Annotated in this window: 56 protein-coding genes and 1 tRNA gene (1 of these 57 cut by a window edge); 13 read left to right on the top strand and 44 right to left on the bottom strand. The window is 63.7% G+C overall.

Annotated elements, in window-relative coordinates; translation table 11 throughout:
* From nuoL to VNK82_08195, 10 genes are all read right to left on the bottom strand, one after another.
* A protein-coding gene (nuoL, locus tag VNK82_08240; GenBank protein ID HXE90935.1) for an NADH-quinone oxidoreductase subunit L crosses the window boundary here: on the bottom strand, nt 1-497 show its 5' end (the start). 1,465 nt of this gene lie to the left of the window's left edge; only the first 497 of its 1,962 coding nucleotides appear in the window; its start codon is at nt 495-497; its stop codon lies off the left edge, out of view.
* Nucleotides 494-796: an NADH-quinone oxidoreductase subunit NuoK gene (gene nuoK / locus VNK82_08235; protein HXE90934.1), complete on the bottom strand. Its 303-nt coding sequence runs from the start codon at nt 794-796 to the stop codon at nt 494-496. Before nuoK ends, nuoL begins: the two co-directional genes overlap by 4 nt.
* Nucleotides 796-1,290 carry an NADH-quinone oxidoreductase subunit J gene (locus VNK82_08230; protein ID HXE90933.1) on the bottom strand — a complete coding sequence of 165 codons (495 nt, stop codon included), beginning with the start codon at nt 1,288-1,290 and terminating at the stop codon, nt 796-798. Before VNK82_08230 ends, nuoK begins: the two co-directional genes overlap by 1 nt.
* A 1-nt stretch (nt 1,291) precedes the next feature.
* Nucleotides 1,292-2,332 carry an NADH-quinone oxidoreductase subunit NuoH gene (gene nuoH, locus VNK82_08225; protein ID HXE90932.1) on the bottom strand — a complete coding sequence of 347 codons (1,041 nt, stop codon included), beginning with the start codon at nt 2,330-2,332 and terminating at the stop codon, nt 1,292-1,294.
* 29 nt (nt 2,333-2,361) lie between these two features.
* Nucleotides 2,362-4,728, bottom strand: a complete 2,367-nt coding sequence (gene nuoG, locus VNK82_08220) for an NADH-quinone oxidoreductase subunit NuoG (protein ID HXE90931.1) — start codon at nt 4,726-4,728, stop codon at nt 2,362-2,364.
* Between the two features lie 94 nt (nt 4,729-4,822).
* Nucleotides 4,823-6,142 carry an NADH-quinone oxidoreductase subunit NuoF gene (nuoF, locus tag VNK82_08215; protein HXE90930.1) on the bottom strand — a complete coding sequence of 440 codons (1,320 nt, stop codon included), beginning with the start codon at nt 6,140-6,142 and terminating at the stop codon, nt 4,823-4,825.
* Nucleotides 6,143-6,628 carry an NAD(P)H-dependent oxidoreductase subunit E gene (locus VNK82_08210; GenBank protein HXE90929.1) on the bottom strand — a complete coding sequence of 162 codons (486 nt, stop codon included), beginning with the start codon at nt 6,626-6,628 and terminating at the stop codon, nt 6,143-6,145.
* A complete protein-coding gene (nuoD, locus tag VNK82_08205; protein HXE90928.1) occupies nt 6,625-7,821 on the bottom strand; it encodes an NADH dehydrogenase (quinone) subunit D in 1,197 nt (398 codons plus the stop codon). The genes VNK82_08210 and nuoD overlap by 4 nt, the downstream gene beginning before the upstream one ends.
* Nucleotides 7,822-7,823: 2 nt before the next feature.
* Nucleotides 7,824-8,321, bottom strand: coding sequence for an NADH-quinone oxidoreductase subunit C (locus VNK82_08200; GenBank protein ID HXE90927.1), 498 nt, complete (start codon nt 8,319-8,321; stop codon nt 7,824-7,826).
* 1 nt (nt 8,322) lies between these two features.
* Nucleotides 8,323-8,712, bottom strand: a complete 390-nt coding sequence (locus tag VNK82_08195; GenBank protein ID HXE90926.1) for an NADH-quinone oxidoreductase subunit A — start codon at nt 8,710-8,712, stop codon at nt 8,323-8,325.
* A gap of 142 nt (nt 8,713-8,854) precedes the next feature.
* Here VNK82_08195 and VNK82_08190 point away from each other — a divergent pair, with 142 nt between their 5' ends.
* From VNK82_08190 to VNK82_08175, 4 genes are all read left to right on the top strand, one after another.
* Nucleotides 8,855-9,433: a hypothetical protein gene (locus VNK82_08190; GenBank protein ID HXE90925.1), complete on the top strand. Its 579-nt coding sequence runs from the start codon at nt 8,855-8,857 to the stop codon at nt 9,431-9,433.
* A gap of 48 nt (nt 9,434-9,481) precedes the next feature.
* Complete coding sequence (gene thiS, locus VNK82_08185; GenBank protein HXE90924.1) at nt 9,482-9,685, top strand: sulfur carrier protein ThiS; 204 nt, start codon at nt 9,482-9,484, stop codon at nt 9,683-9,685.
* Nucleotides 9,686-9,857: 172 nt separating this feature from the next.
* Complete coding sequence (locus VNK82_08180) at nt 9,858-10,331, top strand: MerR family transcriptional regulator (GenBank protein ID HXE90923.1); 474 nt, start codon at nt 9,858-9,860, stop codon at nt 10,329-10,331.
* 59 nt (nt 10,332-10,390) lie between these two features.
* Nucleotides 10,391-10,654: a hypothetical protein gene (locus VNK82_08175; protein HXE90922.1), complete on the top strand. Its 264-nt coding sequence runs from the start codon at nt 10,391-10,393 to the stop codon at nt 10,652-10,654.
* A gap of 68 nt (nt 10,655-10,722) precedes the next feature.
* On the opposite strand, the gene ribB is transcribed toward VNK82_08175, so the two are convergent.
* The 18 genes from ribB to VNK82_08085 all read right to left on the bottom strand — a co-directional run bounded on the left by ribB (nt 10,723) and on the right by VNK82_08085 (nt 29,349).
* Complete coding sequence (gene ribB / locus VNK82_08170; GenBank protein HXE90921.1) at nt 10,723-11,898, bottom strand: 3,4-dihydroxy-2-butanone-4-phosphate synthase; 1,176 nt, start codon at nt 11,896-11,898, stop codon at nt 10,723-10,725.
* A 57-nt stretch (nt 11,899-11,955) separates the two neighbouring features.
* On the bottom strand, nt 11,956-12,981 hold the full coding sequence (locus VNK82_08165) for an inorganic phosphate transporter (protein HXE90920.1): 1,026 nt from the start codon (nt 12,979-12,981) through the stop codon (nt 11,956-11,958).
* Between the two features lie 40 nt (nt 12,982-13,021).
* Entirely contained in the window at nt 13,022-13,636 is a 615-nt protein-coding gene (locus tag VNK82_08160) for a DUF47 family protein (protein HXE90919.1), read from the bottom strand.
* A 165-nt stretch (nt 13,637-13,801) separates the two neighbouring features.
* Complete coding sequence (locus tag VNK82_08155) at nt 13,802-14,029, bottom strand: hypothetical protein (GenBank protein HXE90918.1); 228 nt, start codon at nt 14,027-14,029, stop codon at nt 13,802-13,804.
* A gap of 248 nt (nt 14,030-14,277) precedes the next feature.
* Complete coding sequence (locus VNK82_08150; protein ID HXE90917.1) at nt 14,278-16,317, bottom strand: amylo-alpha-1,6-glucosidase; 2,040 nt, start codon at nt 16,315-16,317, stop codon at nt 14,278-14,280.
* On the bottom strand, nt 16,314-16,472 hold the full coding sequence (locus tag VNK82_08145) for a hypothetical protein (GenBank protein ID HXE90916.1): 159 nt from the start codon (nt 16,470-16,472) through the stop codon (nt 16,314-16,316). Before VNK82_08145 ends, VNK82_08150 begins: the two co-directional genes overlap by 4 nt.
* Nucleotides 16,473-16,481: 9 nt before the next feature.
* Entirely contained in the window at nt 16,482-16,664 is a 183-nt protein-coding gene (locus VNK82_08140) for a hypothetical protein (protein ID HXE90915.1), read from the bottom strand.
* 9 nt (nt 16,665-16,673) lie between these two features.
* Nucleotides 16,674-17,240, bottom strand: a complete 567-nt coding sequence (locus VNK82_08135) for an NADPH-dependent FMN reductase (GenBank protein ID HXE90914.1) — start codon at nt 17,238-17,240, stop codon at nt 16,674-16,676.
* A gap of 9 nt (nt 17,241-17,249) precedes the next feature.
* Nucleotides 17,250-18,416 (bottom strand): glucose 1-dehydrogenase, encoded by a 1,167-nt coding sequence (locus VNK82_08130; GenBank protein HXE90913.1) that lies wholly within the window; start codon nt 18,414-18,416, stop codon nt 17,250-17,252.
* 49 nt (nt 18,417-18,465) lie between these two features.
* Entirely contained in the window at nt 18,466-21,201 is a 2,736-nt protein-coding gene (locus VNK82_08125; GenBank protein ID HXE90912.1) for a hypothetical protein, read from the bottom strand.
* Nucleotides 21,202-21,233: 32 nt separating this feature from the next.
* Nucleotides 21,234-22,256, bottom strand: coding sequence for a VOC family protein (locus VNK82_08120; GenBank protein ID HXE90911.1), 1,023 nt, complete (start codon nt 22,254-22,256; stop codon nt 21,234-21,236).
* Nucleotides 22,257-22,290: 34 nt separating this feature from the next.
* Nucleotides 22,291-23,853, bottom strand: a complete 1,563-nt coding sequence (locus VNK82_08115) for a GMC family oxidoreductase (GenBank protein ID HXE90910.1) — start codon at nt 23,851-23,853, stop codon at nt 22,291-22,293.
* A gap of 13 nt (nt 23,854-23,866) precedes the next feature.
* Entirely contained in the window at nt 23,867-25,495 is a 1,629-nt protein-coding gene (locus VNK82_08110; GenBank protein HXE90909.1) for an SMP-30/gluconolactonase/LRE family protein, read from the bottom strand.
* Nucleotides 25,492-25,974 (bottom strand): heme-binding protein, encoded by a 483-nt coding sequence (locus VNK82_08105; protein ID HXE90908.1) that lies wholly within the window; start codon nt 25,972-25,974, stop codon nt 25,492-25,494. The genes VNK82_08110 and VNK82_08105 overlap by 4 nt, the downstream gene beginning before the upstream one ends.
* A 10-nt stretch (nt 25,975-25,984) precedes the next feature.
* Complete coding sequence (locus VNK82_08100) at nt 25,985-26,842, bottom strand: heme-binding protein (protein ID HXE90907.1); 858 nt, start codon at nt 26,840-26,842, stop codon at nt 25,985-25,987.
* Between the two features lie 79 nt (nt 26,843-26,921).
* The gene (locus tag VNK82_08095; protein ID HXE90906.1) at nt 26,922-27,401 is read right to left on the bottom strand and encodes a hypothetical protein; all 480 of its coding nucleotides are present in this window, start codon (nt 27,399-27,401) and stop codon (nt 26,922-26,924) included.
* 47 nt (nt 27,402-27,448) lie between these two features.
* A complete protein-coding gene (locus VNK82_08090; protein ID HXE90905.1) occupies nt 27,449-28,297 on the bottom strand; it encodes a DM13 domain-containing protein in 849 nt (282 codons plus the stop codon).
* A gap of 227 nt (nt 28,298-28,524) precedes the next feature.
* Complete coding sequence (locus VNK82_08085) at nt 28,525-29,349, bottom strand: aquaporin (protein ID HXE90904.1); 825 nt, start codon at nt 29,347-29,349, stop codon at nt 28,525-28,527.
* 338 nt (nt 29,350-29,687) lie between these two features.
* On the opposite strand from VNK82_08085, the gene VNK82_08080 reads away from it, so the two are divergent.
* From VNK82_08080 to VNK82_08060, 5 genes are all read left to right on the top strand, one after another.
* Nucleotides 29,688-29,939 (top strand): zf-HC2 domain-containing protein, encoded by a 252-nt coding sequence (locus tag VNK82_08080; protein HXE90903.1) that lies wholly within the window; start codon nt 29,688-29,690, stop codon nt 29,937-29,939.
* Between the two features lie 171 nt (nt 29,940-30,110).
* Nucleotides 30,111-30,791 (top strand): sigma-70 family RNA polymerase sigma factor, encoded by a 681-nt coding sequence (locus tag VNK82_08075; GenBank protein HXE90902.1) that lies wholly within the window; start codon nt 30,111-30,113, stop codon nt 30,789-30,791.
* Nucleotides 30,785-31,639 carry an MEDS domain-containing protein gene (locus tag VNK82_08070; protein HXE90901.1) on the top strand — a complete coding sequence of 285 codons (855 nt, stop codon included), beginning with the start codon at nt 30,785-30,787 and terminating at the stop codon, nt 31,637-31,639. Before VNK82_08075 ends, VNK82_08070 begins: the two co-directional genes overlap by 7 nt.
* Before the next feature lie 9 nt (nt 31,640-31,648).
* Entirely contained in the window at nt 31,649-31,957 is a 309-nt protein-coding gene (locus tag VNK82_08065) for a zf-HC2 domain-containing protein (GenBank protein HXE90900.1), read from the top strand.
* 212 nt (nt 31,958-32,169) lie between these two features.
* A tRNA-Leu gene (locus VNK82_08060) sits at nt 32,170-32,258 on the top strand.
* 168 nt (nt 32,259-32,426) lie between these two features.
* Here the strand turns inward: VNK82_08060 and VNK82_08055 are convergent.
* Complete coding sequence (locus tag VNK82_08055) at nt 32,427-33,134, bottom strand: M15 family metallopeptidase (protein ID HXE90899.1); 708 nt, start codon at nt 33,132-33,134, stop codon at nt 32,427-32,429.
* A 253-nt stretch (nt 33,135-33,387) separates the two neighbouring features.
* Complete coding sequence (locus VNK82_08050; protein ID HXE90898.1) at nt 33,388-34,677, bottom strand: amidohydrolase family protein; 1,290 nt, start codon at nt 34,675-34,677, stop codon at nt 33,388-33,390.
* Between the two features lie 246 nt (nt 34,678-34,923).
* Between VNK82_08050 and VNK82_08045 the strand changes: the two genes are divergently transcribed.
* From VNK82_08045 to VNK82_08030, 4 genes are all read left to right on the top strand, one after another.
* The gene (locus tag VNK82_08045) at nt 34,924-35,514 is read left to right on the top strand and encodes a hypothetical protein (GenBank protein HXE90897.1); all 591 of its coding nucleotides are present in this window, start codon (nt 34,924-34,926) and stop codon (nt 35,512-35,514) included.
* A gap of 220 nt (nt 35,515-35,734) precedes the next feature.
* Nucleotides 35,735-37,507 (top strand): hypothetical protein, encoded by a 1,773-nt coding sequence (locus VNK82_08040; GenBank protein ID HXE90896.1) that lies wholly within the window; start codon nt 35,735-35,737, stop codon nt 37,505-37,507.
* A gap of 55 nt (nt 37,508-37,562) precedes the next feature.
* Nucleotides 37,563-41,258 (top strand): BadF/BadG/BcrA/BcrD ATPase family protein, encoded by a 3,696-nt coding sequence (locus VNK82_08035; protein ID HXE90895.1) that lies wholly within the window; start codon nt 37,563-37,565, stop codon nt 41,256-41,258.
* Between the two features lie 157 nt (nt 41,259-41,415).
* Nucleotides 41,416-41,703 (top strand): hypothetical protein, encoded by a 288-nt coding sequence (locus tag VNK82_08030; protein ID HXE90894.1) that lies wholly within the window; start codon nt 41,416-41,418, stop codon nt 41,701-41,703.
* A 252-nt stretch (nt 41,704-41,955) separates the two neighbouring features.
* Here the strand turns inward: VNK82_08030 and VNK82_08025 are convergent, their stop codons facing one another.
* The 14 genes from VNK82_08025 to hemH all read right to left on the bottom strand — a co-directional run.
* Complete coding sequence (locus VNK82_08025; GenBank protein ID HXE90893.1) at nt 41,956-42,336, bottom strand: hypothetical protein; 381 nt, start codon at nt 42,334-42,336, stop codon at nt 41,956-41,958.
* Nucleotides 42,337-42,698: 362 nt separating this feature from the next.
* The gene (locus tag VNK82_08020) at nt 42,699-43,505 is read right to left on the bottom strand and encodes a biotin/lipoyl-binding protein (protein HXE90892.1); all 807 of its coding nucleotides are present in this window, start codon (nt 43,503-43,505) and stop codon (nt 42,699-42,701) included.
* Between the two features lie 137 nt (nt 43,506-43,642).
* Nucleotides 43,643-43,909, bottom strand: coding sequence for a hypothetical protein (locus VNK82_08015; protein HXE90891.1), 267 nt, complete (start codon nt 43,907-43,909; stop codon nt 43,643-43,645).
* Nucleotides 43,910-43,911: 2 nt separating this feature from the next.
* Nucleotides 43,912-44,352, bottom strand: a complete 441-nt coding sequence (locus VNK82_08010) for a DUF420 domain-containing protein (protein HXE90890.1) — start codon at nt 44,350-44,352, stop codon at nt 43,912-43,914.
* Between the two features lie 139 nt (nt 44,353-44,491).
* Entirely contained in the window at nt 44,492-45,313 is an 822-nt protein-coding gene (locus VNK82_08005; protein HXE90889.1) for an ABC transporter permease, read from the bottom strand.
* Nucleotides 45,310-46,236: an ABC transporter ATP-binding protein gene (locus tag VNK82_08000; GenBank protein ID HXE90888.1), complete on the bottom strand. Its 927-nt coding sequence runs from the start codon at nt 46,234-46,236 to the stop codon at nt 45,310-45,312. The genes VNK82_08005 and VNK82_08000 overlap by 4 nt, the downstream gene beginning before the upstream one ends.
* 62 nt (nt 46,237-46,298) lie before the next feature.
* Nucleotides 46,299-47,231 (bottom strand): heme o synthase, encoded by a 933-nt coding sequence (gene cyoE, locus VNK82_07995; GenBank protein ID HXE90887.1) that lies wholly within the window; start codon nt 47,229-47,231, stop codon nt 46,299-46,301.
* Entirely contained in the window at nt 47,228-48,181 is a 954-nt protein-coding gene (locus VNK82_07990) for a COX15/CtaA family protein (protein ID HXE90886.1), read from the bottom strand. Before VNK82_07990 ends, cyoE begins: the two co-directional genes overlap by 4 nt.
* Before the next feature lie 162 nt (nt 48,182-48,343).
* Entirely contained in the window at nt 48,344-49,138 is a 795-nt protein-coding gene (locus tag VNK82_07985) for a carboxypeptidase regulatory-like domain-containing protein (GenBank protein HXE90885.1), read from the bottom strand.
* Between the two features lie 256 nt (nt 49,139-49,394).
* Complete coding sequence (locus VNK82_07980; GenBank protein ID HXE90884.1) at nt 49,395-52,619, bottom strand: c-type cytochrome; 3,225 nt, start codon at nt 52,617-52,619, stop codon at nt 49,395-49,397.
* A gap of 583 nt (nt 52,620-53,202) precedes the next feature.
* Complete coding sequence (locus VNK82_07975; protein ID HXE90883.1) at nt 53,203-54,132, bottom strand: hypothetical protein; 930 nt, start codon at nt 54,130-54,132, stop codon at nt 53,203-53,205.
* A 134-nt stretch (nt 54,133-54,266) separates the two neighbouring features.
* A complete protein-coding gene (locus tag VNK82_07970) occupies nt 54,267-55,235 on the bottom strand; it encodes a cytochrome b N-terminal domain-containing protein (protein ID HXE90882.1) in 969 nt (322 codons plus the stop codon).
* 21 nt (nt 55,236-55,256) lie between these two features.
* Nucleotides 55,257-55,859, bottom strand: coding sequence for a Rieske 2Fe-2S domain-containing protein (locus tag VNK82_07965; GenBank protein ID HXE90881.1), 603 nt, complete (start codon nt 55,857-55,859; stop codon nt 55,257-55,259).
* Between the two features lie 153 nt (nt 55,860-56,012).
* Nucleotides 56,013-57,544 (bottom strand): ferrochelatase (hemH, locus tag VNK82_07960; GenBank protein ID HXE90880.1); only part of this gene is annotated, 1,532 nt, incomplete at its 5' end.

Raw genomic sequence — 57,544 nt, 5'->3', positions numbered from 1 at the left:
GAGGCGGCTGAATCCTTCTGGAACCAGAAACCGATCAGCAGATACGACGCCAGGCCGACGCCTTCCCAGCCGACGAACATGAACAGATAGTTGTCTGCCAGCACCAGCGTAAGCATGAAGAACAGGAAGAGGTTCAGATAGCTGAAGAAGCGGTAATAGCCGCCGTCACCCGCCATGTATCCGACGGAATAGACGTGGATGAGGAAGCCCACGCCCGTCACCACCAGGATCATAACGAGCGAGAGCTGGTCGAGGTAGAAGGCGAAGTTGGCGCGGAAGGCGCCGGCCTGCAGCCAGGCGGCGAGGGTTTCCGTATAGGGAATTTGCTCGGGCCGAAGCTGGTTGAACGCCCCCGCAACGCGCAGCGACCATGCGAACGAAGCGCCCGAGGCCGCCAGGGCCACAGCAGTGACGGTGCGGCCGGAGAAGCGGCGGCCGAACAAGCCGTTGATCAGAGCGCCGGCGAGCGGCAGCAACGGGATGAGCCAGAGGTTCATAGCTTCAGCAGGTTCACCCGATCGGCATTGAGCGTTTGGCGGGTGCGGAAGACCGCGATGATGATGGCCAGGCCTACGGCCGCTTCCGCTGCCGCCACCACCATCACAAAGAAGACGAACACGTGCCCGCTCAACGCCTTCCACTGCGTGGCAAACGCCACGAAGGAAAGGTTGACGGCGTTGAGCATCAGCTCAATGGACATGAACAGGGTGATGATGTTGCGTTTGAGCAGGAAGCCGGCAGCTCCCAGCCCGAACAGGATGGCGCTCAGCACCAGGTACCAGGAGATGGGGACCATTACGGCTCCCTCCGGGCCAGCACGACCGCGCCCATGATGGCCACCAGGATCAGCACTGAGGTCACCTCAAAGGGCAGCAGGAAATCGCGGAAGAGCAGGCGGGCGACATCCTGCGTGGAGCCCAGGAACTCGCCCAGACGGACGGGCAAGGAGTGCCCGTGGCGAGTAACGACCCAGGCCAGCAGGACGACAAAGAGTGCGGCGGCGGGATAGCCGAAGCGCGCCGCCACGCGGCTGCCGTCGGTGCGCTCCTCCTCGCCGGCGTTCAGCAGCATGATGGTGAAGACGAACAACACCATGATGGCGCCGGCGTAGACGATGACCTGGACGGCGGCAACGAACTCTGCGCCCAGCATGAGATAGAGCACAGAAAGCGAGACCATCACCACGATGAGCGACAGAGCGCTGTTGATGGGATGGCGCTGCGCCAGGAGGTTGATTGCACCCGCTACGGCGATGAGGGCGAAGATGAGGAACAGCGCCTGATGCAGCATCTCAGCCTCTCCACGCCACGATGAGGCCGGTGGCCATCACGTTGAACAATGCCAAGGGCAACAGAACCTTCCAGCCGAAGGCCATCAACTGGTCGTAGCGGAAACGCGGCAGCGTTCCGCGGATCCAGATGTACAGGAAGATGAAGAAAAACACCTTGACGACGAACCACAGCAACGGCAAGACCGCCTGCAATGCCGGCGGTCCGAAAACCGGGCCGTGCCATCCGCCGAAGAACAGCAGGGTGGCCACGCAGCTTACGGTGAACATGTTGATGTACTCGGCCATGAAAAACATGGCGAACTTCATGGCGCTGTACTCGGTGTGATAGCCGGCCACGAGTTCGGTCTCGCTCTCCGGAAGGTCAAACGGGATACGGTTGGTTTCGGCGAAGGCCGCGGTCAGATAGATGAAGAAGCCGAGCGCCTGGGGAAAAATGTTCCAGCGGGGGAGGAAGCCGAACCACGTGCCCGCCTGCGCGTCCACGATCTCGCGCAAGCTGAGCGTACCGGAGAGAATGAGCACGCCGACCAGGGACAGGCCGAGCGAGAGCTCGTAGCTGATCATCTGGGCGCTGGCGCGCAGCGAGCCGAGCAGCGAATACTTGGAGTTGGACGACCAGCCGGCGAGCGCCACGCCGTAGACGCCGACCGAGGTCACGCCCAGCAAGAAAAGCAGGCCGATGTTGACGTCAGTGATCTGGAGCGGCGTCTCGATGCCGAGGCGGGGAAGTCGAACGCGTTCGCCGACCGGAATCACCGCAATCGCCATCAGTGCCACCGTGAGCGAGAGCATGGGCGCAAGCACGTACAGCGGCTTATAAACGTTCGCGGGGATCAGGTCTTCCTTGAAGATGAACTTCAAGCCGTCGGCCAGCGGCTGCAGCAGGCCGAAAGGACCGACGCGCGTGGGTCCCCAGCGGTTCTGGATGCGGGCCACCAGCTTGCGCTCCAGCAGGACGGTATAGGCAACCGCCGTCAATAGGATCACGAAGAAGATCACTGTCTTGCCCAGGCTGAGCGCGATGTAGGTCTTCCAGTCCATGCGTCCTTAATGGATACGGCCGGCCGGGTTCAGTCGGCGGCCTCCTCTCGCGCTGCGCGGCGCGGGTTCTCGATCACGGAGTTCAGCGTGCGCGAATAGCGGCCCAGCGTGCCCGAGGTAAACAGCGAGTCGGCCGCGGGCACGATAAGGCCGGACCGGCTCAGGCCTGCGGCGCCGCGCTCGGCGGAATCAAGATGTATATCGTTGCCGGCGAGCAGGTTAGCGCGCGAGAAGGCGTAGCCGGGGACGAGGCGCTGGATCTCGTCGAGGATCGCAGCGGGATCGAGCGGGCTGAGCCTGGGCTCGAGGCCGTGTGCGCGCAGCCAGACGCCGTGGCGGTCGGCTTCGCCGGATTGAGCTCCGCGGGACTGTCCCATGTCGGCACGCATCCCTTCGCCAGGCGCCACAGGTACGAGACGGCGAACGTCGAATCCCATGCGGTCCGCCAGACGTACGATGAGCTCAAAGTCGGGCTTGGCGCCGGCGAAATCGCCTGCCTTGCTGAGCGCCTGCAAGTCGCCGCAGGTGTTCGTGAACGTTCCCGATTTCTCATAGGCGCAGGCCGCGGGAAGGACAACGTCGGCGAGCAGCGCCGTCTCCGTGAGAAACATCTCCTGCACGACGGTAAAGGTGTTGCGCAGCACGAAGGGATCGATCTGAAAGCGAGCGACGGGGTTCGCGCCGACCACGTAGAGCGCTTTCAGTGTGCCCGCGCCCGCGGCTTCCGCCATCTCCGGGATGGCAAGACCGGAAGCGGGCGGCAGGGCAGCGCCCCATTCGTCGGCAAAGCGGCCCGGTGTCGAGACCGGGGCGTAGCCGGGGAGCAGATCGGGATAAAGGCCGAGGTCGGCAGCGCCGCGGGAGTTGGCGTAGTCCGCCAAACAGACGAACTTGGCGCCGGGAATGGAAGCGCCGAAGCGAACCAGGGAAGCGATGGCGTCGCCGCGAATCTCTGCACCAAAGATGATGACCAGTCCAGATTCGGCGCGCAGCTTGTTGCGCAGGGAGTGCAGGTCGTCGCGCGTGGTGGAGGTGGCGAGCAGCGAGTCGGCTGCGGAGTCATCGCCGGAAAGGAATGCTGCGAAGCGGCCTTCGGAGCCGGGAGGAATCACCGTGAAGCTTGCCGCCTGGCGGCGCAGCTTGATTTCCGCGGCATTCACCACGTGCAGCCGGCCGCGATGCAGGCGCACATTGGTGCGAATGTTCCAGGCGAGCAGAGGGTGCTGCTCCGTGGGGTCGCCGCCGATGAGCAGGATGGCAGCCGCGTGCAGGACGTCGCGCATGGAGGCGCTTGCGCCGGAACGGCCAGCCAGGGCTGCCGCGAACGCCGGGAAGTCCGCCGTGCGGTGATGGTCGATGTGGTTGGTGCCCAGCACCAGGCGGGCGAACTTTTGCAGCAGGTAGTTCTCCTCGTTGGTGGTGCGCGTGGAGCCGATTACGCCGATGGCGGCGCCGCCGTCGGAGTCCCGGATTTCACGCAGGCGTCGGGCAGCGGTATCGAGAGCCTCATCCCAGGAAACGGGTTTCAGGTGGCCGTCCTTGCGGACCAGGGGCTGGCGGAGTCGGTCGTCGTGCTGCACGAAGTCGAAGGCGTAGCGGCCCTTGATGCAGAGGAAGTCGCCGTTGATGCCGCTCTTGTCGCGGTTGTCGCCGCGCACGATCTCGAGTCCGGTGGAAGCGCGGCGCACGCCGAGCGTGGTCTTGCAGCCGTCGCCGCAATGAGTGCAGATGGTTCCGACGTGCTGCATCTCCCAGGGGCGGGTCTTGTAGCGGTAGGCGCCGGAGGTGAGTGCGCCGACGGGGCAGATGTCGATGCACATGCCGCATTCTTCGCACTCCAAGTGGTCGCCTTGGTTGGGAGCGATGACGGAATGGACGCCACGATTCTGCACGCCCAGCGCCCACACGTCCATGCCCTCACCGCATACGCGCACACAGCGGTAGCAGAGAATGCAGCGCGGGCGGTCAAAAAACACCACCGGCGACCACTGCTGCTCTTCCTTGTGGAGCTTGGCCTCCATGTAGCGCGATTCGGCAGCGCCGTACTTGAAGGTCATGTCCTGCAGCTCGCATTCGCCACCGGCGTCGCAGACCGGACAGTCAAGCGGATGGTTGCCGAGCAGCAGCTCGAGCATCGACTTGCGCGCCTGATGCACCTTCTCGCTGTCGGTTGTGACGACCATGCCTTCAGTGACCACCACGGTGCAGGCGGTCTGCAGCTTGGGCATCTTCTCAATCTCGACCAGGCACATGCGACACGCGGCCTGCAGCGAAAGGCCGGGGTAGTAGCAGAAGGAGGGCACCTCGATGCCTACCTTCTTACAGGCCTCGATGAGCAGCGTCCCCGCCGGGGCGGTGAGCTTGTGGCCGTCGACCGTGAGAGTGACGTCAGGCATTCTGATTGGGTAATTGGGAAATCTGGTAATTGGGAAATTGACGGCGACGACCGGCGGGTTTTCCAATTACCAAATTACGCAATTACGAAATGTCTCAATGGCTCATGACCGGTAACTGCTCTACGACTCCTTCCCCATATGGGCACGGTCGCCCTTCAAGATGCTCTTCAAATTCCTTCCGAAACTTCTTGACGATGGAGATGATAGGCATGGCGGCAGCATCGCCGAGCGGGCAGAACGTGCGGCCCAGCATGTTCTCGGCCAGGTACTGGATGTTGTCGATGTCCTTGCGCAAGCCCCCGCCGGCGTGGAAGCGGGTGAAGGTTTTCTTGAGCCAGTCCGTGCCCTCGCGGCACGGGATGCACCAGCCGCAGCTTTCGTGCTGATAGAAACCGATGATGCGCTGCGCGAACTTGACCATGCAGGTGGCGTCGTCGACCACCACCACGCCGCCGGAACCCAGGAAGGTGCCGATCTTGGCCAATGAGTCGAAGTCCATGGCCACGTCGATTTCCTCGGCGGTAAGGATGGGCGTCGACGAACCGCCCGGCACCACGGCCTTGACCCTTCGGCCGTTGGGGACACCGCCCGCGACCTCGTGAATCATCTTCTTCAGGTTGTAGCCGAGCGGCAGTTCGTAGACGCCCGGCCGGTTGACATGGCCGCTGAGGCAGAAGAGTCGAGTGCCACCGTTCTTGGGCGTGCCCAGGTCGGCGTACCACTTGCCTCCGCCCAGAATGATATGTGGTACTGAGGCCAGCGTCTCCACATTGTTGATGACCGTAGGACCGCCCCAGAGTCCCACCACAGCCGGGAAGGGAGGCCGTATGCGCGGGATGCCGCGCTTGCCTTCAAGCGATTCCATGAGCGCGGACTCTTCGCCCACTTCGTACGCGCCGGCGCCGGTGTGCCAGTACACTTGGAAGTCCCGGCCGCTGCCGAAGATGTTCGTGCCGATAAAGCCGCGGGCCCGCGCCTCGGCCAGAGCCCTGCGCAGGATGTCGACCAGATAGCGATACTCACCGCGAATGTAGATGTAGCCAACCTTGGCGCCGACGGCCAGGCCGGCAATGATCACGCCTTCAATCACCGCGTGCGGATCATGCTCCAGGATCAGGCGGTCCTTGCAGGTGCCGGGCTCGCTTTCATCACCGTTGCACAGCACGTATTTGGGCTTGGGAGACTCTTTGGGGACGAAGGACCACTTCAGCCCCGCAGGAAAACCGGCGCCGCCGCGGCCTCGCAGGTTGGAGTCTTTGACCTCGCCGATGATGGCGTCCGGCGTCATGGAGAGGGCCTTCTGTACGGCCTTGTAGCCATCCAGCTCCAGGTAGCGGTCGAGCGCGGCCGCGCCCTGGCCGAAGCGCTTGCTCACGACCTTGACTTCGTCGGCATGTCCAACCAGGTCCGCCACCTATTGCGCTCCCTCCTTGCGGCAATCCTCGAGAACTTTATCGACCTTCTCCGTCGTGAGATTCTCGTGAAAGTCGTAGTTCACCTGCATGGCAGGCGCCCAACTGCAGGCGCCGATGCATTCCACTTCTTCGAGCGAAAAGAGTCCGTCCGGTGTCGTCTGCTTGTGGCCGATACCGAGCCGGCTCTTGCAGTGCTCGAAGATGCCTTCGGCTCCGCGCAGCATGCAGGAGATATTGGTGCAGACCTGCAGGTTGTACCTGCCGCGCGGCTTGGTGGTAAGCATGCTGTAGTAGCTGATGACGTTGCGGATCTCGAGCTCCGTCAGGCCGGTCTTGTTGGCCAGGTACGTGACAGCTTCGTCGGTCACGTAACCCAGTTCGTCTTGTGTGTACAACAACATGGGGACAAGGAAGGAGCGGCGCGTCGGGTACTCCCGCATTTTCTCGTCGAAGAACCTGTCGAGCTGCTCTGAAACGGGGATCATCGATCGATCTCTCCCAGCACGATATCGATGCTCCCGATGGCGGCGACCACATCCGCGATCAGTTTACCCTCGCACATCCTGGGCAACGCCTGCAGGTTGGCGTAGGATGGCGAGCGCATGTGGACGCGGTGGGGCTTGGCGGTGCCGTCGGACACGACGTAGTAGCCCATCTCGCCGCGCGGCGACTCGATCGCCTGGTACACCTCGCCCGCCGGCACGGCGAAGCCTTCGGTTACGATCTTGAAGTGGTAGATGAGCGCCTCCATCTGCGTCTTCATCTTTTCGCGATCGGGCAGGACGACCTTGGGAGCATCGGCTTTGACCGGGCCTTCCGGCATGCCGTCCAAGGCCTGGCGCACGATGCCGATGGATTCGCGCAACTCCTGCACACGGACCAGATAGCGGGCATAGACGTCGCCCTCCTGCGACACCGGCACTTTGAACTGGAAGCGGTCGTAAGCGGAATAGGGCATGTCGCGGCGCAGGTCGATATCCACGCCGCTGGCGCGCAGGGAAGGGCCGGTCACGCCCAGCGCGACCGCATCCTCGGCGGAGAGATGCGCAACGCCCCGGGTCCTTTCGATCCAGATGCGATTGCCGGTGAGCAGGGCTTCGTATTCATCCACGCGCGAGGGAAAAAGGTCAGCGAAGCGGCGCACGCGTTCGAAGAAGCCAAGGGGCGGTTCCAGGGCCAGCCCACCGATGCGGAAGTAGGAGGTCATCATGCGCTGGCCGCTGACCATCTCGAACAGGCGCAGGATGTCTTCGCGCTCACGGAAGCAGTAGAGGAACACGGTCATGGCGCCGATATCGAGCGCGTGTGTGCCCAACCAGACGAGGTGGGAGGCGATGCGCGAGAGTTCGTTGAGCATCACGCGCATCCATTGCGCGCGCGGCGGAGGCTCCAGGCCGAGCAGCTTCTCGACCGCCAGCACGTAGCACAGGTTGTTGGTCAGCGGGCAGAGGTAGTCGATGCGGTCGGTGAGCACCACCACCTGCTGGTAGAACTTGGCTTCGGCGGTCTTCTCGATGCCGGTGTGCAGGTAGCCGATGTCGGGCATCATGCGGACGACGTTTTCGCCCTCGATCTCCAGCACCAGCCGCAGGACGCCGTGCGTCGAAGGGTGCTGCGGCCCCATGTTGAGGACCAGCGTGCCCTCGTGTCCCGGAGTGAGCGTGGGGGCAGTCGCCACGGCTAACGGTACCCCTCGACGGGATAATCCTTGCGCAGCGGGTGTCCCTGCCAGTCTTCCGGCATCATGATGCGGCGCAGGTCGGGATGCCCCAGGAAGCGGACGCCGAACAGGTCGAACACCTCGCGCTCGAAGAAGTTGGCCGAGGGCCACACCGAAGTGACGGACTCGACGCAGGCATCGTCCTCCGCCAGGCGTACCTTCAGGCGTACCCGGGCGCGGCGCGGGATGGAGAGCAGGTGATAGACCACGTCGAAGCGCGGCTCGCGGGGATACCAGTCCACGCAGGTCAGGTCAGAGAGAAAGTTGAAGCGAAGGCTGGCATCGTCACGCAGCAGCAAACAAGCTTCGCGGATAGTGGGAGCGCGGAGCTCGATGGTCAGCTCGCTGCGATCAAGTTTCGCGCCGGTCACGGCGTCGGGGCGCCAGGCGAGCAACTGGGCGATGGGAGCTTCGGCGCGAAGCTGCTCAAGGTGCGTGATGGCCGGTGCGATGGCCATGTCAGAAATCGCTCCCGCGGGCGCCGGACCAGTCCAGGACTCCCTTCTTCCATATATAGAAGAATCCGGCGAGCACAATGCCGATGTACACCAGCATCTCCGCGAAACCGAACAATCCCAGCTCGCGGGCGATGACCGCCCAGGGGAAGAGGAAGATAACCTCGACGTCGAACAGGATGAACAGCATGGCGACAAGATAAAACTTCACCGAGAAGCGACTGCGGGCATCGCCTACCGGGTCCATGCCGCACTCGTAGGCCTGGGACTTGACCTTACTGGGCCGGCGCCAGCCGATGAGGTGGGAAAGCAGCACCATCCCGGCCGCCAGAGCCGCGGCGACCAGCAGATGCAGCAGTAGCGGCAGGTAGCGGGCGAAGTAGTTGTCCGGCATGGGAGAGCGTGTATATAATGCGCGCCGTTCTCAAACCGCTAAACATTCGACTATAGAGTTCGCATTTCGGAGTGTCAAGCTTGCGCGGATCAGTGCGGCTCGCTGCAAAAGCGTGCGCCGGCGGCCGAAAGGCGGGTGCGCAATGATCTTCGGGTTCAACACCGACGTCAAGCACGGCGATACCGTCTATCACGTCCAGAGCGAAGCCCGCCAGGTCGAACTCCTGCTGCAGACTCAGGTCTTCGTCAAGGGGCAGTGCATCGGGAAGCGCGCCGCGTCCTATGCCGGTCATGCCCTCCGGCCGGATTTTTCCGAAGAGCAGATGCACGAGATGCTCAAGTCGCAGCATCGTCTGGTGCTGGAGGCCATCAAGGAAGGCAAGGCGGCGCTGGTGGTCGCGCAGGAGCGCGACATCCAGGATGTCGATGGCAGCGGCCTGGCCATGCGATGGGTGGATGCGAGTGCGCCGGAGGCCAACGGCACCCTGCGCATGAAGCTGTTGGTCACCGATGACGGCGCTCCCGTGTCAGGGGCGCGCGTGGCCGCCAAATTGTCACTGGATGCGCAAGCTCCAGTCGTGGCACAGGGAACAACCGACAGCTCGGGAAGCGCTGAACTCAATGTTCCCATGACACCCGATGCCGGCAAGGATTCGGGAGTGCTGGTGCGTGCCGTCTGGGAAGGTAAGTCCGCAACGCGGAAGTTCCGGGTCAAACGATAGTCTTGGTCCATCAACCTCGCCGCTCTGAGTACAATCCCAGTTGAGCCGATGAAACTGCACATCAATGGCGAGGAGCGCGTGGCATCCCTGCCATCGCCCACCGTGGCCGGCCTGGTGGAGCACCTCGGCCTCAAGGCGGACCGCGTGGCGGTGGAGTTGAATCGTGAGATTGTGCCGCGCGACCAGTGGGGGGCCACGCCGCTGGCCGACGGCGACCGGCTGGAGATCGTGCACTTCGTCGGCGGCGGATAGGCCCGCAAACGCCGATCCGCGGCCTCCCTGCACAACCGCTCCGGGCAATCTTTCCCACGCTGTTAGTCACGGCGATACCGCAGGCCGCGATTCCGCTTGACAGGCGACATTCTGGGCCTAGAATGTTCGAAACAATTCGGCAGTTGCGCGTTTCAAACAAAAGTTGTCGCGAATGAACCAGGGATACACGTCGAAGCAAGTGGAGGCACTCACCGGCATCACGCTGCGCCAGTTACAGTGGTGGGACGAGCAGGGAATCGTGGCGCCGGCGCGTGACGGGCGCCGCCGGTTGTACTCGATGGACGACCTGGCTGCCGTGGCTGTGATCGCTGAGCTGCGCGACAAGGGCTTCAGCCTGCAGCGGGTGCGCAAGGTAGTGCGCATGTTGCAGCGGGAGTTCGGCCGCAGTCTGGTGGACGCGGTCTCGGTCCGGTCCGACTGTCACCTGCTGACCGACGGGCGCCGCGTCTACGTGGAGGATTCGGCGCACCGGGTGGTGGACATCCTCAAGAGTGCGCGCCAGCCCATTTTCGCCGTCTGCCTGACCGACACCGTGCGCCGCCTGCGCAGTGACGTGCGCGGACGCAAGCGTCCGGTGCGGGCGGCGGGAATGCGGAGGGCGCGATCGCGGAGGCTGGCGTCATGAAGGCAGATCCCAAGCTATCGCACGGCAAGGCAACAAAGGCCCTTGGGACGTGCGTTCCCATGGTTGCCGAACTGAGCGTCCTCACCGAGTGGATTCCCGAGCAGATGGAGCCCGGCACCGTGTTCGTGCTGGAGAACGCTGGGGAAGTAGGCGAGAACGAGGATCCCTACTGGGCGGTGCTGGCCTGCCCCTCGTGCGGCACGCTGGGACTGATCACACGGCGGCAGGTGGCCGGGCTGATCCCGGTCCTGTGCGGCTCCAGTCAATGTTCCGCGCACTTTGTTCTGCGCGATGAGAGTGTGTTGCCGCGCAAGCCAAACTGAAAGGTTTCTCCCCCAGAGCTGAAGGGCGCGGCCTTAGCCGCGCCCTGTTTTTCTTGCCCCAGCGCCATCTAGTCCGTGCCCGGCACGACTTGCGACCGCCCAGGCACGGGTACGGGCACCTGCTCCACGACCCGCATGCCAAATCCCTCCAGGGCCACGAGCTTGCGGGGGTGATTGGTGAGCAGGCGCAAGGAATGAATGCCCAGGTCAGAAAGGATCTGGGCTCCTATACCTACCTCGCGTTGGGTCTTGCGCTGGTGGTCCGGCAATTCGGGCTGTCGGACTTCGCGATGGAAGGCAAGCGCGGGACGATCGGCCACGCGCTCAACGGAAAAGCCCTTGGAGGTCTGATGCAGATAGATGAGGGCGCCTCGGCCTTCGGCGGCAATCATCTCCATGGAACGCTCGATGACGGCCTGGCAATCGCACCAGGTGGCGCCGAAGACGTCGCCCACCAGGCAGTGGGAATGCATGCGCACCAGCACCGGGTCGTCGCCGGCCTTTTCCACCTCGCCGCGGATCAGGGCGACGTGCGACTCACGGTCGATCTCGCTCTCATAGGCGATCATGCGAAAGTCGCCGAAGCGGGTGGGCAGCAGGGCCTCGCCGATGCGGCGCACGAAGCGCTCATGCCGCAGCCGGTAGCGAATGAGGTCGGCCACAGTCATCATCTTCAGGTTGTGCTCGCGGCAGAATTCGATAAGGTCCGGCACCCGCGCCATGGTGCCGTCTTCCTTCATGATCTCGCAGATGATGCCGGCGGGCACCAGCCCCGCTAGGCGCGCCAGATCCACGGAGGCCTCGGTCTGGCCGGCACGCACCAGCACGCCACCCTTGCGTGCCCGCAGCGGGAACACGTGGCCGGGCCGAGCCAGGTCTGCGGGGCGAGTGGCGGGATCGATGGCCACGCGAATGGTGCGCGCCCGGTCATAAGCGGAGATGCCGGTGGTGATGCCGGTGCGCGCGTCGATGGCTTCACAAAAAGCCGTGCCATAGGTGGCGGTGTTTTCCGCCGTCATGGGACCGATCCGCAGGTGGTCGAGGCGCTCTTCAGTGAGGGCCAGGCAGACCAGCCCCCGCCCGTACTTGGCCATGAAGTTGATGGCTCCAGCGGTGACCCTTTCTGCGGCCAGGGTGAGGTCGCCTTCGTTCTCGCGGTCCTCGTCGTCCACGACTACGACCATGCGGCCGTTGCGGATTTCTTCGATACAGCTCTCAACGTCGCTGAAGGGTGGGCTTGTCATCCGTGTACCGTTGTCATTCTAACAAACAGGCCGTTGGGCGGTCCGCGGGCGATTCCGCTAGGCGCCCGGATGGAAGAATCGGATTGCGGCGAACACTCCGGCAGCCACGGCCGCGGAGGCGGGGATGGTGAAGATCCACGCCCAGATGATGCGTCCTGCTACGCCCCATCGCACCGACGAGACGCGGTGCACCGCGCCGACTCCCACAATGGCGCCGGTGATGGTGTGCGTGGTCGAGACCGGGATGCCGGCCAGAGCGGTACCGAACAGGGTGACAGCGCCAGCGGTCTCTGCGCAGAATCCGCCCACCGGCTTGAGCTTGGTGATGCGCTGGCCCATGGTGCGCACGATGCGCCACCCGCCGAAGTACGTCCCTAGGGCGATGGCGAAGTGCGCAGAGAGGATGATGGGCCAGTGCAGCGCGCCCCAGTCGGCCGCCACGTCGGCCTGGCTCATGTAGCCGCCGGTGAACAGGGCGCCGGCGATGATGCCCATGGTCTTCTGCGCGTCGTTGCCGCCGTGTCCCAGGCTGTAGGCGGCGGCGGAGAGAAGCTGCAGGCGGCGGAACCAGCCGTCCACCTGCTGCGGCGAGCGGTGGCGCAGCAACCAGTAGGTGGCCACCATGAGTAGGAGGCCAACGCTCAGTCCAATGAGCGGCGCCAGGAAGATGAACAGGACCGTCTTGTACCAGCCCTCGATCAGGATCACGTCAATGCCGCCGCGGGCGATGGCTGCACCGGCATAGCCTCCGATAAGGGCGTGCGACGAAGAGGTCGGCAGGCCCCACCACCACGTGACCAAGTCCCAGACGATAGCCCCGATCAACCCGGCGAGTACTACGAACCCAGTGACCTCGTCCAGGCGGATCATCCCCTTGCCGATGGTCTTGGCTACGGCGGTGCCGAGAAAAAACGCGGCGGCGAAGTTGAAGAATGCGGCCCACAGAACGGCGACGCGTGGCGAGAGGACGCGGGTGGACACCACGGTGGCAATACTGTTGGCGGCGTCGTGAAAGCCGTTGATGAAGTCAAAGCCAAGAGCGACCAGAACCGTCGCCACGGTGAGGAGCAGCGTGCTGTCCACGGTCAGGTCCTCGCCGAAGTGGGGTAAGAACCGTGGACCATCAGGCGCTCTTCAGCACCACGCTTTCCAGCACATTGGCCACGTCTTCGGCCCGGTCGGTGGCGGTTTCGAGGACTTCGTAGAGTTCCTTGATCTTGATCAGTCGGATGGGGTCCCGTTCCTCATCGAACAGCCTGCCGATGCCGGCCCGCGCCAGCCGGTCCGCCTCATTTTCCAGGCGGTTGATTTCCACGCAGTGGTCCAGCACGTGGTTGTGCTTCTCCAGCATGACCACAGCCTTGGAGATCTGCTCGCTCTGCAAAACGATGATGCGCGCCAGCTCGCCGGCTTCGGGCGGCGCCTGCGTGATCTTGTACATCAGAATGCGTTCGCCGGCGGCGTAGATCAGGTCCAGGACGTCATCCAGGCTGCTGGCCAGCCGGTGAATGTCCTCGCGGTCGAAGGGAGTGATGAAAGTCTGGTTCAGCTTGACCAGGATGGAGTGCGTCATCTCGTCGCCGCGGTGCTCGATCCCCTTGAGGGCTTGGACACGGCCCTCCACGTCCCGGAAGTCGGCCAAAAGTTCGGTGAGCAAGCGGGCGCCCTCGGTGAGGTTGCCGGACATGTCGGCGAACATGTCGAAGAACTTTGTCTCACGGGGAATGATGCGGACCATGCTGTGCCTGGAGGGTCTCCAGTTTTTGGGATTGCGGAACGAATCGAGCCGCTTACTATCGCATGCGGGAAGAAGAACGTCAAACCCACAACAAGGCTTCACCCCGGCCCGAATGTAAAAGGCCATCCCGAAGGATGGCCTTGGGCGAAACCTTGCCGGAAACGCTTACAGGGTGGACTCGATCTCGAATCCCCACGCCTGCAGCAGCGTCTCGGGGATGAACTTGGAGTTCTTGTTCTTGCGCGCCCACTCACGCAGGCGGGTGGAGCGGAGGTATTGCTCCGGCTCGAGCTTGAATTCCTTGACGACCTGCTCAAACTCAGTCACCGTGGGAATCACCGGGCCGATCGGCTCCGGCTTGCCCCAGTTGGGATTTCCGCGACGCTTTGCCATTGAAGTTGCTTACCTGCCTCGTATCAGTGATTTGAACTTGCCAGAATTGCTACCTGATTGGATTGTCATTCGCTGAATCGCGATTCATCCACGATTGCAGATTCTTCCCGAACCGGAAGGAGCCTCTTCTTGAGTCCTGGGAAACTGCCAGTATACGCGCTTTTCGCCGGAAGTTCAACAGATAAATGTAACCCATTGATTTAGCAATACTTACGTGAAACGGTGTGAACACGCTTCCGGTAGCTGACCTATCTCTGACCGGCAATCCGGCGTCGAGTTGCCACGTCCCCCGGAGCCCTGCGCCGCGCGGGCTTCTTCGGTTCGAGGGCGAGCACATCCTCCACTAAAGCGCGCAGCAGTTCAGCCACGCTCCAGGCCTGGGCGAAACAGCCGCGGGGCCGGTGGGGCGGTTCGGCGTCGAAGATTTCCGGTACCTGACCGAGTCCGCCCCCTTCCAGGTTCTGCCGGAAGCCTTGGAGCCAGGCCATGGCCTGCTTGCGGGACTTTGCAGTGCCGCCGTTGGTCTTGGTGTACGCCGTGAGGAATGGACCCATCAGCCAGGGCCAAACCGTCCCCTGGTGATATGCGGAGTCGCGGCTGAACGGGTCGCCTTCATAGCGCGGGCGATACTGCGGATCCTTCGGTGACAAGCTGCGCAGCCCCACGGGAGTGAGCAGTTCCCGTTCCACCACCTCGAGCATCTGCCGTGCCTTGTCGCGTGGCAGCATCGAGTAGGGAAGGCTTGCAGCAAGCACCTGGTTGGGACGGATGGACGCGTCGCGCTGGTTCCCGTTCACAACATCGTAGAGGCATCCGGCGGATTCATTCCAGAAAAGACGGTTAAAGCTATCATTCGCCTTCGCCGCCATGCCGCCGTAACGTCGGGCAGTTTCCGGGTCGTTGAACTGGCGGGCAAACTCTTCCATGACGCGCAGCGCGTTGTACCACAAAGCCTGGATTTCGACCGGCTTGCCGTGCCGTAGTGTGACTACCCAGTCGCCAATCTTGGCGTCCATCCACGTGAGCTGTACGCCGGGAACGCCGGAGGCAAGTAGACCATCTTCATCCATGCGGATGCCATAGCGTGTGCCGCGGACGTGCCATTCGATGATGTCCGCGAGCACAGGGTAGAGCTGTTCGCGGACGAGGGCGGCGTCCCCCGAATAGGCCAGATACGCGCGAATCGCCTCGAAAAACCACAGGGTAGCATCCACAGTGTTGTACTCGGGTGTTTCGCCGGCATCGGGAAAACGGTTGGGCAGCATGCCCTGATCCACGTGGCGGGCGAACTCCACCAGGATGCCGCGGGCCACGTCGGTGCGCCCGGTCATGAGGGTCAGGCCCGGCAGCGCAATCATGGTGTCCCGTCCCCAGTCGCTGAACCACGGATAACCGGCGATGATCGTGCTACCCTCGCCACGGCCGACAATGTACTGATCCGCAGCGGCTACGAGTTGGCGGACCAGTTCGTCATCGGCCGGAGCCCGGGAGAGAACCGCGTTGCGGCGAACGATCTCGCGCTGGCGGTAGATGCCTGCATCGCCGGCGGTGCGCGGCTCCGTGGAGGCGATCACCTTGGCGCCTGCGCGGCCACCGAGGTCGAACCGCAGCCGCATCGGGCTGAAGAGGTCTTCCTGGAAATCCAGCCCTCGTTCGCGTTCCACGGCGTATTCAAAGTTGTAGAACCAGTCGCCGGAGGGATCGAGCTCCGCGGCATCGTGGGCGATGTAGAGCGTCGGGATACCTTCGTACGGCCGTATGGCCGCCAGTCCCGGCTGCGCTTCCACGCTGCGGTTCAGGGCCTCGTTGGCGTGCGTGGTGCTGTGGTAGTCGCGGAAGGCGATCAGCGGCCGGACCTCGAGCCCCACGCCTGCGAGCGGGCGTTTCGAACGCACGGCATATTCAATCACCACGGTGTTCTCGCCATGGACCATGAAGACCGCTTTCTCGATTTCGATACCATCGATCTCGTACGTAAAGACGGGGAAAGGGTCGAGCCGGAACTGCCTCAGGTAGCGAAATCCCTGGGGGTGGACCACGCCCGGGTACTGATTGGCGGAAAGATCGAAGCGTTGCCCGTCGAGGACCAGCGTTTCTTCCAACTTGGAAAGCAGCACTATGCGGCCAACCGGTGGATGGGTGGCGGCAGTCAGCAGGCCGTGGTAGCGGCGCGTATTGAGCCCAACGATGGTCGAGCAAGAGAAACCGCCCAGGCCATTCGTTTCCAGCCATTCGCGCTTGAGCGCCTGGCCGAGGTCGCCGCAGGTTTCCGGACCGAAGCGGATCATCGCTGTTCCTGCAGCTTGCGCAGCATGAAGCCCGCATACCAGGTGGGCCAGTCGTCGTCGCGATGCCCCAGGGTGCGCTCATAAGCGCCATGCGCTTTTTCCGCCTCGCGCAGGAGCTGTGCAAGTTGTTCCTGGGTGAGTTCTCTGACCGTCATCACTCTCTCCTAGGCCAAACGCGCCTCGGCCTTGCCGCAGCCGGGGCAGGTATGCGTCTCCTCGATCAAGCCTCCGAGGGCGGGGTCCATCCTCTTCATCTCTTGCGGAGTCGAGGGATAGACCAGCTTTTCGGCGTGGTGATTCATCTCCATGTTGCATTCCGGGCAGATCATCTTGGACTTGGCGGCCATAGCGTTCTCCTACTCAAGAGCGATGTTCTCGCGCCCGTGGCGGAGCGTCTTGGCCATCCAGATGAGCTCGCCCAGGAACTTGTCGGCGCGGCGGTAGTAGGCCTCGTCGAGCAGCTTGCCGGTCTCGTCGAACGTCTTCGCGACGGTGCCGAAGTTCAGGTCCCAGAAGATGGCAACCAAGCCTAGCTCACGCAGAACGGGCAAAAAACTCTGGATGCCGCGTGCCCCGCCGAACGGTCCGGCAGAAACGCCCGCGATGCCAGCAGGTTTGTGGATGTATTCCTTCAGGCAGGAATCGAGCACGTGCTTGAGCAGCCCGGGAAAGCTGTGGTTGTACTCGGGGGAGACGATTACCAGGCCGTCGGCGCGGTTCATCTTCTCCGAGAAGCCGGCGTCTTTGATGGCTTCACCAGCGTCGTCCACTGGCAGGGGCAGCTCGGCGATATCGATTACCTCCGAAGTCACGCCCTTGCGCTTGAGCAGTTCGCCGTGGACGAATCGCGCGACGTGCGCGCTCATGCGCCCCTTGCGTGTGGTGCCCAGGATGACCGGGATGTACAGCGGTCGTTCTTCCATGGCTTTTCTTTATCCGAGGGGCGCCACTTCACAGAACACCTTGATGGCCCCCTTGGCCTCCGTCAGCGTCTGCATGAGCTGCTGGTAGTTTTCCAGACCCCGGATGGGGTGGGTGAGCAGCTTGGCGAGCCAGCCAGGATACGCCAGTTGCGCCTGTCCCAGGTCCTGGACAGCACGCTCGAAGTCCTCGCGGCTGGCGTTGACGCTGCCAAACGCCACCTTGTTCCCCAGCACAAAGCCCTGGTTGATGCGGTCGGCGGGAACCTGGAGCATCTTGTCGCCGCCGGTGATGCTCACCATGGCCAGCACCCCGTTCTTGCCCAGCGCTTCCATAGCCTCAAACACCAGGCCAGAATTGCCCGTGCCTTCGAGGACGTAATCGAAGGGGCCGAACTGCTCCGCAGCCTGCTTCAGGCTGGTCTGCTTGGTGCTCACATAACGTACGCCGATCTCTTCCAGAAGATTCGAGTTAAGGTACGGGGACTCGGTGCGGCCCAGGGCCACGACCTCGAGGCCGCGCAGACGCAGGAAGAGCGAAGCCAGCAGACCGAGGGTCCCCGTGCCCAGCACGGCAGCACGCTTGGGGCGCCACACCCGCAGGCGTCGCTGGATTTCCCACGCCTGATTGATGGCCTTCTCGGCGACGCTTGAAGGCTCCAGGAGCACCCCCACTTCCTTGAGCCCGCCGGGCACTTTGACCAGAAACTCGGCGGAATCGGCGTAGTACTCGGCCAGGTAGCCGTGGCGCAGGTTGATACCACGCTCGAAGTAGGTATCGTCCGTGGTCATGTCCTGCAAGCCGATCTTGTCGTAGAGACTCGACCCGGGACGCCGTACAGAGGCCACCACGTAGTCACCGGGCTGGAACTCGACCACTCCGGGAGCGACAGCTTCCACGCGGCCGAAGCTTTCGTGGCCGAGAATAAGGTAGTCATCGCCCGGCGGGGGAGCGCCGTATTCAGCGGCGTTGATTTCCTTGTCGGTACCGTCCACGCCCACGCGCAGCACTTTCACCAAAACGCCGCGTCCTCCAGAAATTTCTTCCAGGCGCGGCTTCGGGACTTCCCGCAGGTGGATGCTGCCCGCCTGGCCGGGGATGACGGCGATGGCCTTCATCGTAGCCCGGCTGGTGTCGACGTCCGTGGCCGATGCTTCGGTTTCTGCAATGCCCTTCATGATTTCTCCTCAGCCGTTCCCACTTGAGATTCCGATGGGACGAAAAAGTTCAGCGCCCGACCTTAGTTCCTTCAAGCTCTGTCTTGACGACTCGCTGCCGCGGGCGGGCTTGCTGTTTGGGTTCGCGCTCAGCGCTCTGCTGGATCAGCTTGGCGACCACGCCGGTCCAGCCGGTCTGGTGGTTGGCGCCCACGCCCGAGCCGTTGTCGCCGTGGAAATACTCGTAGAAGAGGATATGGTCGCCCCAGTTGGGATCCTGCTGCAGGTCGCCCCAGTGCTGGTGCACAGGCCGGAGGCCTTCTCCGTCGCGCAGGAAGATGCGGGTGAGGCGCCGCGAGAGTTCCATCGACACCTCCCACAGGGTCATCGTGCGGCCGGACCCCGTGGGACACTCGACCTTGTAGTCGTCGCCCAGGTAGTGGTGGAACTTCTGCAGCGACTCGATGAGCAGGAAGTTCACCGGGAGCCAGATAGGCCCGCGCCAGTTGGAGTTGCCGCCGAACAGGCCGGTAGAGGACTCGGCGGGCTCGTAATCCACGCGGTATTCGTGATTGTTCAACCGCAGCACGTAGGGCTCACGCAGGTGCCGGCGGGAGACGGCGCGAATGCCGTAGGGCGAGAGGAATTCGTTCTCGTCGAGCATGATGCGCAGCACACGGCGCAGCTTTTCGCGATCCACGATGGAAAGCAGGCGGCGCTCACCACGTCCGGGCGTGCGCATGCAGGCCACGTTCGCCGTCAGGTCGTGGCGGTTGTCAATGAACCATTCCAGCCGGCGGGCGAAGCCGGGCAAATGCTTCAGGGTTTCGGGCTCCAGCGTGTCCACGGCAAACAGCGGAATCAGGCCCACCATGGAGCGGATCTTCATGGGTTCGAGGCGGCCGTCCGGAAAATGCAGAGCATCGTAGTAGAAACCGTCCTCCTCATCCCACAAGCCCATGCCGTTGTGGCCCAGATGGTTCATGGCGTAAGCGATGTTGATGAAGTGCTCCCAGAACTTGCTGGCCACGTCCTCGTAGGCGGGATCATGCAAGGCAAGTTCCTTGGCAATGGCCAGCAGGTTGAGGGTATACATCGCCATCCAGGACGTGCCGTCGGACTGCTCCAGGTGCCCGCCGGTTGGCAGAGGCGCGCTGCGGTCGAACACGCCGATGTTGTCCAGGCCGAGGAAGCCGCCCTGGAAGATGTTCATGCCCTCCGCGTCCTTGCGATTCACCCACCAGGTGAAGTTCAGCAGCAGCTTGTGGAACACACGCTCCAAAAACTGAAGGTCGCCTTGGCCGCGGCGCTTCTTTTCGATCTTGTACACCCGCCATGCCGCCCAGGCGTGCACGGGTGGATTCACATCGCCAAAGGCCCACTCGTACGCCGGGATCTGTCCGTTGGGGTGCATGTACCATTCCCGCAGCATGAGAATGAGCTGGTCCTTCGCGAAGTCGGGGTCCACCAGCGCCAGCGGGATGCAATGGAAAGCCAGGTCCCAGGCCGCGTACCAGGGGTACTCCCACTTGTCCGGCATGGAGATGACGTCGGCGTTGTACAGGTGCATCCACTCGTGGTTGCGGCCGTTCTTGCGCTCCGACGGTGGTGACGGCTGGCCCGGGTCGCCCTCCAGCCACTGCTTGATCACGTAGTGATAGAACTGCTTGGACCACAGCATGCCCGCGAAGGCCTGGCGGGCCACTGCTTGCGCGTCCTCGGAGATGTCCTGAGGAATCACCGTCGAGTAGAACTCGTCGGCTTCGCGCTTGCGGTCGGCGAAAGTGCGGTCGAACGGACTGCCGAAAGCGCTGGCGCCGGGCGGCAAGACCTGGTCAGTCAGCCGCAGGCAGATGCTGACTTCCTTGCCGGCGCCGACTCCCAGGATGTAATGGGCGGCGGCCTTCGTTCCCAGTTGCGCCGGATTGACTTTGTCTTTGGCGCCGTGAACGACGCAGTCGTTGATGCCGTCCTTCACGTAGGGCGTGGCGTTGGGCGTGCCGAACAGGCGCTCGTTGTTGGTCTCGTTCTCCGTGAAGAGCAGTTCGGGAGTGCCTTCACAATACAAGCGCCACTCGCCGTACTTGGAGTGGTTCAGCTCGATGACCGCGGCGGGCGCGCGCTTGGCATCCCGCCTGAGTTGCGGACGCGGCTCGCCTGTGCCCCACGACCAGGTGTTACGGAACCAGATCGTCGGCAGCACATGGATCTTCGCTGCTTCAGGGCCGCGATTAGCGACCGTAATGCGGATCAGGATATCGTCTGGCCCGCCCTTGGCATATTCCGTGAAGACGTCGAAGTAGCGATTCTCGCGAAAGACGCCCGTGTCCAGCAGCTCGTATTCCGGCTGCGAACGGTCGCGGCGCCGGTTCTCTTCCACGAGATTGGCATAGGGGAACTCAGCCTGCGGGTACTTGTACAGCGCCTTCATGTACGAGTGCGTAGGTGTGGAGTCGAGATAGAAATAGAGTTCCTTCACGTCCTCGCCGTGATTTCCTTCGTTGCCGGTAAGCCCGAACATGCGCTCTTTCAGAATGGGATCGCGTTCGTTCCACAGCGCCAGAGCGAAGCAGATCTGCTGATGCCGGTCGCAGATGCCGGCCAATCCGTCCTCGTTCCAGCGATACACGCGGGAACGAGCGTGGTCATGCGGAAAAAACTCCCAGGCCGTGCCGTAAGCGCTGTAGTCTTCCCGGACGGTGCCCCAGGCGCGCTCGGAAAGGTAGGGACCCCAGCGGCTCCAGTACATCTTGCGCTCGCGGTTTTCCTCCAGGCGTTGCTCTTCGGCGGTAAGCGGGCGATTCATCCCAGGGCTCTCTCTCGGGGTGGATCCAGCGTTCATTTTTCAGCGACCTCAAGGACGTGCCCGTCCGGGTCGCGTACCAGAAACGCCTTGCGGTATCCCGTCTCCGCCTTCGGCAGTGCGATCACGCTGCTGGAAACGAACGCCGCGCGGGCGCTGCGCAATCGGCGTGCGGCGGCTTCTGCGTCGAGCGTGACCAGCCGCGTCTGCCGGTGTACCAGGTCGTTGGCCTTTTCGTCGGCCGGGAAGGCACGGCCATCGCGTGGAGACAGGTACTCCAGTAGTTCGATGCCGAAACCCGAGGCGGCGCGCAGTGCGGTGATTTTCAGGCGCGCCCCGAAGACGTTGTTCAGGCGCTCCTGCTCGGGACCGTAGTTCTCGCTCTCCCCCACCACCCTCATGCCCATAAGAGTCCGGTAAAGCTCCAAGGTTTCATCGGTATCCCCGACGACGATAGCGGTGTGGTCGATGCCCAGGAACAACCGGTCGGATGGCCTATGCCATTTGGGGTCACCCTTGCCGGCCGGGAACTCGAGGATTTCCAGCGGGTGGCCGTCGGGGTCCTTGAAATAGAAGGCCTTAATGCCCCCGGCGTTCGGATTCCAGTCCGGAAGGCGTTGCGGCCCGGTGGAAGCATGCTCCACCTTGAATTCCCGCAGGCGACGATAGGCGGCCTCCATGTCGCCCACGATGATGGCCACGTGCTGAAACCAGCGGTCGTTGGAGCGCGAATCTACCGGAATCGGCCGCCCCTTGGGCGCAAGGTACTCGGTCAGCTCGATGAATTCATCACCCAGGCGCATGCGGACCACGCGCATGCGCAGGCCGAACACGCCCTGGAGGTGCTCGTAGTCGTCGCCCGTAACCTCGACGTCGGAGACCTTCTCGAAGGTCAGGACCTTGGCATAGAAGTCCACGGTGCGGTCCATGTCGGAAACGGTCATATTGACCGAATCCACGGCCACTACCAGGGGTTGCTGAGCGTTGAGCGGGAGCGCGAGGAGCAGTAGCGCCAGCCCCAGGGCTGGACGATGCTTCGGTCGCCGTGCTCTCTCCATGTTCATCAGTCCAGACCCGCAGCCGCGCTATGCGTTACTTCAACCGCTGCATCAGGTGATCGCCCACGCGTAGGGCGTTCGCCATGATGGTCAGCGCAGGATTCACCGCCCCGCTCGAAGGGAAGAAGCTGGCGTCCACCACGTAGAGGTTGTCGACTTCGTGGGCCTTGCAGTTCGCGTCGAGCGCTGAAGTCTTGGGATCTTTACCGAAGCGGACCGTGCCATTCTGGTGCGCCACTCCCGCCAGCGGGATTCTCTGTCCCACGAACAGGCTGCGCCCGAACAACCCGACGTGGCACTGGTGTCCATGCTCGGGGCACTTGGTTTGCTGGTTCAGCAGGTCTTTGAGCTTGGCGATGAGACGGTTGTGGCCTTCCTCGTTGTTGGGCTTGTAGCTGAGGACGATGTTGCCCTCGCGGTCGAGCGTGACGCGGTTATTCGGGTCGGGCAGGTCTTCGGACGTCAGCCAGAAGTCCAGCGAATGGTTGGCCATCATCTCCAGCGTGAAGCCGGGAGTGAGCGGTGGCGCGCCCGCCTTGAGCGTTTCGCCATCCAGCTTGCCCACGAACGAGATGTGTCCCATGGGATATTCCCACTCCTTCGATCCCAGGTAGAAATCATTCACGGCCAGCGTCTTCTGGAAGACCGTGGGGTTGGGACACTTGGAGATGGCCATCTGCACGGAATTGACATGACCCATGTAATGGCGGCCGACCGTGTCGGAACCGTTAGCCAGGCCGCGCGGATGCTTCTCATTGGCGGAGCGCAGCAGCAATGCCGCCGAGTTGATGGCGCCGCAGGATACCACGACGACATCAGCGCCGTACTCCTCGCGCTTGCCGTTACGCTGCACGATCACCTTGGTGACCGTGCGACCCGAAGCGTCCGTCTCCAGGCGCTCGGCCTTGGCGTTGGTCAGCAGCGTGACGTTGGGATGCGCGAGCGCCGGATCGACGGCGCACACTTGGGCGTCGGACTTGGCCAAGACCAGGCACGGGAATCCGTCACAGGTGTTGCAGCGGATGCATTTGCTGGTGCGCGGGTTCTTCTCGTCCAGCATCACGCCGATAGGCACGTGGAACGGCTTCAACCCGTGGCGCGCGAAGTCGTCGTGCAGTTGCTGAATGCGCCACTCGTGGCTCACCGGCGGATGCGGATACGGGCCGCTGGCCGGCGGGTCGGTGGGATCCTCCCCGCGCAGGCCGTGCACGTGGTAGAGCTGCTCGGCCTGAAGGTAGTAGGGTTCCAGCTCCTCGTAGGAGATGGGCCACGCCGGTGAAATGCCGCCGTGATGTTTGATCTCGCCGAAGTCCTCTTTGCGCAGGCGGAACAGCGCCGCCCCATAGAACTTGGTGTTCCCGCCCACGTAATAATTGGTGTGGGGGTGGAGTTCCTTGCCGTCCTTGTCGCGCCACTTCTCCTTGGTCTGGTAGAAGCCCTCGACGTTGACCGCGCGCGGATCCCAGTTCTTCTTCTCGCGCGGCACGTAGTCGCCGCGCTCCAGCAACAGGATCTTCTTACCTGAGGGAGCGAGCCGGTGGGCCAGTGTGCCGCCGCCCGCGCCCGTCCCGATGATGATGACGTCGTACTTTTCCATGACCAGGTCTCCGTTACGGCCGCACGCCGGCGATGTTCAGCCGCATGCGGTACAGGGTGTTGCGCGCGCACAGGTAAAGCGTCTTGCCGTCTTCGTCTCCCCAGGCCATGTTGTGCACGTGGCGGGGCGCAACGATGGTTCCGAGGTGCTTGCCTTCGGCCGAGAATACCCAGAGCCCGCCCGGCCCGGAAACGTACAGATTGCCGGCCCGGTCCACCTTGATGCCGTCCAACGCATCCTCGCCCTTGGCTGCCGTCATGTCGAAGAACACGCGGCCGTTCGCCAGTGTGCCGTCAGGTTTCACTTCATAGCGCATGACGACTTTCTTCTTCTCGTCCCAGTTACCCACATAGAGATACTTCTCGTCGGGCGAGAAGGCGATGCCGTTCGGCCCTTTCAGGTCGGTCGAGAGCAGCGAGAGCTTGCCATCGCTTGAGATGCGGAACACGCCCTCGAAGGGAAGCTGCCGCCGCGGGTCATCATAGAACTTCGGCAGTCCGAACGGCGGGTCGGTGAAGTACAGGGAGCCGTCGGACTTGTACACCAGATCGTTGGGGCTGTTGAGCCGCTTGCCCTGGTAGTTGTCTGCCAGGACCGTCAACTCGCCGTCCTTTTCCAGACGCGATACGCGGTGGTTGCCGTGCTCGTTGATGGTAAGGCGGCCTTGGCGGTCGAGGGTCAGGCCGTTCGAGCCAGGCTGGCCGTACTCCGCGATGTCCGGCCCGGAGTAGCCGCTCGGTGTGCGGAAGACGCTGAGTTCGCCGTCCTTCGTGTACTTGTAAATGATGTTGCTGTTGGGGTCGCTGAACAGCAGGTAAGCGCCGTCGCGCACCCAGATGGGACCCTCAGTGAATTTGAACCCCTCGGCCAGCTTGAAGATCTTGGGGTTAGGGCCGACGATGGCGTCCATCGCCGGATCGAGACGCAGCACTTCTACATTTACTTCCGCCGGCGTGACGGCCCGCGGCCCACGCGTACCTTCGTAGAACTCCAGTTTCGCGTACCGCATCCAGATGAAGTTCGTGGGCGGATTCGAAAGCGGTCCGTTAATGCCGAACACAGCGAGTTGGATCTGCTGGCCGGGCTTCACGTCGCGGCCGATGATGAGCCGGTTGGGCGCATTCCACCCTGAGACCACCGAGCCGCCCATCTGGCCAAGAGCGCGGGAAAGCTCGCCGTCCACCCACACTTCGGCGTAGTCATCGAGCGCGGTCTCGAACACCACCGTCGAGCCGGTGGGGTCGAAGCTGCCGATATGCTCCGGGATGGTCAGCCGGATGCGATACCAGTTGAAGCCGAGGCGTCCGAAGCCACGACGCGCGTTGAGCGTTTCCGGCTCGATCGCCGGCCACGCCGAATCGTCGAAGTCGGCTCCGCCCGCATGCGGCGTGTAGTCGTAGGTCTTCACCGACGCGCCGGTGGGCTGGTTGTCCGGCCCGGGCCCGCGAAAATCGACTTCGACGATCTTCGTATCGCTGTACCGCCACGTGCCCTTCACCAGTGCCGCGCCTTCTTTGGTGGCGAGGTCGATGGTGGCGAGCGGCTTGCCTGCGGGAGTATCGGCGACGGTCTGGACCTGCGCCACGCTGACCCACGCCAGTAGCGCTATTGCCAGACTGCGAGCTGCATTCTTGTAGCTCACCGGATGGCTGTCTCCGTGGCCGCGACGCCAACCTTGGCGATGTCCTCGTCTTCCTGCGGAGTATTGCCGCTCACCCCGATGGCGCCGATCACTTTCCCATCCACCACGATGGGCACACCGCCCTGCAGCGGAGTGGCGCCGGGCAGAGCGAGCGAGGCCACACGCCCGTTCTTCACCTGGTCTTCGAACACTCTGCTGGGACGGCGGAAGATGGCTGCCGTGCGCGCCTTGCCCATAGCGACCTCGACACTCGCCACCTGAGTGTCATCCAGGCGTTCGAGCACGATGAGGTAGCCGCCGTCATCCACCACCGCGATCACCACGGTGGCGCCCCGCTTCAGGGCTTCAGCCTCGGCCGCGGCGGCGATTTTCTTCGCCGCCTCCAGCGTCAGGACCTGTTTCCGAGGCAGCTCTGCCCCGGCAGGTAGTGCCGCCAGCACGATGAGGGCCGTTGCAGCGAACATGCGCAGAGTGTTCATGTCTCCTCGTCTACCGCACCTTCACCACGTAGTACAGGAAGGGATTCGAGACTTCCTTGAACAGGTGGGGTGTGTTGTTGGGAACGATGATGACGTCGCCCTTCTTGAGCATGCGGGTCTCGCCGTTCTCGATGGTGGCGCCGCGGATTTCGTCCGGGGCGATATTCTTCGGATCGACTACCGTGCCGCCGGTCACAAACGTGGCCGTGCCCTCGAGCACGTAGATGATGTCCGTGTCGTGGTTGTGGATTTCCGCCTGGCCGGGCTTCTCGCGACGGCTGGCGTGCACCATGTAGTTGCGTCCCTGGCCGTCGAAAAGCACCGCGCCCTTGGCAAACGCCGCCGACACCTGGTCCTTGTCGAAGTAGCTGACGGGTGCCGCCATCGTGCCGGAGAGCGCGTTGGCGCCGGCGATGGCCAGCTCCTCATCCTGCGCCGCGCTGGCGGCGCCGCTCACGCCCACGCCGCCCACCACCTGGTTGTCCACCAGGACGGGCACGCCGCCGATCAGCGGCGTGAAGTCGTTGAGCGCCGCCATCACCGTGCGGCCCTTGCCGCTGGAGTTGATCAGCTCCTCGAAAAAGCGCGTCGGCCGCTTGAACTGCACGGCCGTGCGGGCCTTGCCGATGGAGATGTTGGCGCCGGCGGCGAACGTCCCGTCCAGGCGCTCCAGCGCCATCAGATTGCCGCCGTCATCCACCACGGCGATCACGCCGCCGGGTGCGTTGAGTTTCTGGGCCTCGGCTTTGGCGGCGGCGATCACCTTGCGCGCGCCCTCCAGAGTCAGAGATTTCTTTTCCGCGATCTGGGCGGAGGCGGCTGCGGTCATCAGGGCCGCGGCTATCAGTGCAAGGAAGATTCGTTTCATGTCACACGCTCATTGATTTCTGGCGCGGGCCGGGAGGAGGGTTGGCCTCCCGGCCCGTTCCGGGTTCCTTACTAGTTGGTTACATCACGGGCTTTTCAAACGACGCCTCGCCGAGGTCCACTTCCGCCCAGGCGCAGTAGATGATCACTTTGGCGACGTCCTTGACATAAGCGGGCAGCCGGATCTGCTTCTTCAGCTTATCGCTGGGCTTCATGTCGGCCGGCGTCATATTGGCGCCCATGCCATCTCCGGTGCCCTTCACCAACAGACGGCCGAGGTCATACACCGTTCCCTTCGAGTCCACAACCTGCCAGTGCGGGTCGGGACTCCCCGGAGCGACGAAGTCGTCGGAGAGCGTCAGTATGTTGATCTTGCCCTCCTTGCTGTGGATGACGTGGCCGCCGTTGACCGCCTTGCCCTTGAAAGTTGTGCTGTGGTGCGCGGCCATCATCTTGTCGTCCTTCATCATCTTGTCCTGAGCGATGCTGGAAGCGCCCAAAGCCAGGATGACGGCGAACGTGGTGAGAGCCGTGATTACGATTTGCTTGCGGTTGTGCATCAGATCCATCTCTCCTTTTGGTTGCGAACGTTAGTCTTGTGGAACGGTTAGGATTTCGGCGTCAGCGGCGCTGTAGCGAAGTTCACGCTGAACCGCTTGCACCACACCGCGACCGACTGGTACTTGCTGAGGTCGAGGTCTTTGGGCAGCTCGTAGTTCTGGTCGCCCTTGTTGCCTTTGAGCGCTCCCAGGTCCACGAAGCCCGCCTTCTTCACCGAATCGCTGTCGGTGGCATCGGCAGCCGCCACCGCATACACGTGCAGTTCGGGGCCGTTCGAGGTCTCGAACTCGGTGAACCGCAGGATGCGGCGGCCGTCCGCCAGTTGGTGCACCATGGCGTAGCCCTGGGCATCGTGCGCGACTTTGTGGAACTCGCCCGCGGCCACCAGCTTCTGCGGCGTCGCCGGCATCATGCCGCCGGTCCCCAGCGGAGCTGCGCCGAAGTTCACGCTGAACCGCTTGCACCAGATCACCACCGAGTTGTACTTCTGCAGTTCCAGTTCGGCCGGCAGGTCGTAGTTCTGGTCGCCCATGTTGCCCTTGATGGTGCCCAGGTCGACGAAGCCGTCGCGCGTGACGCTTTCGTTGTCCAGCGCCTCGGACGCCACCGCCAGGTAGACATGTACGTCAGGCCCGTTCGAGGTGGCAAAGTTGGTCAGGCGCAGCACCCGCTTCCCGTCCGCGAGTTGATGGATGGTGGCCATGCCGCGCGTCTGGTGGGCGCCGTCGTGGAACTGCCCCATGCGGAGCTGGGTGGAGGCCGCGGCCGCCTGCGCCTCAGGGAACTGCTCATTCACGGTCACGTTGGTGAACAGGCGCTCGGGGCGGAACGCGTACCACAGGCCGAACACCACCGCTGCCGCAACCACTGCTGTGACAAGCTTCCGTGCTTGCATTCTCAAGACTCCTTGAAGGTCATCCAGCCGTTTCGACCCCTGTTCCGGATGTCGAACTCACGGCTGGATTCGGGCGGTGAGATGCACGCCCAGGCAAGAGGTGACGAGATTTCTTGCATCCGGTTTCTGACGCAGCGCATCGCGCGCGCGGGTCGAGTGCGAAGACGCAGCTCTCCCGACGCTTGCTTTGCCGCAAGGCCGGACGCTGAGCGTTGTGTTGTTGTGCCTTACCCGCCTGCCATCTCACCGAAGCGGCAGCGGAAGATGCATCGTGCCGTGTTGTGGTGGTGATACTTGGCACACAGCACAGCGCGTGCGCCTTTCCAGCGGATGTACACTTCTGCCGCCAGCAACATGCCCAGGGGCGGAGCCACGAAATACAGCCACAAGCTGTTGAACACCGCCGCCGGCAGCGCCGAGCCCAGGGTGCGCGCCGGGTTCATGCTCATGCCCGAAAGCGGCCCCTCCACGGAGATGTAGGTCGCCACCAGCATGCCGGCGAAGACTCCGGTGTAGTGCGAGAGCCGCGGATGATTCGTCGTGATAAGCACCATGGTCATCAGCAGGAACGAGATCACGGCTTCGCCCAGGAACGCCGTACCCGAGCCCCAAGGCCCCGGCACGGTGACCGCAAAGTTCACGTTGGGGTGCGAGAGTGTATTGCGCAACATCATCCAGGAGAGCCCCACGCCCGCGAGTCCCCCGGCGAATTGCGCCGCCATGTAAAAAAACGCGTCCCAGGGCGCGACCTTGCCCAGGCGCGTGAAGGTCAGCGTGAACGAAGGATTCATGTGTGCCCCGGACCGCTTTCCCAGCGGCGAGTAGATCAGCCCGATGGCGGTCACTCCCATCGCCAGCCCGGTCAGGACGCGCCGCACAACGCCATCCGCGATGGCTTGGCGCACCGGGGACAAGGGATGCTCGAGCAACGCCGTGAACGCGCACGCAGACACCATGAACAGGCCGAGAAGAGCGGCCTCGATCAGATATTCGGGCCAGTGCCGGGCCAGTGCCTCGCCGGGCCCGGAAACCGGTTGCGGGGCTCTTGTCATCCGCCGGTGAGATGCGGTGGCGCGGCAATCGTTTCGTCCAACTCCTGGGTCCGGAACGACATCCAAATTCGGTAAGGTTTGTTGTAACTTCCACTGCCTCCCGGAATCCCATCACTCGGGTCCGTGCCACCCACGACCGACGCATCTAAACAGGGGTGGAGGACGCCATGAAGAAGAAGATCATTTGTATCCATTGTCGTAAGCGGGTCAGCTCGGAAGAGATTGCTCGTGGCCAGCACAGCCATCTCGATTCCGCGGCCTAGCCAGGGAATCCGCCGGCAGGCCGTGTGGGCAAGGCTCCCGTCGGATTTCGACCGGGGAGCAGGGAAGAGTGACGCTTGTCTGAACCAATCCGCATCCGCTGCCGCGAGGTCTGGCAGTTGCTCTCCGACTACATCGAGAACCAAGTCAGCCCCGCCGAACGCGAAGTCCTGGCGGAGCATTTCCGCACCTGCGCGCACTGCACCGCCATCCTCGACGGCGCCCGCAACGTCATCCAGCTTTCCTGCGACGGCCGCAGCTTCACCGTGCCCGCCGGCTTCAGCCAGCGGTTGGAAAAACGACTCCGCGCCGCCCTCCGCAGGCACTGAGCGGCTTCCTTCAGGCGCCAAGCTGTCGCTCCTGCCGTCCCTTCGCTGGTTCGCTTTTTTGCCCTCCCCGCCTGAGGCCCTATAATGAGCTACTCTTCCGCCGCTCCAACCCTGCGCTCCGCCGGTACAGGGGCCAGGGCTCGGGATTCGGGGAAGACGCCGAGTCCAGTCATGTCGCGCAGCGGGGCCGCCAAGGCCGAAAACAGGGAAGGGCCGTCACCCGGCCGGTCGCAGCGCGACGAGGCCGCCCTCATCCGGCGCGTCCAGCAGGGCGAACGCCACCTCTTTTACGAGCTCATTGAGCCCTACCAGCGCAGCGTCTACTACGCGGCCTACGCCGTCCTGGAAAACGACGCCGACGCCGAAGAGGCCGCGCAGGAAGCCTTCCTGAAGGCCCTGGCCCACCTGCCGCAGTTCCGGGCCGAATCCAAGTTCAGCACCTGGCTGGTGCAGATCGCCATCAATGAAGCCCGCATGCGGCGCCGTAAGGACCGCAAGGGGCTGTACGAGTCCATCGATGAAGGCAGGCCTGACGAGGAAGGCGACTACATCCCGCGCGACTTCGCCGACTGGCGCGAGATCCCCTCGGAGGCCCTCGACCGCAAGGAGCTGCGGGAGGCGCTGGCCCGTGCCCTGGCCTCGCTCAAGCCCAAGTACCGGGAAGTGTTCGTCCTGCGCGACGTCCAGAACCTCAGCATCGCAGAGACGGCGCGCCTGCTGGGCATTAACGAGTCCTCGGTCAAGACCCGCCTGCTGCGCGCCCGCTTGCAAATGCGCGACGCCCTCGCACCGGGCATTGACGGCTCCTGGAGTTCCGGCAGCCCCAAGTACAAGAAGGTGCGGCCATGGTAAGAGCCCGGGCGAAAGCCTGCCGCGAGATCGAGCGCCGCATCTCCGATTATCTGGACGGCGAGGTAACGCCACGCCAGCGGACTGCCATCCGCACTCATCTTCGCCGCTGCCACAGTTGCGCGGCGGTGCTGGCCGGTGTACGCAATATCAGCCGCCTGGTCTCCGATCCGCGCTCCTTTCCCCTCCCGGAAGGATTCAGCCAGCGCCTGCGCCAGCGCCTCGATGCCGCCCTCGAGCCCCCAGCCATGCTGGTGCCGTTGGGCGTGGGCGAGGCCACCGCCCGCACCGGCGACCACATCGGCTACTTCTGGGAATCGGAGCGCGATTTCGAAGCGGCCGTCGGCTTCCTGGAAGCCGGACTGCGTGGCCGCGACGCCGCCTTCGTCTTCGGCCATGAGCAGGCGAACCAGCGAGTGCTCGCCATCCTCAGCCGGCACGGATTCGACGTGGCCCGCCTGGCCGACGAACGCCGCTTGTTCGTGCTCGAAGGGAAGCCTACCGGCGAGGCCATGCTCGAGGACATCGCGGCGGCTTTTCGCCGCGCCCTGGCTGCCGGCGCGCCTCTGCTCCGTCTGCTGGGCAATATCGGCTGGGGTCGCCCCAACTGGCCAGCCGACGACGCCATCCTCGAATTTGAATCCCGCGTGACCGTCGCCGCCCGGAGCCTTCCCGCCGTCATCGTCTGCATGTACGAGGTGGCTGCGCTCCCCGGCCGCATCCTCCTCAAGGGTGGATTTGAAACCCATCCCCTCACCTACCACGACCAGCACTTGGCAGAGAATCCGCACCACATCCCCACCGATCGGTACCTGTCGCTGCTCCAGGCTGCCGGTGGGAGGATTCAGTAGGTCTCAGCGATGGCCAAGTCGAAACGCCAAGCCGCACCGAAAGCCAGGGCCGGGCGGCAGTCTGCCGCTCCGGTCGTGGAGATCAGTTGTCGCGAGGTGCTGCGCGAGATCTCCAACTACATCGAGAGCGACCTCGATCCCGGTCTGCGCGGCATGATCGAGCGCCACTTCGCCGGCTGCCGGCACTGCTCCGCGGTGCTCGACGGAACCCGCAACGTCATCGTGCTCAGCGGCGACGACCGCACCTTCTCCCTGCCCGCCGGCTTCAGCCGGCGCTTACGCAGCCTCCTCGAAACCCAATCCACCGAGGACAACTAGGGTCGCGTCCCACAACTTCATGGGAATAGTTTTCAGGTTGTCATCCTGAGCGAAGCGAAGGACCTGTGCATTGGTTTTCAAATCCATAGCGAGCCCGACTCGCGCAGCGATCGTGCCCTTCGGAGGCCAGGAATCCGGGCTTTAGCCCCCTGAGGGAACAACAGCGGCGATCAGTGATTTAACTAACGTACAATCAACTCGCTAGCGCGTGTGCCCGGGTGGCGAAACTGGCAGACGCACGGGACTTAAAATCCCGGGCTCCGAAAGGAGCGTCCCGGTTCAAATCCGGGCCCGGGCACCAACCCCAGGATCCTTCGTCCGCCGCGGCGGAATCAGGATTTCGGCGCGCGGCTCAGTTCTTACCCTGCCCTGAGCGAAGTCGAAGGGCCCCGCAAAGCGGCTCAACTTAAAATCCCGGGTCCCGAAAGGGACGTGGCGGTTCAAATCTGCCCCCGGGCACCATCCCTGTTTAATATCCCGTACAGAACTGGAAGTGCATGGGATCGCGGCTGGCGCCCTGGAATTCGCCGCCCCACTTGAAGCCGAACTTCTGGAACGCCGCCACCACCCCGGAATGCATGTTGCCCGCCGTCCCCTGGGCGTTGGTTTGCGGATTCAGATCGATGGCGATGCCCCAGCAGTGCGTCGAAAGCTTGCTGCTGGTGCGCTTGGCGCGGTAGTTGTAGCAACCTCCGTAGGTGAGGATCTCGCTCTTTAAACCCTGGTTCACGATCTCTTCGAGCACCGCGGGGAAGACGTCCTTCAGCTTCTTGTGGCAGCGGATGCGTGTGACCTTGCTGGCCGGGTCCCACGAGAGCGGAATGGGGAAGGGAAGCAGCGCCCGCTCGATGTAGTTCGCCTCCCAGCCCGCTTTCAATGTTCCGTCGGCAGCAATGTAGTTGTAGATGTTGCCGAACGTTGCCAGAATCTCATTCAGGCCATGCGGCGTCGTGAGTCCGGATGGCCCGGCGGGCAGGGCAGCGCCCGACGTTCCCCCCGAATTCGGCGCCAGCAGCTCGCTCCTGGTGGGAATCTCGATTCGTTGTCCGGGAAGGATGCGGTTGGGATTCTGGATGCCGTTGTACAGCGCCAGCTTGCGGTAGAGCGAGGCGTCGTTGTAAAAGCGCGCGGCAATCTTCGCCAGCGTGTCGTTGCTCTGGATGGTGTACGCCTGCATGGAGCCTCTCCTGTCGGGAATGCAGCCGCCTATCCCGGACGGGCGAAACGCTAGCATGGCTTTCGGGACTTCCAGCAGACAGGGCTGGTTTTGTTCCGCAACCGGGACACGCAAGATCTATTGGAAAGTTGCTCGTGCCCGACGTCCACGCCTGCGTTGGCAGGGACGTGGAAAACAACGCAGAACCCGCGCGGGAGCCGCATGTCTGCGCCGTGCTGTTTGGCGCAGACATGGGTAGCCAGCCCTCGGGTACCTAACGAGACGCCCCGGTCGCGTCCTTGTACACTTTCCCGCCCTTCATCACAAAGGCCACGTGCTCGAGCGCGGTGACATCCTGCAGCGGATCGCCGGCCACCGCGATGAGGTCTGCATACTTCCCCGCCTTGATGGAGCCGATATTCGCGGTGACCCCGATCAGGTCGGCGGCATTCACCGTGGCCGCCTGGATGGCCTGCATCGGCGTCAGGCCGTAGCGGACGTAGTAGGCGAAGTCGCGCGCGTTCCGGCCGTGCGGATAGACGGCCGCGTCGGTGCCGTAAGCGATCTTCACCCCGGCGCGCACGGCCTTCCGGAAGTTCTCCAGCGCCAGCCCCTGGAGCTGCGCGCTCTTCTCCAGGAACGTCTTGGGCATGCCGCGTTTCGCTGCTTCTTCCGCGATGTAGTCTCCGTCGTAGTGGTCCGCGACCAGATAGGTGCCGTGTTCTTTCATCAGGGCGATACCTTCGTCGTCCAGCAAGGACCCGTGTTCGATCGAGGCCACACCGGCCCGCACCGCGTTCTTGATGCCCTGGGCGCCATGCGCGTGGGCTGCCACCTTCAGGCCGAACTTGCGCGCTTCATCCACGGCGGCCTCGAGCTCCGCCGGAGTGAAATCCTCCGCACCCGGATTGCTGTTGTGGGTGAGCACCGCACCCGTGGCCAGCACCTTGATGTGGTCCACACGCTGGCTCACAAGTTCCCGGATGCGCTGGCGGACCTCGTCCGGGCTGTTGGCGATCCCGAAGCGCAGGTCCCAGGGCAGAGTGATGTCCGGGGCGAAACCCGTCACCGCGCCCGCGCCGCCGGTGATGGTGACGTATGCCCCGGCCACGAACATGCGGGGCCCGACGACATCGCCGCGCTCAATCGCGTCCCGCAGCTCCACATCCACCAGCGCGCGGTACGTGCCCACGTCCCGCACCGTAGTGAACCCGGCCTCCAGCGTCTTGCGGGCATTTCCGATCGAGTCGAAGGCCTTGCGCGCCGAGGTCTTCTTCAACTCGTTGAGCGGATCGACGTCCTCCACATCCACCAGGTGTGTATGGCAGTCGATGAGCCCCGGCAACACCGTCATTCGTGAAAGGTCAATGATCTTGGCGTCGGTGGGAATGGCCAGCCCGGCGCCCACCGCCTCAATGCGCTCGCCACGGATCAGGATGACCTGGTTCTCCAGGACCTTGCCGGCTTCTACGTCCACCAACTTGCCGGCCTTGACTGCTACCACCTGCGCCTGCGCGGCGAGGACGCACAGCAGGAATCCGGCGACACACAAAGCTTTTTTCATCCAGCCTCCTGATTCGGACTGGGCATTGTACAGCGGCGAGGTGAGGAACAATCGATAGGACCGGCGCCGCGCGCATTTCATGCGACAATCAATACTTTCGTTCCTGAGCCATTCATGCGCTTAATCTCGCGGACCTTGATTCTGCTGATTGCTCTCCAGGTGGCAATTCCCGCGGTGCACGCTCAAGCACCATCGCAGCCCCCTGATCCGCCTGACGCCCCTTCCGCTACGCGGGTCCAGGGTACGGTGGATCGCGACGCGCCCTTCGCGCCCCTCACCCCGCGCCAGAAGTTCACCGTGGCCACGCTGCGGACCACACGCGGCTCGGTCTTTTTGCTCTCCGGCCTCCAGGCTGGCTTCTCCCAGGCCATCGACCGTCCCGAAGGTTTCGGCCAGGGGGCTGACGGATACGGCCGCCGCTACGGCGCCGCCCTGGCCAACAATCTCTCGTTCGACTTCTTTGGCCGCTTTGCCTTTCCCGGGCTGCTCCATCAAGATCCGCGCTACTTCCGCGCCGGTTCAGGGTCAGCGGGCAGCCGCCTCAAGTACTCGGTCAGCCGGACCTTTGTCACTCGCACCGATTCTGGCGACGAGACCTTCAATTCGTCGCAAGTCTTGGGCAGCCTGTTTTCTTCGGCGCTCGCCAACGCCTATTACCCGGAGGAGGATCGCGACGCCGCCGGCACCTTTTCCCGCGCCGGAGCGCGCCTCGCCTGGGCGGCCGCCGGCAACGTCCTGCGCGAATTCTGGCCCGAAATCCGCCGCAAGCTCCGCCGCGGCAACAAGCCGGCCGCGTCCCTCGCCGGCCCTTCCAGCCGCATCCCCACTTCTCCGTAACCCACTGAAACGTCTACCTTTCTCCCCGCTCACCGGAAGGACACACCCTTTAACCGCCGAATTGTGCCGTTCGCTACAAAGCGATTCATGCCCCGCGTTGCAGGCAGGCAGAATACTTGCAGGGTATTGTGTCTTTTTGTCGTGCTGAGGCCTGAACGGTCTCTCGACTCGCAACCTTCAACCTCCCCTGGTGAGCGGGGGAAGCGAACAAGGTGAGCAGATGAGCACTTCGACGCATCCGACTGTGAACGGCGGACTGGTACAGATCCAAAGCGCGGAAGAGCTGATCCGGCAGCGCGTGGCCGAAGAGCGCGCCCGCCTCGAGCGCGAGGCCGGCATCGTCCACCGCCAGATACATCACTTCCACAAGCCCATCGAGCGCCCTTTCACCAAGGAGGAGCGGCCGCGCACCACGCTGCTGTTCGGCGGCCTCACCTGGAAGCATGAAAAGCTGGTGCACGGCGCGCTCGAAGGCCTGGGCTACAAGTGCGAAGTGGTGCCCACACCCAATGTGCGCGCCTTCCAGCTTGGCAAGGAATACGGCAACAACGGCCAGTGCAACCCGACCTATTTCACCGTGGGCAACCTGGTGCAATATCTCCAGGCGCTGGAGGAAGCCGGCCAGAAGCGCGAAGACATCATCGGCAACTACCTGTTCCTCACTGCCGGCGCCTGCGGCCCCTGCCGCTTCGGAATGTACGAATCCGAGTACCGCCTGGCCCTGCGCAACGCCGGCTATGACGGCTTCCGCGTCATGCTCTTCCAGCAGTCCGGCGGCCTCAACCAGTCCGAGGCCGAAGCCGGCCTGGTGATGAACCTGGATTTCTTCCTGGCCATCCTGAACGGCCTGAACATGGGCGACTGCATCAACGAAGTCGCCTACATGATCCGCCCCTACGAGCTGAACCCCGGCGAAACCGACGCCATCCTCGACGAAGTCATCGACTACATGCACGAGGTGCTGAAGAAGAAGGCCCCGTGGAAGGTCGAAGACAAGCTGGGCGCTCTGGCCGACAAGCTGCCCATGAAGGGCGCGGTCGGCTATCTGGGCAAGTTCCTCAACCAGCTCTACGGCGACGACTACGTCGAAGCCCTGCACCACGTGCGCGACCGCTTCAACTCCATCGCCGTGGATCGCCTCCGCGTCAAGCCCACGGTGAAGATCACCGGCGAGTTCTGGGCGCAGACCACCGAGGGCGACGGCAACTTCAACATGTTCCGCTTCCTGGAGCGCGAAGGCGCGCAGGTGATGGTGGAAGCCATCGGCACCTGGATCAGCTACCTCATCCACCAGGCCGTCCAGCAGACCAAGGACCGCCGCGGCCTGGAGGAGGGCGCGGTCATGCCGCCCTCCTGGCGCGTGGACAAGCACGCCCGGATCGAATGGCGCTTCCGCAACAAGCTGCTCAAGCTCAAGGCCGCCGAAGCTATCTTCACCCGCGAGTACGCCAAGATCGTCGAGGCCCTGGGCGGCATTGGCCATCAGCTCGTGAGCCAGTACGAGCTGCAGCGCGTCGCGCATCCTTACTACAACTCGCGCGCCGCCGGCGGCGAAGGTCACCTCGAGGTCGCCAAGAACATTTACTACTCGAATCGTGAGCTGGCGCACATGGTGCTCTCGCTCAAGCCGTTTGGCTGCATGCCTTCCACCCAGTCGGATGGCGCGCAGTCCGCCGTCGTGGCGCACTACAAGGACATGATCTACCTGCCCATCGAGACTTCCGGCGAGGGCGAAGTCAACGCGCACAGCCGCGTGCAGATGGCGCTGGGCGAGGCCAAGGCCAAAGCCAAGCTCGAGATGAAAGACGTGCTGGAGAAGGTCGGCAAAACGCTGGAAGAATTGCGCGCCTACGTCCAACAGCATCCCGAGATGCAGCGCGCGCTGTACCGCGTGCCCAAGTACAAGGGCGTCGTCGGCACTTCCGCCAACTTTGCCATCCACGTCGCCGAGCGTATGGGCGCGAAGGTGCCCTACCACGTGGAAGGTCACTGATTTGTAGAGACGTTGCTTGCAACGTCTCATTTGTTGCCAGCGTTCCAGGAGACCGATGCCCGGACTGACCGAAAAGGCGAATCCGCAGAAGGCCTACAACCTGCTCTGGATGGGGATTGACGTCGGCTCCACTACCGTCAAAGTGGTCGTAGTCGACGGCGAAACCGACGACATCCTCTGGCAGGACTACCAGCGCCACGAGACCAAGCAGCCGGAAAAGGCGCTGGAGATGCTGAAGGCCATCGCCGCCGACTTCCCGGCCACGCCGCGCGAGAACTTCCGCGCTTTCATCACCGGCTCGGGCGGCGGCGCCATCGCCAAGCACATCGGCGCAAAGTTCGTGCAGGAGGTCAACGCCGTCTCCCTCGCCGTCGAAAAGCTCTATCCCGAGTGCGGCTCGGTCATCGAGCTGGGCGGGCAGGACGCCAAGATCATCATCTTCAAGGAAGACCCGGAGACCGGAAAGAAGAAGAAGCTGCCCTCGATGAACGACAAGTGCGCGGGCGGCACCGGCGCCGTCATCGATAAGATCAACGCCAAGTTGCGCATTCCCTCTGAGCAGCTCTGCCAGATGGGCTATGAGGGCCTGAAGCTTCACCCTGTCGCCGGCAAGTGCGGCGTCTTCGCCGAAACCGACATCAATGGGTTGCAGAAGCAGGGCGTGCCGCCGGCCGAACTGATGGCTTCTCTGTTCGAATCCATCGTGCAGCAGAATCTCTCCGTGCTCACTCGCGGCAACACCCTGCGGCCGGTGGTCCTTCTGCTCGGCGGCCCCAACTGCTACATCAAGGGCATGCGCGACTGCTGGAAGGCCAACATCCCGAAGATCTGGGAGGAGCGCAACTACCCGCTCCCCGAGGGCGTCGATCCGAAAGACCTGGTCCGCACGCCCGATAACGCCCAGTACTTCGCCTGCATCGGTGCGGTCGAGTTCGGCAAGCAGGAGGATCCCGGCGTCGGCCTCTACCAGGGTTACGAGAAGCTGGAGTGGTACATCACCGAGGGCCGCAACCTGGAAAAGATGAAGAAAGGCGGCGGCTCCGGCCTGGCCAAGGACGAAGCCGAACTCGCCGCTTTCCGGCAGCGCTACGCCAAGAAGCCCTTCCACCCGGCCACCTTTTCGCCCGGCCAGGTCGTCGAGGGATTTATCGGCATCGACGGCGGCTCCACCTCCACCAAGGCCGTCCTGGTGGACAAGCACCGCAACGTCCTGTGCAAGACCTACCAGCTCTCCAAGGGCAATCCCATCGAGGACACCCAGGAAGTCCTGGCCAAGCTTGCTCAGCAGGTCACCGATTGCGGCGCCACGCTCAAGGTGATGGGCGTGGGCACCACCGGCTACGCCAAGGACATCTTGAAAGACACCATCGGCGCCGATGTGGCCCTGGTCGAGACCGTCGCGCACACCCAGGCCGCGCTGCACTTCTACCACGACGCCGACGTCATCTGCGACGTGGGCGGCCAGGACATCAAGATCATCATCCTCAAAGACGGCCGCGTGAAAGACTTCAAGCTCAACACCCAGTGCTCGGCCGGCAACGGTTACTTCCTGCAGGGCACCTGCGAGACCTTCGGCTTCAAGGTGGAGCAGTTCGCCGATATCGCCTTCGGCGCCAAGTCCTTCCCCCAGTTCGGCTACGGCTGCGCCGTCTTCATGCAGAGCGACATCGTGGACTTCCAGCGCCAGGGCTGGAAGCCGGAAGAGATCATGGCTGGCCTGTGCAACGTGCTGCCCAAGAACATCTGGCTGTACGTCTCGCAGATCCCCAATCTCTCCGCCATCGGGCGCAAGTTCGTCCTGCAGGGCGGCACCCAGCACAATTTGGCCGCGGTCAAGGCGCAGGTGGACTTCATCGAGTCGCGCTTCAAGGGCAAGGATGTGCAGCCGGAAGTCATCGTGCACCAGCACTGCGGCGAGGCCGGCGCCATCGGCTGCGCCTTCGAGGCCGTCCGCCTGTGGGAGAACGGCAAGCAGACCGAGTTCATCGGTCTGGAGAGCGTGGCCTCCATCTCCTACACCACCACCCGCAACGAGGACACGCGCTGCTATTTCTGCAAGAACAAGTGCCTGCGTACCTTCATCGACGTCAAGACCGCGCTGCCCAACCCCAACTACAAGCCGCCGGTCAAGACCAAGGTGCCGCTCGCACCCGGCGCTCAGCGACTCATCATCGCCACCTGCGAGAAGGGCACGGTCGAGAACGTCGAGGAGATGCGCGTCATCAAGGGCAACATCGACGCCATCAAGAAGGAGAACCCCAACCTGGTCGAAGTCGCCGCCAAGACGGCGTTCCGCAGCTACGAGCCGCCCCTGGTCGCCGATCCGCTGCCGAAATTCGCCCTCACCAGGGCCCAGAAGCGGCGCGTCGAGCTCATGAAGCGTCGCGCCGACCTCAAGATCGGCATGCCCCGCGCCCTGAACATGTACTCCTGCGGACCGTTTTTCACCGCCTACTTCGAGTCACTCGGTTTGAAGGCCGAGAACCTGCTCTGGAGCGAATACACCAGCGAGCAGCTTTACAAGGAAGGGGCCAAGCGCGGCGCGATCGATCCCTGCTTCCCCTCCAAGGTCGGCATCCCGCACGTCCACAACCTGCTCTACTCCGTCCACCCCAAGAAGCAGCTCGACGTGGTGTTCTTCCCCATGATCGATTCGCTGCCTTCGTTCCTGAAGACCATCGCCAGCCGCGCCTGCCCCACCGTCACCACTACGCCCGCCGCGGTCAAGGCCGCGTTCACCAAGGAAAGCGACCTCTTCAAGGAGAAGGGCGTTCTCTGGGTGGATACGCTCATCTGCCTGCACGACCTCAAGCAGGCCCACCGGCAGATGTACAACGACTGGAAAGACATCCTCGGCCTCACCGAAGAGGAGAACTACCGCGCCTGCCTGGAGGGCTTCAAAGCGCTGGAGAAATTCTTCGGCTCGATGAAAGACCAGGCCCGGGAGATCCTGGCTCGCCTGGAGAAGGAAGAGCGCCTGGGCATCGTGCTGCTCGGCCGTCCCTATCACCACGACCCGGGCCTCAACCACGAGATCACGGAGGAGTTCCAGAAGCTCGGCTACCCGGTCTTCTCCCAGGACTCCCTGCCCACCGACGACGATATCGTGTGGCGCTTGTTCGAGGCCGACGTCAAGGCCGGCGTCATCTCCCATCCCATGGATATCTCCGACGCCTGGAAGAACTCCTACTCGGAGAACACCAACCGCAAGGTGTGGGCGGCCAAGTACGTTGCTCGTCACCCCAACCTGGTGGCGCTCGAACTCTCCAGCTTCAAGTGCGGTCACGATGCCCCCATCTACACCGTCATCGAGGAGATCGTCGAGCACTCCGGCACGCCTTACTTCTCGTTCAAAGACATCGACGAGAACAAGCCCACCGGCTCCATCAAGATCCGCGTGGAGACCATCAGCTACTTCCTGAAGCGCTACCGCGAGGACATGGTCCGCGAAAACTCGAAGAGGCGCTCCATCGAAGAGCAGCTTCGCCGGTTCGAAGACCAGCTCCGCCACGAGCTGCTCCTGGAAGCGCAGTACGCCGGCGGCAATGGCAACGGCCACGGCGCGCACGCCCCGGTGCCGCTGGTGCAGATCTCCAGTGCCAACCATGGCAACGGCACCGGCAATGGGAACGGGAAGGGCAGCGGGGAGGGAAATGGCAACGGCCACCACCCGCCCGCCTCCGACCTGGACCAGATCTCCGGCGCAAACGAAACCGAATCCCGCGACCTGGTCGGCATCGGCGGGGATTGATTCCCGTTGGTCAGCGTGCGCTTCGCGACGGTGCCCCATGTCTGCGCCACCCTTTTCGGCGCAGGCGTGGGAAAGTAAGCGCCGGGAGGACAATCGGTTCCAACCCGAGTCCCGTAGGGACGACACCCCAGCCGCTCGTCGGTTAGAATCACTGCCTATGCTGATGGAATCCGACAAGGTGATGTTCGAGGTCTACCGCGAATCGACCTATACGGGAAAGTATCGCGTGGTCTACTTCACCGAGCTCGGCGACCACAACAAGGAGTTCGAGATCAACCGAGCCCTCGCCGGCGAGCACTTCTACGACGGCTTCATCCGCAATCACCGCAAGGACGAAGCCAAGGACCTCATCGACTCCCTGCTCAAGCGCCTGAACGAAGGCGAAAAGCTCACCCCGCAGGAATTCGAGCAGGCCCTCGCCCCCTTCATGCCTGCCGCGAAATAAGCACTCCGCCATCAGCAGTCAGTGCTCAGTGCTCAGCTCAGGCCGGTCTCCAACGCCCAGTCAACTCCTTCGTGCTGGCGAAGCCTGCCTTGAGTCTGCCGAAAGGTGCCCTTTGTGGTGAGGCTTTTCGCTCTTGTGATTGTTCGCCGCGATCAAGCCAAATCGAGCATCCAGAGCTTTTCTCAGTGCCTCAGTGTCTCCGTGGTGAATGCTTTGGCTGATTGCTGAGTGCTGACTGCTGATGGCTGCTTTTCAAATCGCCATCACGCCCACCACTTTCTCCACTTCTTCGGTCGGCGTCATGACGATGGCGTCCCACGGGCAGCCGTCCAGGAAGGCGCCGTCCGGGCCCTTGCTGATGCACTTCTTGCACCCGATGCACAGGATGGGATCCACCTGGATGCGCCCGAACGGCGGATGGTCCTCGTCCGGCACCCAGAACATGCAGTCTTCCACCGGGCAGTACTCCACGCAGGCCGGCGACCCGGCGCAGCCCGTGCAGCACTCAGTGATTACCGCCAGTTCCCTGGGCTTCTTCTTGCGCGGCGTGGTCAGCCCCTTGGAGCGGGGCTCATGTTTCAGCTCGTCCGGCACCATGCCGGGCGCTTTCACGGTTTCCTGTGCGGTCGCCATCAAGCGCATTATAGCAGCCGGTTCTGTCGTGGCCCCCTGTCTTGATGCCGTCATCCTGAGCGAGGGAGGGACCCGCGCGCCGTCACCAGCGCGGGAAACCCGAGCGAAGGACCTCGGGGTTCATTTTCGTGGCGCGGCCGCCCGCGGCCCGGGCATTTTCTGCTGCTGATCTCGAACAGAACGCAACGGAATCCTTCGTAGGGGCACGGCTTCAGCCGTGCCGTTACGAACGCCTACTGATTGTGATCCCGAGCGAGCGCGACCGTTCCCGAGTCCGCCGTGGCGGACGAGGAAGGAAGGGAGCGCGAGTCGAGGGACCTTGCGCTTTTCCTGCGACCTGCTACCTGCTAACCGCCCGCCACCTACCTGTTCCTTTCCCGTATCGCTTTTTCCGTCGCCCGCGCCTGCTCAGCGATACGCGGCGGATAGTTCGGCGTCTCACGCTGGAACGGCTGAATCGCCGCAATGTCCTCCACCTGACCGATCAGGTAAAGCGCCCGCAGCGCCTCCCAAACTTGCTCCGTGCCGGGATCGATTACGCCGATCTCGTCGCCTTCCTTCACCTCAGCTCCCGCAGCTACTGCGATCGAGTGAATCCGGCCGCTGATAGGCGCTCGCACTTCCACACTCTCTTCACCCCCTTCCAGCCGAGCCAGCATTGTTCCATTGCGGATCGGATCCCCCGTTTGCGCCACATCCGCCACCCGTCCAGCACGCGGTGCTGTAACCGTGACCGGCTGCAGCATCTCGAGAATCTGTGCTCTTCCGGAATCGTCGCCGAAGCGCACCAGCGCCAGCGCCGCGTTGCTCCGCACCAGCGGCGACGCGTCATTCAGCATTCCGCGCAGGGGCTCGCGGAACGCCGCATACGACGGATCCTGTCCCATCACCCAGGCGTCGGTCGTGCGTATCTCTTCCACCCGATGCGACGCCAGCCGCACCAGTTCCGGATACCACTGGCGGGCCGCCGCGTCCCCGCGCGCCATTCTCTCTCCTACCTGCACCAACGCGTGCTGGATGTGGCGCGGCTTCGATTCATCGCGCAGATACTCGCCGATGTCCTTCTCCGAAAGCGGCCGCCCGAACCACGTGCTCCGCCAGAACAAAAACGGCATCAGCACGATGATCCACGCGATGGTGAAGAAAATGATCCGCGTGCGCGTAGACATGCCGGAGCGCGCCGGGGATGAAGCTGGAGTGGAGTCGTGGTTCAAGGTCTCAGGCGTCAGGTCGCTGGTATCAGCTTCTTGCCGTTGCAGCCGAATCGTTCACACGCTAAGTGCTAATCGCTTATTGCTTATCGCTCTTATTCGACATCCGCATCCATCACCCGCTTCTGCTCCAGATAATGGGAAACGGCATACTGCGCCAGGAGCGGCGTCTGCAGCCGGATCAGCGCTCCGCGCCACTCTCCCTTGGCATGCGGAGTGCCCGGCGCATGCCGGCATTCCCCGCTCGTCCCAAACTCCTCGCCGTAGGCCACGCTCTGCACCGGATCAAAATGCCGGATCGCTCTCCAGGCCTCGTCGCCCACCGTCCCGCCGATATCGATCTTCAGCCGTACGCGTGCCATATTCACGCCCGGAACAGATGGTACAGCATCACGTAGATCACCACGCCGGTGATGGAAACGTACAGCCACACGGGATACGTCCAGCGCGCGATTGCTTTGTGTCTGTCAAAGCGTTCCCGTAGCGCGCGCGCCAGGGTGACGATGACCATCGGCACCAGCGTCACCGCCAGCACGGTGTGGGAGAGCAAAATCGTGAAGTACACCGGGCGCACCCAGCCCTGTCCCTGAAACCGCACCGACCCCACGTGATAGTGATAAAAGAGGTAGAAGCCGAGGAACAGGGTTGAGCACGCCACCGCCGCGACCATGCACGCCCGATGCGCGGTTACGCGCTTCCGCCGGATCATCTCGCGTCCTGCGACCAGCAGCACCGCGCTGGTGCCGTTCAGCGTGGCGTTGATCACCGGGAAGACGCTGTAGTCCATGTTTCGACGGTGCCCCATGTCTGCGCCACGTCTTTCGGCGCAGACGTGGGTGAGAACGTACTTTGGTGCCCCACGTTCGCGCCGCGCCCTTCGGCGTTAACGTGCGGATAGCGCACTTTAGGATCAAACTGACCACTGCCCACTAGCCACTGCCTTCCTATGCCGCCGGCTTCGTGCTCCTCCGGTTGGCCTCGCGATACGCGATGGCGAACATCACCACGCAGAACGCCGCCTGCACAGCCAGCGCTCCGGTAAGCGGCAATCCGATCGACGTCGCTCCCGCGGCCGGGAACAGCGCCGCCCGCAGCGATTCCACCCCGTACGTCAGCGGATTCACCTGCATCAGCACCCGGATCCATCCCGACGCCCCGTGGATCGGGAACAGCGCTCCCGAGAGCAGCCACAGCGGGATCAGGAACAGGTTCACGATGGCGTGGAACCCCTGCGTCGAATCCAGCCGCCAGGCCACGGCGAATCCCAGCGCCGTCAGCGCGAACGACATCAGGAACACCACCAGCGCCACCACCAGCAAGTCCACCGGCCCCGGCCGCGCTCCCACCAGCGGCGCAAAGATCAGGAACGCCAGTCCCTGGATGGCGGCCAGCGTCGTGCCGCCCAGCACTTTGGCCAGCACGATGGCCGAGCGATGGATGGGCGCCACCAGCACTGAGAGCAGAAATCCCTCCCGCCGGTCTTCGATCACCGACATCATGGCGAAGATCGACGTGAACAGCACGATCATCACCAGCGCCCCGGGGTAGAAATACTCGAGGTAATGCGGATCGGTCCCGCCCGCGCCGCGGAAGCTCGTTCCGAATCCCGACCCGATCACCAGCCAGAACACCAGCGGCGACGCGATCACTCCCACCACCCGGCTCGGCTGCCGGTAAAAGCGCACAATCTCCCGCCACCACAGCGACGCCACCGGCAGCATCAGCGCGTCGCCCCGCGGTTCGGTCCGTGCCGCGGTCGCCGTCATGGCTCCTGCTCCTCGCTCCAGAACCGGTGTCCCGTGCGGTCGATGAACACGTCCTCCAGCGTCGGCTCGCTCACCGAGATCCCCCGGATCTCCCCCGGAAACGCCTCCATCACCTCGCTGACGAACCGGTGTCCGCCCTCGCGTTCCAGGCGCACGCGTCCATCGATCACCGTCGGCTGCACCTGGAATCGCTCCGCCAGGCGGGCCGCGATGCGCTCCGGATCGCGCGCGTCCAGCAGGATCACGTCGCCGCCGATCGCGCTCTTCAGTTCCACCGGCGTCCCCAGCGCAACCAGTCGTCCTTCGTTCAGGATGGCCAGCCGGTCGCAGCGTTCCGCTTCTTCCATCAAGTGGGTCGTGGTGACGATGGTGACGCGCTCGCTTTCCCGCAGCATCGCCAGATACTGCCACAGGTCGCGCCGCGCTCCCGGATCGAGCCCGCTCGAGGGCTCATCCATCAGCAGCACCGACGGCCGGTGCAGCAGCCCCTTGGCCAGTTCCACCCGCCGCTGCGTTCCGCCCGAAAGGTTTTCCAGGCGCTCGTCCGCACGCGCCGCCAGCCCCAATCGCTCCAGCATCTCGCGGATGCGCGCGTCCAGCGCCGCTCCGCGCAGCCCATACAGATGCCCTTGATGCCGCAGGTTCTCGCGGACCGTCAGTTTCACATCCACGCTGCGCGCCTGGAACACCACCCCGATTTCGCGCCGCACTCCGCCCGCATCGGCTGCCGCGTCGCGTCCCTGGACCACGGCCCGTCCTGCCTCGGGCAACATCAATGTGGAAAGGATGCGGAACAGCGTGGTCTTGCCGCTGCCGTTCGGACCCAGCAGCCCGAAGATTTCCGCCTCGCCCACCTCGAACGTCACGCCGTCCAGCGCCGTGCGCCCGTCGTAGCGGTGGCGGATTCCCTCGACTTGGATCACTGGAGCGCTCACCACAGGTGCGAACGACGCTGCAGCTTCTCGGGCCGGTGCAGCAGACATGTTTACCCGGCGGCGTTCAGCATCATGAGCGCGAACAGCAGCGGGAGGTACGCCACGGAAGCCTGCAGCAATTGCCGCGCCGGCGCTTTCGAGCGCGCCGAGGAAGGCGGCTCGCCGGCCTTTGCCAGCCGCACTCCGAAGGCGAAGAACGCGGCCCCCAGCGCCAGCGCGCCCGCCGCGTACACGCTTCCGGCCATGCCCAGCAGGCTGGGCGCCAGGGTCACCGGCACCAGCGCCAGCGAGTAGACCAGGATCTCGCGCGCCGTGGCCCGCCCGTCGCCGTCCACCACCGGCCGCATCAGGATCCCGGCGCGCTCATAGTCCTCGCGATACAGCCACGCGATGGAATGGAAGTGTGGAAACTGCCACAGGAACACGATGCCGAACAGCACCACCGCTTCCCACTCCACGCGGCCGCGCGCGGCCGCCCAGCCCAGCAGTGGCGGCATCGCGCCGGGGAACGCGCCCACGAACGTGCAGATCGGCGAAACTCTCTTGAGCGGCGTGTAGAGTCCCAGGTACGTCGCCGAAGTGGCCAGCGCCAACAGCCCGGTCAGCAGGTTCGCTTCGAGCGCCAGGTAGGCGGTTCCTCCCAGCGTCGCCGCCAGTCCCACCGCCGCCGCATGCCGCGCGCTCATCCGTCCCGCGGGCAGCGGACGCCGGTCGGTGCGCCGCATCAACCGGTCTCCCTCGCGCTCCAGCACCTGGTTGAGCGCTCCGGTGCCGCCCGCCACCAGCCCGATCCCCGCCAGCGCCTCGAGCGTCGCCCACGACCACGGGGAAACGCCCGCTTTCAGCGCGCCCAGGTAGTAGCCGCACCACGCCGTCATCACGATCAGCGACGTGACCCGCAGCTTCATCAGTTCGCCGTAGTCGGCGGCTGCGCTCATCACCGCGCCGCGCATCAGGCCCAGCGGCTGGCTCGCGGCGCTCACGCGTGCACCGCCTTGGGAGTGTGCGTCTTGTGCCGGTGGTCGTGGCGGATTTCGTCCGGATCCGCCAGGTGTCGTCGCGTCTGCGCCACCAGCACCACCGAGGCCGCCAGCAGCAGCGCGCCTGCCGCCACGTGTGCCACCGTGGTCGCCACCATGCTGGCCAGCGGCTGCGGCGCATCCTGGCTCCACTCCACCCGCGTCAGGTAGGCCCCGAATCCCAGTCCCAGCTGCACCACCAGCAGCACCAGCAGCACCAGGGCCGGCCGGAAGATCTCCGGAGCATGGGCGTAATCCATCAGCGCCCGCACCGACGTCCACAGGATCAGCGCCGTCACCACCACCGCCAGGATCAGGTGCGGCAGCAGCTTCATGCCGGAATGTCGGAAAGCTGCGCCCAGGATCAGTTGCAGCACGATGGCCGCCGCCGACCACGCCGCCAGTGTCGCGAGTCTTGGTCGCCGCACGTCCAGCGCCATGCGCGATTCCTCCTCCACCCAGCCCCGGCTGGTGAACAGCGCCATCAGCACCACCGTCGAGAAAAAGGCCTGTGCCAGCGTGGCATGTGCGGTCGAAACCCACGGCGGCAGGAAGAACAGCACCGTCACTCCGCCCAGCACGCCCTGCACGATCACCAGCGCCAGCGCTCCCCAGCCCAGTCCGCGCATCCACCCGCGCGGCTCCACCCGTTGCGTCCACACCGCCAGGACGATGGTCAGCAGCCCGACAAACTGCGCCACCATGCGGTGCCCGTGCTCGTATTTCACTCCGCCCACCATCGGCGGGATCTTGTACAGCGACCCGAACGACGTCGGCCAGTCCGGTACCGCCAGGCCGGCGTCATTCGACGTCACCAGCGCCCCCGCGATCAGCAGCACGAACGTCGCCCCGGCCGTGAACACGGCGAACCGATGATGCCCCGCATGGTACGCGTTGTGGTGCGCCGCCCTCATGCTTCGTATCAGGGCACGACTTCAGTCGTGCCGCCAGCCCGACCGTGCCCCACGTCTACGCCACGCTTTTCGGCGAAGACGTGAGTGATGGTGCCCCATGTCTGCGCCACGCTTTTCGGCGCAGACGTGGGGTCTCTGGCCACTGACCACTGACCACTGCTTTTACTGTCCCTTGAAACTGAACTCCGCCGTCTTGGCCTCCTTCGGCCCGATTGTCACCTTGGTCGTCTGCTCCCCCAGCTTTTCATGCACGGCGGCGATGGTGTACTCGCCCGGCGGCAGGCCCTTGATCTCGAAGGTGCCGTCCGCACCGCTCACCGCGAAGAACGGGTGCTTCACCACGTTGACGTACATCTTCATCCACGGGTGCTGATTGCACTTCACCGGCAGCATCAGCTCTTCCCGCGCGAAGGTCTTCTCCAGCGGCGCGGCCTTGGGCGCTTGTGACTCGTTCCACTCGCGGTTGCCGCTCGCCGCCGCCGGCGTCGGATGGATGTTGTGCGTGGTGTCGTCGCTGTTCAGGATCTCCACCGTCTGCCCCGCCATCACTCCCATTACGTGGGGATGGTAGCGGCACCCGTGCTGGTCGATGGTCACTTTTTCCTTGGGAACGTCGAAGGTGCGGTCGCCCAGCCCTTCTTTTACGTACACGAACACGTTGGCCAGGTTGCCTTTGTCCGCCACCACCACTTCCGACGTCGCTGGTCCCGTCGCTGTCGCTTTGCACGCCGGGTCCTGGCTCATGTCGATGCGGACCGCCTTGGGCGGCGTGCCCTCGAACTTCACCGTACCGCTCACGCTGCCCACCGTGGCCGGATCGATCGGCGTCGCCTTGGGCGCTGCCGGCGCTGCCATCTGCGCTTCCTGCGTCGCGGTCTGTTCCTTCTGACATCCGGCCACCGCCAGCGCCATCACTACCAGCGCCGCCGCCGCCACGTACCACTTGGTTCTGCTCATGATTCGTCAACCTTTCCTGGGAGGGATTCTTGCTGCAACCAAACTAATTATTCTACCTTGCGCCGTCTGTTTCGAGGTCTGTCATCTTGTTCTGAAGACTGTCCTCCCGAGCGCGACCCGAACGCTATGAGAGAGCGCGACGAGGGACCCCTATGCCCACTACTCCCTTCGGGTTGCCCCCCCCGACGGTGCCCCACGTCTACGCCACGCTTTTCGGCGGAGACGTGGGGGAAACGCGAAACGTGAAACTTGGCTCTTACTTGCCGCCTCGATCCGCCGCCGTCTTTTTCCCCGCTCTTACCGCTCCCGGCGTCGCGGTCTGCGCCATTCCCCGCGCGCCAGCCCGCCGCTGCTCTTCCGGCGTCAACTGGAAGATGTACCGCACCAGCAGCTTGGTGTGGTCCTCGCTGAAGCCCGCAAACGAGGGCGGTACTGGCCCGTTGAACACCCAGCGCTCGCCTTCCTTGCGGAACAGCCCGCTCGGCATGGACGTTCCCGGGCTGATGGCCTGCGGATCGATCAGCCACCGCTCCGTCCATCCCGGCTTCAGCCGCTCTTTAGCCAGCAGGAAGTTCGGAGCGGTAGCGGTGCGGTCATGGGCCGGGTCTCCGGTGGCATGGCACTTCAGGCAGGGGGCCGCCGTGGAGGTGAACAGGCTGCGCGCCATGTCGGTTTCCTGCGCCGTCAACGGTTGCATCGGCTGCGGGATGTACGGCATGGGCTGCTGCGACAGTGCCTGGAAGAACCGCACCAGTTTGCGCAGCTCGTTGTCGGAGAACTGGAACGTCGGCATGCGCGCCTTCAGGTACGGCCGCACTCCATTCCTCGCCGTATCGCTCGTGCTCAGCGCCGGGTTCTTCAGGAAGTGCAGCAGCCAGTCCGGATTCGCCCGCGCCCCCTGGGTCAGCAGTTGCGGGGGCATCTGCTCCTTCCAGTCCGGATCCTGGTAGCGCGCCATCTGCATGAACGACGTCGTCTGGTTGGGCAGGAACTGGTGGCATCCCGTGCAGTTGTACTTGCGCACCAGCCACCAGCCTTCCTGCACGTCGCGTCGCGCGTCGCCCGGCTTATAGACGAAGCTCGCCGGCAGCGGCAGCTCGTGCGTGCTCTCCCGGCTGCCCAGCAGGAAGGTCACCAGCGCCCGGATCTGCTCCGCCGTCAGGTGCGGATCGGGCATGCGCAGCTTCTCCGTCTCGCTGCGGATTTTCCCCAGGTCGTAGATGTCCGGTTTGGCCAGCTTGTGCTCGAAGAAGCCCTTGTGGTCGTACCACGGCCGGCCCTTCTTGCCGGTGATCGGGTCTAGGCCCTCTTTCGCCGGATGCGTCAGCAGTGCAAAGTCCAGCCGCTCGATCGGCTTCGAGCCCTCCACCGTCAGCTCCGTCCCGATCCTGCCCTCGTCCTCGAGCCCTGCGATCTCGTGGCAGCCCGCGCACCCAAAGTGCCGCACCCATCGCTTTCCTTCGTCCTTCAGCTTCGGATCTTCCATCCAGGATGCGTCCGCGTACGCCGTCGGCTCCTGCCTTTTCTGCGTCAGCAGGTAGGTGGCGATATCCGCCGCCTCCTGCTCGGTCAGCCGCAGGTCGGGCATCACCGTCATCTGCTGCACCTGCAGCTCGCGCCCGTCGTTCGGGCACTTCGAGTGTTCCGCGTCGAACACGTAGGGCAGGCCCTTCTTGGCATAATCCTCGGGGCCGATGTCCTTCTTCTCCAGCGGGCAGTACGGCCGCAGCCGCTGCTTCGGATCCAGGATCCAGCGCACGATGTAGTCGTAGTTCGCCTTCTCTCCCATCCGGCTCAGATTGGCCGCGAAGTCGCCGCCCTGCATTTGCGCCCCTTCGCCGATCGAGTGGCAGCCCAGGCACCCGCGCGTCTCCAGCAGTTCCTTGCCGTTCGCCGGGTCGCCCGTCTTGCGTGACGGCACCGTGTCCTTCAGCGCCGATTGCCAGATGTACGCCGAGATCGACCGGATCTGCTGCTCGTTCAGCCGGAAGTTCGGCATCTTTGTGGTCGGGCGGAAATCGGTCGGCTTGTGCAGCCACACCGGGATCCAGTCGCGCCGCAGTTTCGCCCGGATGTCTTTCAGGTTCGGCCCGACCTTCTTCTGATCGCGCATCAGGCTGCGCATCTCCAGGTCCACCTGCTCCAGCCGCCCGTCGATCTGGCTCACGCCCACCCGCAGGTTCAGCGCCTGCTGGTTCAGCCGCGCCGCCGTTTCGTTGTCCGGGGCTTCATCCGCCTGTTTCTGCAGCAGCGCCACCTGGCGCAGGTTCTCTTTCCTCTGCGCCTCCAGCAGCCGCACCTGCTGGTTCAGCGCGATCAGCCGCTCCGGTTCCGGATCGTAGCCCTCATAGCGGTGGCAGCCCACGCAACCTCGCACCTGGAACAGCCGCTTCCCCTCATTGATGGTTTCCGCCAGGTCGTAGCCCTTGGCCAGCACCATGTCGGCGGCATGGCACGTTTGGCAGCCCGCCTGCATGTTCTCCTTGTAGAACAGCGGCCACAGCCAGTACTTGTGTCGTCCGTGTCCCTTCGTCACGCTGGAGGTCGCTCGCCCGTTGCCTCCGTGGCACGGCGAGCACCCGAACCGCTCGGGATTGTGGATGTCCAGCAGCTCCCGCCGCGGATGCCCCACGAACGCTCGTGCGTACGCGTCCGCTTCCTTGCCCACCGTCATCGAGGCCAGCGTCAGCGCCACCGGCTGCCGCACTCCCATGTGGCAGCTCTCGCAGCGGTCCACCACGTTGGTCTCCGCCACGTTGATCTGCACGTCTTTCAGATTGGGCTCCCACTCCGCGTACTTCTTGCGCAGCCCGTCGATCTGCTCCGGCGTCAGCGTCGTCAGCCGCTCCCCCATGTAGGCCGCGGCCTGGTCGCGGATCTCGTTCACCGGCTTCAGCACATCGGCCAGCTCCATCGTCAGCCGCGTGCGCTCCGCCTTCAGCTCGTTGTATTTCTCTTCCAGTTGCTGGTAATCGAAGACCTGGCGGCCCTCGCCCGGGACGTCCACCCGGTGCTGCTTCTGTTTCTTCCACTCCTCCACCCGCTGCCGCTTGCGCTCCTTCGACTGCGGGTTCGCGGTGATCTCCACCTGGTACGTCTCGGCGTCCACCCACGCCTTGGCCTCGGTGAACACCGCCTGCACCGCCGCGATCTTCGAAGCGATTGCTTCCAGCTCCTGGTTGATCTCCTTGATCCGTGGCGCGGCCTGCTGCTGCGCCGCCTCCAGCGACTCGGCCAGCTTCTTGTACTCCGGCTCCTGCCGGATGGCCGCTTCCGATTCCTCCGACTGCGTGCGCAGCCGGCCCAGGAACGCGGTGTACCTGACCTTGAACTCGTCCTGGAAGCGCTTCCACGGACGCTGCCCATAGGCTTCATCCCACAGCGCCCAGAACAGCGACCCGATCATCAGCACCGACGCGATCAGGTAATGCAGCGCGTACGACTTGCTGGTGATTGGATCCGGCCTCTGCTGTTCAGCCACCCTGTTTCCTCCTGGGTTTTGCGTCCCGAGCGCTGCGAGGGACCCCTACAGCCACCACGCCGCTCGATCTGCGCTCTGACGCCCGCGACCCGGCACGTGCAACCTTATTTCCCGGCGGTCATTTCCCGACCGTGCCCCATGTCTGCGCCACGCTGTTCGGCGCAGACGTGGGGAAGAACATACTGCGGTTGCCCCACCCTTGTCGCTCCCGCTGTTCGAGCGACAGGTGGGACTAGCCACTAGCCACTGACCACTAGCCACTGGTTTTCGGCTCAACCCACCCTTGTCCTCCCGATGTTGGAGCGACAGGGTGGGAGGACTCCCCGACTTCGCCCGTCGCGCACGACGTGCCGCCGGCACTGGCTCCGCCCCAGTCCCGAAGGGACGGCCACTCGTTAGCCCAGCACGTAAGTGCTGGGGAAGGGTTCAAAACCCACCCGAGTCCCGTAGGGACGGCACAACGAACTAGCCGACGGTGCCCCATGTCTGCGCCACGCTCTCCGGCGCAGACGTGGGAAACGTGCCGCTCGTATCCACTTCTCCGCACCTTCCTAAACTGGCCACTGACCACTGACCACTGCTTCTAGATGTTGAACCACGGCGTCACCCACACATACTTGATTCGGAACAGCAGCCGCGCCAGCATTTTGGCCGGCAGCGAGAGCATCAGCAGCATCAGGATCATCATGGTGTTGTACTGCAGAAAGCTCATGCGCTTGTAATCCTTGGGGTTGCTCCACTTGAACAGCGTGTGCACCGCGAGGCCGGCCACCACGAAGTACGCTCCCGTCACCGCCGCCCCGAACAGCCCGATCCACGGCTGCGCCGTGATGCCCACGATCTCGTGCAGGTCACGGTTCACCTCGAACACCAGCTTGTTGTGGTCCCACGTCTGTCCCGGCCAGAACCACATCCAGCCCGGCCCCCGGATGAACGTCCCGATGATGATGAACGCCACCCACAGCACGATGAACCCGAATGAGAATGTCAGGATCGCGAACCGCCGCTGCTTCCACGTGTAGTACCCGCTGCCCACCGGGTTGGTGTCGATGTAGGGAATGGCCATCAGCCCGATGATGATCAGCGTCGGCATCACCACCCCCGCGATCCACGGGTCGAAGTACACCAGCATCTCCTGCAGCCCCAGGAAGTACCACGGCGCTTTGGCCGGGTTCATCGTCAGGTTGGGATTCGCCGGCTCCTCCAGCGGCGCGTTCAGCGTGATCGACCACACCATCAGGATCACCGTCACGATGATCGCCGCCAAAAACTCGATGCGCAGCAGGAACGGCCACACGTGCACTTCCTTCTGCCATCCCGGCTCGAACGGCCACGTCTTGCGGTGATGCGTCTTGGCCAGCGCCGGATTCGCCTCCAGCTCCGCGATCAGCCGGTCGTTCGCCGCCGCCTGCTTCCACGCCAGCCACATGTAGAAACCCAGCAGCGGGATCATGGCCACGATCGGCACGTTGTCCGGTGCCGACATGATCTCCCACAACTGATGCCAATCCATCGCCTACCTCAATTCCGCAATCCGGCAGTTCGTCAATTCAGCAATTTCCTGTCGGTGCCCCATGTCTGCGCCACGCTTTTCGGCGCAGACCTGGGTTACTGACCACTGACCACTGACCACTGACCACTGGTTCATCATCTTCGCGGCTCTTTCACTTCGCTTTCCAGAATCACGGGCGCCGGTCCCGAGATCCCTCCGTCCTTCCGCACTCTCCAGAAGTGCACGATCATGAACACCGACGCCAGGATCGGGATCCCGATGCAATGCCATATGTACGCCCGCAGCAGCGCATTCGCGTCCACGATCGACCCGCCCAGCAATCCGAAGCGCACGTCGTTGTACGGCGTCATGTGCAGCTCCGGCCCGAACGGACCTTCGTGTCCCAGCCCGGGCGTGGCCCGCGCCATGTTCGTCCCCACCGTCACCGCCCAGAACCCAAGTTGGTCGTCGGGCAGCAGGTACCCGGTGAACGACAGCAGCAGCGTCAGCACCAGCAGAATCACTCCCACCACCCAGTTGAACTCCCGCGGCCGCTTGTAGCTCCCCGTCAGGAACACCCGGAACATGTGCAGCCACACCGTGATGATCATCAGGTGCGCCGCCCACCGGTGCATGTTCCGCAGGATCTTCCCGAACGGCACGTCGTGTTCCAGATACAGAATGTCCCGGAACGCCTGCACCTTCGTCGGATGGTAATAGAACATGAGGAGGACGCCGGTGAAGGTCAGCACGATGAACAGGTAGAAGGTGATGCCGCCCATGCCCCAGGTGTAGCTGTAACGCACCGCGTCGCGGTTGATCTTGGCCGGATGCAGGTGCAGGAAGACGTTACTCAGCACGCCCAGCGCGCGGTTGCGCGGCGTGTCGTCGTGCTTGTGCCGGAAGATGGAGGTGAAGAGCTGCGTCTTGGTGGGATCTTTCAGCCCTTCCTTCTGCTCCTTGATCTTCTCCACCATCTCCTGCTTGAGCGAGCCGACGTCCTCCTTCACCCGCCCCAGCAGGCTCACGCGGCCGTCACCGTTGCCGCTCGCGGCCTTGGTCTCCGTGGTCGCTGCGCCGCCGGTCTTTTTTTCGCCCGTCCTGGGTTCTTCTTCGTGGGCCATGGTTCTCCTCGCCCGCTACAGTTACAACTGCACGTACGCTCCCGGATCGTTGAAGTGGCTGGCCTGTCCCTTGGGCCACTGGTACAGCCGGCTGGTGTCGACCACGATCTGCCCGGTGGCGTCCAGCTCCACGTGCGCCCGGTCCATGGGCCGCGGCGCCGGGCCTTCGAAATTGATGCCCTCGTAGTCGTAGCCCGAGCCGTGGCACGGGCACTTGAACTTGTTCTCGCTCGGCTTCCAGTCCGGCGTGCACCCCAGATGGGTGCAGCGCGCGTAGATCACGAACAGCCGGTCGGGGTTCTTCACCACCCATATGCGATACGCCTGCTGGTACTTGGTGTCCACGCCCAGGCCGTAATCGGCGGGCGTCCCCACGCGGAAGATGGTCGAGGGCTCGAACAGCGTGCGCGGCAGGAAGAAACGGAAGAAGGCGATGAACCACGCCCCCAGAAACGCCGCCACGCAGCTCCACACCAGGCGCCGCCGCCGCTGGTTGACCTCGGTGTTCTCCGGGCCCACCGCCGCCACGCCCGCCGCCGGCGCCGCCTGCGACGTGCCCACCGCCGGCGTCCCCACATACTTCGTCGCCGGAGTCTTGGTTTCCGTGTTGGGAGGAGATGCCATGCGCAACGCTCTCCTAAAAATCAACTTTCCTGCAGATTTGCGAACTCTGATCTATGATCTGCGAACTCAAACCCGCTCTCTCCCTCGAGGTCGCCGGTTCATTCGGTTTTGGTTTTCAGATCACAAATCACACATCGCAGATCACCAATGATTTCAGTCTGCCGCCACCAGCCTCGTCTCTTCATTTCGCATTTCTGATTTTTCATTTTGAATCTGTTCCCTCACCAGTCCTGCCAGCGCGGCGATGAAGCGCGGGGAATCGTTCAATCCCGGCGTCATGCGGAACTCGCGGATGCCCAGCGACCCGGCCAGCTCGCGCGCCTCGTGGTCGATTTCGCCCAGCGTTTCCACGTGGTCGCTCACGAACGAGATCGGCACCACGCACACCTGCCCGACGCCGGCCGCCGCCAGCTCCCGCACCGTGGCCCGCAGCGAGGGCTGCAGCCACCGGCTGGCCCCCACCTTGCTCTGGTAGCAGAGCCGGTGACGGTTCCGCCAGCCGCCCAGCGCCATCACCCGCTCGACCGTATCTTCTATCTGGCGCTGATACGGGTCGCCCTTCTCGATCACGCTCATGGGAACCGAGTGCGCGCTGAACACGATCTCCGCGTCTTCCGGGGAAGGGAACTGGGCCAGGGTGGCTTCGATCTTTTCCGCCACCGCGTCCAGATACGATCCGCACGCGTAGAACTCGCGGACGACATGCACCGGAATGCCGTTCCTTGCCTGATTGCTTTGAAAGGGCGCGGCTTGAGCCGCGCCGTTGCGGCTCTTTTGAGAAAGGGCTTTAGCCCCTGGGAAACGTTCACTCCACCGCCGCTCCCACTCATTCAAACTGCTGCCGGTCGTAGTCGAGGAATACTGCGGATACAGCGGCAGGAGCACGATCTCGTCGCAGCCGAAAGCCTCCAGTTCCTCAATGGCCTCCGCCGTGAACGGATGCCAGTAGCGCATGGCCACTACAACCTTGAAAGTCAGTTCCTCAGCCGCTAAAGCCGGGTGATGGGAATGGCCCGGTCGGCACGAGTAAACTCGTGCCCCTCCGAAAGAATCGGGCGCTTCGCCATTGAGAACCGCTTCCAGAGCGCAAGCCTGCCGCTCGGTGTTGCGGCGGATGGGCGAGCAGCCTCCGATGGCAGCGTAGTGGTGGGAGACCTTGCGGGCGCGGGTAGTGGAGATCAGCTTGGCCAGCGGACGCCGCCCCAGGCGGGCAAATGGAAAATCAATGATGTCCGGATCCGAGAAGAGATTGAACAGAAACGGCTCAATCGCCTCCGGGCTGTCCGGCCCACCCAGCTGGAACAGCACCACACCCACGCGTCGTGTTTCAGCCATTCCGAAAAAACCGATCCCCAGCGAACAGGCGAGTGTAATCAACGCGGGAAGGAAGGTCAATGAGAACCGGGAGAGAATGAATCGCCTGATCGGGTGATCTGCGAACTGTGATCTGCGAACTCTGATTCGACCACCGGCCACTGCCCACTGACCACTGACCACTGAGAACCCTTCGTGCTGCCTTCGTGTCCCTTGTGGTGAAGCCTTCCGCCGGGCGGATTCGCGCGGATGGACGCCGATTCGGCACATCTGACATTCCCTCTCGCAGCGCTTTGCCTTCGGCGGCGAATCCCGCCGGCTCCTCCCGGCGGGATTCGCCGCTAGGGTTGGCCGAGATTCGCCGCTCGATT

The sequence above is a fragment of the Terriglobales bacterium genome, assembly GCA_035573675.1.
In the GTDB taxonomy this organism is placed as follows: Bacteria; Acidobacteriota; Terriglobia; order Terriglobales; family Acidobacteriaceae; genus DATMAB01.
Note: the sequence above shows the minus strand (reverse complement) of the source record. Positions and strands in the feature narration are given on the sequence as shown.

Coding starts and splice junctions, on each gene's coding strand:
- nuoK (HXE90934.1), bottom strand. CDS start 796: ATGGTCCCCATCTCCTGGTACCTGGTGCTGAGCGCCATCCTGTTCGGG.
- VNK82_08230 (HXE90933.1), bottom strand. CDS start 1,290: ATGCTGCATCAGGCGCTGTTCCTCATCTTCGCCCTCATCGCCGTAGCG.
- nuoH (HXE90932.1), bottom strand. CDS start 2,332: ATGGACTGGAAGACCTACATCGCGCTCAGCCTGGGCAAGACAGTGATC.
- nuoG (HXE90931.1), bottom strand. CDS start 4,728: ATGCCTGACGTCACTCTCACGGTCGACGGCCACAAGCTCACCGCCCCG.
- VNK82_08210 (HXE90929.1), bottom strand. CDS start 6,628: ATGATCCCCGTTTCAGAGCAGCTCGACAGGTTCTTCGACGAGAAAATG.
- VNK82_08200 (HXE90927.1), bottom strand. CDS start 8,321: ATGGCCATCGCACCGGCCATCACGCACCTTGAGCAGCTTCGCGCCGAA.
- VNK82_08195 (HXE90926.1), bottom strand. CDS start 8,712: ATGCCGGACAACTACTTCGCCCGCTACCTGCCGCTACTGCTGCATCTG.
- VNK82_08190 (HXE90925.1), top strand. CDS start 8,855: ATGATCTTCGGGTTCAACACCGACGTCAAGCACGGCGATACCGTCTAT.
- thiS (HXE90924.1), top strand. CDS start 9,482: ATGAAACTGCACATCAATGGCGAGGAGCGCGTGGCATCCCTGCCATCG.
- VNK82_08180 (HXE90923.1), top strand. CDS start 9,858: ATGAACCAGGGATACACGTCGAAGCAAGTGGAGGCACTCACCGGCATC.
- VNK82_08175 (HXE90922.1), top strand. CDS start 10,391: ATGGTTGCCGAACTGAGCGTCCTCACCGAGTGGATTCCCGAGCAGATG.
- ribB (HXE90921.1), bottom strand. CDS start 11,898: ATGACAAGCCCACCCTTCAGCGACGTTGAGAGCTGTATCGAAGAAATC.
- VNK82_08160 (HXE90919.1), bottom strand. CDS start 13,636: ATGGTCCGCATCATTCCCCGTGAGACAAAGTTCTTCGACATGTTCGCC.
- VNK82_08155 (HXE90918.1), bottom strand. CDS start 14,029: ATGGCAAAGCGTCGCGGAAATCCCAACTGGGGCAAGCCGGAGCCGATC.
- VNK82_08150 (HXE90917.1), bottom strand. CDS start 16,317: ATGATCCGCTTCGGTCCGGAAACCTGCGGCGACCTCGGCCAGGCGCTC.
- VNK82_08145 (HXE90916.1), bottom strand. CDS start 16,472: ATGACGGTCAGAGAACTCACCCAGGAACAACTTGCACAGCTCCTGCGC.
- VNK82_08140 (HXE90915.1), bottom strand. CDS start 16,664: ATGGCCGCCAAGTCCAAGATGATCTGCCCGGAATGCAACATGGAGATG.
- VNK82_08135 (HXE90914.1), bottom strand. CDS start 17,240: ATGGAAGAACGACCGCTGTACATCCCGGTCATCCTGGGCACCACACGC.
- VNK82_08130 (HXE90913.1), bottom strand. CDS start 18,416: ATGAAGGGCATTGCAGAAACCGAAGCATCGGCCACGGACGTCGACACC.
- VNK82_08125 (HXE90912.1), bottom strand. CDS start 21,201: ATGAATCGCCCGCTTACCGCCGAAGAGCAACGCCTGGAGGAAAACCGC.
- VNK82_08120 (HXE90911.1), bottom strand. CDS start 22,256: ATGGAGAGAGCACGGCGACCGAAGCATCGTCCAGCCCTGGGGCTGGCG.
- VNK82_08115 (HXE90910.1), bottom strand. CDS start 23,853: ATGGAAAAGTACGACGTCATCATCATCGGGACGGGCGCGGGCGGCGGC.
- VNK82_08105 (HXE90908.1), bottom strand. CDS start 25,974: ATGAACACTCTGCGCATGTTCGCTGCAACGGCCCTCATCGTGCTGGCG.
- VNK82_08100 (HXE90907.1), bottom strand. CDS start 26,842: ATGAAACGAATCTTCCTTGCACTGATAGCCGCGGCCCTGATGACCGCA.
- VNK82_08095 (HXE90906.1), bottom strand. CDS start 27,401: ATGCACAACCGCAAGCAAATCGTAATCACGGCTCTCACCACGTTCGCC.
- VNK82_08090 (HXE90905.1), bottom strand. CDS start 28,297: ATGCAAGCACGGAAGCTTGTCACAGCAGTGGTTGCGGCAGCGGTGGTG.
- VNK82_08085 (HXE90904.1), bottom strand. CDS start 29,349: ATGACAAGAGCCCCGCAACCGGTTTCCGGGCCCGGCGAGGCACTGGCC.
- VNK82_08075 (HXE90902.1), top strand. CDS start 30,111: ATGTCGCGCAGCGGGGCCGCCAAGGCCGAAAACAGGGAAGGGCCGTCA.
- VNK82_08070 (HXE90901.1), top strand. CDS start 30,785: ATGGTAAGAGCCCGGGCGAAAGCCTGCCGCGAGATCGAGCGCCGCATC.
- VNK82_08065 (HXE90900.1), top strand. CDS start 31,649: ATGGCCAAGTCGAAACGCCAAGCCGCACCGAAAGCCAGGGCCGGGCGG.
- VNK82_08055 (HXE90899.1), bottom strand. CDS start 33,134: ATGCAGGCGTACACCATCCAGAGCAACGACACGCTGGCGAAGATTGCC.
- VNK82_08050 (HXE90898.1), bottom strand. CDS start 34,677: ATGAAAAAAGCTTTGTGTGTCGCCGGATTCCTGCTGTGCGTCCTCGCC.
- VNK82_08040 (HXE90896.1), top strand. CDS start 35,735: ATGAGCACTTCGACGCATCCGACTGTGAACGGCGGACTGGTACAGATC.
- VNK82_08035 (HXE90895.1), top strand. CDS start 37,563: ATGCCCGGACTGACCGAAAAGGCGAATCCGCAGAAGGCCTACAACCTG.
- VNK82_08030 (HXE90894.1), top strand. CDS start 41,416: ATGCTGATGGAATCCGACAAGGTGATGTTCGAGGTCTACCGCGAATCG.
- VNK82_08025 (HXE90893.1), bottom strand. CDS start 42,336: ATGGCGACCGCACAGGAAACCGTGAAAGCGCCCGGCATGGTGCCGGAC.
- VNK82_08020 (HXE90892.1), bottom strand. CDS start 43,505: ATGTCTACGCGCACGCGGATCATTTTCTTCACCATCGCGTGGATCATC.
- VNK82_08015 (HXE90891.1), bottom strand. CDS start 43,909: ATGGCACGCGTACGGCTGAAGATCGATATCGGCGGGACGGTGGGCGAC.
- VNK82_08010 (HXE90890.1), bottom strand. CDS start 44,352: ATGGGGCACCGTCGAAACATGGACTACAGCGTCTTCCCGGTGATCAAC.
- VNK82_08005 (HXE90889.1), bottom strand. CDS start 45,313: ATGACGGCGACCGCGGCACGGACCGAACCGCGGGGCGACGCGCTGATG.
- VNK82_07990 (HXE90886.1), bottom strand. CDS start 48,181: ATGAGGGCGGCGCACCACAACGCGTACCATGCGGGGCATCATCGGTTC.
- VNK82_07985 (HXE90885.1), bottom strand. CDS start 49,138: ATGAGCAGAACCAAGTGGTACGTGGCGGCGGCGGCGCTGGTAGTGATG.
- VNK82_07975 (HXE90883.1), bottom strand. CDS start 54,132: ATGGATTGGCATCAGTTGTGGGAGATCATGTCGGCACCGGACAACGTG.
- VNK82_07970 (HXE90882.1), bottom strand. CDS start 55,235: ATGGCCCACGAAGAAGAACCCAGGACGGGCGAAAAAAAGACCGGCGGC.
- VNK82_07965 (HXE90881.1), bottom strand. CDS start 55,859: ATGGCATCTCCTCCCAACACGGAAACCAAGACTCCGGCGACGAAGTAT.